The organism is Peribacillus simplex, assembly GCF_001542915.1.
In the GTDB taxonomy this organism is placed as follows: Bacteria; Bacillota; Bacilli; order Bacillales; family DSM-1321; genus Peribacillus; species Peribacillus simplex_B.
On sequence record NZ_LNNH01000059.1, the window covers coordinates 169,205 to 226,875 of the forward strand.

Below are 57,671 nucleotides of genomic sequence, written 5' to 3' on the forward strand. Positions count from 1 at the left end.
GCAGGGCTTTTATAGCTCTGCTTTTATTTAGTTTGATGAGTTTGTTTCCTGTAAAAAGGGGAAAAAGAAAACAGTTAATTCCATGATTTTCAATTACTGCGGATGAAGTGGAATGAAAATGAAGTTTTAGTTAAGGTAAAACGCTTTTTTTAGAAGAATATCCGAAAAGAAAAAAACGAATGAATGTTCGACTTTTTGCTTGGCAAAATAGAAAAAAGAGTATATAGTAAAGATAGGTTTTGAGACAAGATACAAACATTTGTCCCGCAGATATTTGCTAACGTAAGAGCATCATTAATCGGACAGCCGATTATTTGAATATAGAGGAGGAAATTGAGTGAGTGATCGTCAAGCGGCTTTAGATATGGCTTTAAAACAAATTGAAAAGCAATTTGGTAAAGGTTCCATTATGAAACTTGGAGAACAGTCTGATCGAAGGATTTCAACGATTTCAAGTGGTTCATTGGCATTGGATGTAGCATTGGGAGTGGGCGGATATCCAAGGGGACGGGTCATTGAGATATACGGACCTGAAAGCTCAGGTAAAACGACTGTTGCATTACATGCGATTGCAGAAGTGCAAAAAACTGGCGGTACTGCAGCATTCATTGATGCCGAGCATGCTTTGGATCCAGCCTATTCAGAAAAACTAGGTGTGAATATCGATGAGTTACTGCTGTCACAGCCCGATACAGGTGAACAAGCCTTGGAAATCGCTGAAGCGCTAGTTCGCAGTGGAGCGGTGGACATCATTGTCATTGACTCGGTTGCAGCCCTTGTTCCTAAAGCTGAAATCGAAGGTGAAATGGGAGATTCCCATATGGGTCTGCAAGCCCGGATGATGTCCCAGGCGTTAAGGAAACTATCTGGTGCCATTAATAAATCAAATACCATTGCCATTTTCATTAACCAAGTCCGTGAAAAAATCGGGGTAATGTTCGGGAATCCGGAAACCACTCCAGGAGGCCGGGCATTGAAGTTCTACTCGACTGTACGTCTGGAAGTGCGTCGTGCGGAACAGTTAAAACAAGGCAATGAAATCGTCGGTAATAAAACCAAAATCAAAGTGGTGAAAAACAAAGTTGCGCCGCCATTCCGCCAAGCGGAAGTTGATATCATGTATGGTCAAGGTATTTCGCAGGAAGGTGAAATCATTGATATGGGTGCAGAGCTTGATATCGTCCTTAAAAGCGGTTCGTGGTATTCATACAACGAAGAGCGTGTTGGACAAGGACGGGAAAACGCGAAGATGTTCTTGAAAGAAAATCAAGATATCGCTCTGGAGATTTCTCAGAAAATCAGGGATCATTATAATCTTGATGGAGAGCATGAGCTGCCGCCAGAGGAAGCGGAAGATGAACATTTTGAATTACTTGATTAATGGTAGGAAAAGGCCTAAGCTTATTTGCTTGGGCCTTTTCTATAAATATTATGAAATGAAAAGTGCGAAATTTTCAGCGAATTCAGTAGCTGGAAAACAGAATTGCCGCCTCCTTCCATGAAGAATGTAGCACTTTCCGGTGGTGAATATTTAAGAAAACTTGAATAATCATTGATACATAAGGGACAAACGCTTGACAATGAAAATTCTCAACTATACAATTAATATGTATATTTTACAATTTTTCAAACTAAAATTTTGAAAATTAAGTGCTGTATATTGAATTTATGTGCAATGTACTTGCCGACAGTTCAACATTTTATGTAAAAAGTTCATAGCAAGGGGAGGTGAAACGATGGAACCCATGACAATCATCTTCACTTTGCTTGGCCTAATCGTCGGTGCAGTTGTTGGTTATTTTATTCACAAATCAAAATTTGAGAGTAAAATAGCAGGGGCAAAGGGCTCTGCAGAACACATCCTTGAGGATGCAAAACGTGAAGCGGACGCACTTAAGAAAGAAGCCTTGTTGGAAGCAAAAGATGAAATTCATAAAATTCGTTCAGATTCTGATCGGGAATCCCGTGAAAGAAGGAATGAATTACAAAAACAAGAAAATCGGTTATTGCAAAGAGAAGAGAATCTGGACCGTAAGGATGATACGTTAGACAAACGTGAAAACCTTTTGGAGAAAAAAGAAGATTCTCTAAACCAAAGACAACAGCATATTGAAGAGATGGAAAGCAAAGTGGACGAGACGGTTCGTAAGCAGCAAACAGAGCTTGAACGTGTTTCAGGTTTAACTCGTGAAGAAGCTAAAGCAATCATTATAGACCGAATGGAAAACGAGCTGGCTCACGATGTAGCGCTTATGATTAAAGAAAGTGATACCCGTGCCAAAGAAGAAGCTGATAAAAAAGCAAAAGAAGTTCTTTCTCTTGCCATTCAGCGTTGTGCGGCTGATCATGTTGCAGAAACCACCGTTTCTGTAGTGAATCTTCCAAATGATGAAATGAAAGGACGGATAATCGGACGTGAAGGACGAAATATCCGGACGCTAGAAACGCTAACAGGTATTGACCTTATTATTGATGATACTCCTGAAGCTGTCATTTTATCTGGATTTGATCCAATTAGACGTGAAACGGCACGCTTGGCTCTTGAAAAACTTGTTCAGGACGGACGGATCCATCCGGCTCGAATTGAAGAAATGGTTGACAAAGCAAGACGTGAGGTAGATGAACATATTCGTGAAATTGGTGAACAAACAACTTTCGAGGTTGGCGTTCACGGTCTCCATCCAGACCTTATCAAAATACTGGGACGTTTGAAGTTCCGTACAAGTTACGGACAAAACGTGCTTAAGCATTCCATTGAAGTGGCCCAGCTTTCAGGGTTGCTGGCTGCTGAGCTTGGAGAGGATGAAGTCCTTGCCCGTCGTGCCGGTTTATTGCATGATATCGGGAAAGCGATCGATCATGAAGTGGAAGGCAGCCACGTTGAAATTGGCGTGGAATTGGCAACCAAGTATAAAGAGCATCCTACTGTCATTAACAGCATCGCTTCACATCATGGCGATACGGAGCCAACTTCCATTATTTCAGTGCTTGTTGCAGCCGCTGATGCTTTATCAGCTGCAAGGCCGGGCGCTAGAAGTGAAACACTTGAAAATTACATTAGAAGACTTGAAAAGCTTGAGGAGATTTCCGAATCCTACGATGGAGTGGAAAAATCATTTGCGATTCAAGCCGGGCGCGAAGTGCGGATTCTAGTGAAACCAGAGCAAATAGATGATCTTTCGGCCCATCGACTCGCACGTGATATCCGCAAACGGATTGAAGAAGAGCTCGATTACCCAGGTCATATAAAAGTCACGGTCATCCGTGAAACAAGAGCGGTCGAATACGCTAAATAAAAGCCGTTAAAGAAAAAGCGAAGAGGGGGAAACCTCTTCGCTTTTTCTTGTTTTTAACAGGTAACGGCTCCGATATTCATCCGATATTATGTTACAATACATACTTGATATTCTTATCACGAGAAATGTGAATCTAGAAAGGGTTTTACAATGAAACTGCTATTTATTGGAGATGTCGTAGGGTCTCTAGGCCGTGAAATGGTTCAAGAATACCTTCCGAAATTAAAGGAAAAGCATCGGCCGCATATTACGGTCATCAATGGGGAAAATGCGGCAAGTGGCCGTGGAATCACGGAAAAGATTTACCGAAACTTTTTAGAGTGGGGCGCACAGGCGGTGACAATGGGAAACCATACATGGGATAATCGCGATATATTCAATTTCATTGATGATGCGAAATATCTCGTCCGTCCAGCAAACTTTCCTGACGGTGCACCGGGAGAAGGAATGAAATTTTTAAAATGGAACCAGCAGGAAATTGCGGTCATCAATTTACAAGCCAGGACATTCATGCCGGATTTAGATTGTCCATTCAAAAAAGCGGAGGAGCTTGTGGCGATGGCGCAAAAAAGGACACCCATCATCTTTGTTGATTTTCATGGTGAAGCAACAAGCGAAAAGCAGGCTATGGGGTGGTTCCTTGATGGCAAAGTTACAGCCGTTGCCGGAACGCATACACACGTTCAGACTGCCGATAACCGCATATTGCCTGCGGGAACTGCTTACATATCGGATGTGGGCATGACAGGGCCGTATGATGGTGTCCTTGGCATGGAAAGAGGCGCGGTGCTCCAACGGTTCCTGACAAGCCTTCCTGTCCGTTTCGAGGTGCCTAAGGAGGGCAGGACCCTATTAAGTGCGATCCTTTTGGAAATCGATGACAAAACTGGTAAGGCAAAAAAAATAGATAGGATCCTCATTAATGAGGATCATCCCTTTTATCATTGATTGATTAAATGAGGTGGATGGACAGTCAAATGCTGTCCATCCATTTTTTCATTCCATATAAATCTTGTTGGACAATCCCGGTTTTCTTTGTCATACAAGTTTTACTTGATGAATATAGTAGCAGTGGAAAGTGTTATAACTATTGAGCCTATGATCATAATCGGCAGGGAAGACAAGGAGGACTAGGAATGGAAATATTAAAGGTTTCAGCAAAATCTAATCCTAATTCTGTAGCAGGCGCACTAGCGGGAGTGCTCAGGGAAAGAGGGGCAGCCGAAATTCAAGCTATCGGTGCAGGTGCGTTAAATCAAGCCGTCAAGGCAGTAGCAATCGCAAGAGGATTCGTCGCACCTAGTGGAGTTGACTTGATTTGTATTCCTGCCTTTACAGATATACTTATTGATGGTGAAGAGAGAACGGCTATAAAGTTAATCATTGAACCAAGATAACTTCATGAAGGGGTGTCCTGTTTGTCCATTGGCGAGCAGGCTCTTTTTTGTCTTAAAATGACGGTACGGATTATAATGGAACATGTATACATTAAATGAATGCGGACAGGAAGGGGGGATCACGTTGGCGATTTTTGATGCACATTGTGATGTGTTAATGAAGATGTTCATCGATCCGGAACTATCTTTTTTGGATAGTGACACTTTACATATAACCAAGCGGGGATTATTGGATGAAGGGGGAAAAGTCCAATGTTTTGCGATATACATCCCTGAAAAAGTCCATCCGGATATGAGATTCCAGGCAGCATTGGCCATGGTTGATATTTTTCATGAAAAGGTAGTATCTGAGCCAGAAATGAAATTCGTTAAGACGAAGTCTGACATTGAATCTCTTAAAGAAACTGAAATCGGTGCAGTGCTGACGCTGGAAGGATGCGATTGCATCGGGAATGATTTATTGAAATTGAAAACGCTCCTTCACCTTGGCGTTACCTCTGTGGGGCTAACATGGAATCACGCGAACCTGGTAGCTGATGGGGCATTGGAAACGAGGGGAGCGGGTTTAACGGATTTTGGGGCAGAGGTGGTGACCTTGTTAAATGAGAAGGCAATTTGGTGCGACGTATCTCATTTATCAGAAGCTGGATTTTGGGACACCATAAAGAGAGCGGAATTTCCCATTGCCTCCCATTCCAATGCACATTCTCTTTGTTCCCATCCGCGAAATTTAAAAGACAGCCAAATAAGAGCCCTTTTACAAAAAAACGGAGTGATTGGGGTAACCTTTGTCCCGCAATTTTTATCCGATGGTGACTCTGCTTCGATAAAGGATATTGTGGGGCATATAGATCATATATGCAGTTTAGGGGGAGAGCATCAAATTGGATTGGGATCGGACTTTGATGGCATCGATCATATGGTGGAAAATCTAACCTCATATAAGGATTATCATAATTTGATCAATGAATTGAACAGGCTTTATTCCAGTGAGTTTGTCAATGGGCTTCTTTTTGGGAATTTCGCGCGTCACTTTCCTGGAAAAACGGAAAGATTTTAGAAGATGTTTAATTCATACTATATAGATATGAATAAATATTCTGAAAATATAAAAAATAGAATCAAAAAGGTTGCAATTTAATGATTTAACCGATAGAATTGAAAGCGTTTAGTACACCTTTCCTAAATTAGAACGATTTAATATACATAAACGAATGTTCTGAAGAGAGGTGCATTTAAATGCATTTATATACGAACGTTCTAAAGGAGTGTAAGACATGATCAATCAACTTTCATGGAAAGTTGGCGGACAACAAGGTGAAGGTATTGAAAGTACAGGAGAGATTTTCTGTATTGCCCTCAATCGCTTAGGATATTACTTGTATGGCTACCGTCATTTCTCATCCCGAATCAAGGGTGGACACACGAATAATAAAATTCGTGTAAGTACTACCGAAACTCGTGCTATCTCTGATGATTTAGACATCTTAGTCGCTTTTGACCAAGAAACGATTGACGTCAATTATAAAGAATTACATGAGGGTGGCATCATAATCGCGGATGCAAAATTCAAACCTGTCTGCCCAGAAGATACGAAGGCAGAATTATATATTGTTCCATTTACTGAAATTGCAGCAGAGCTAGGAACATCATTAATGAAAAACATGGTTGCCATCGGTGCGACTTGTGCAGTCCTTGGAATGGAAATTTCCGTTTTCAACGATGTTGTTGATGAAATCTTCGGCCGTAAAGGCGAAGAAATCGTCAAGAAGAACATGGATGCCATTACCGCTGGCTACAAGGCAATGGAAGTCTTGCTTGGAGAAAAACTGGGTGCAATGGAGCTGGAAAAGGCAGATGGGCAAAAACGATTGTTCATGATCGGTAACGATGCCATCGCATTGGGCGCAGTTGCAGGCGGTTGCCGCTTCATGGCGGCCTATCCAATTACCCCCGCTTCGGAAATCATGGAATACCTGATAAAAAAACTTCCGCAATTGGGCGGGACGGTCATCCAGACTGAAGATGAAATTGCGGCAGCTACAATGGCGATAGGGGCAAACTATGGCGGTGTTCGTGCCATCACGGCTTCAGCTGGTCCTGGACTATCCTTGAAGATGGAAGCGATTGGTTTGGCGGGCATTACCGAAACGCCGATCGTCATTGTCGATACGCAACGTGGCGGTCCATCCACTGGGCTTCCTACGAAGCAGGAGCAATCGGATTTGATGGCCATGATTTACGGCACACACGGTGAAATCCCTAAAATCGTCATGGCTCCAAGTACTGTTGAGGAAGCTTTTTATGATACGGCAGAAGCATTCAACCTCGCAGAAGAATATCAATGCCCAGTCATCGTATTATCGGACTTGCAGCTTTCTTTAGGTAAACAGACGGTACAGCCGCTTGATTACAGTAAAGTGGAAATAAGGCGCGGGAAATTGGTGGACCATGAAATTGAAGAGTCTGAAAACAAGTCATACTTCAAGCGCTATGAAGTCACGCAAGACGGTGTTTCACCTCGAGTCGTACCTGGTATGAAAAACGGTATCCACCATGTTACGGGAGTTGAGCATGATGAAACCGGAAGACCTTCGGAGACGGCTTTGAATCGTAAGGCGCAAATGGATAAACGGATGCGTAAGCTGGATAACTTAACGAATACATTCAATACACCGGTATACAAAAAAACTCCGCATGAAGAGGCGGATTTATTAATACTTGGTTTTAATTCCACACGCGGGACGATCGACGAAGCGATCGGCCGATTAGAAACGGATGGCATGAAAGTGAACCATGCGCAAATCCGTTTGATACACCCATTCCCTGCTGATGAAGTCCTTTCTTTAGTGCAAGCGGCGAAGAAGGTAGTGGTTATCGAAAATAATGCGACCGGACAATTGGCTAATATCATCAAGATGAATGTCGGGCATGTTAATAAAATCAAAAGCATCCTAAAATATGATGGCAATCCATTCCTCCCGCATGAAATTCACACACAATGCAAGGAGATGTTCGAATATGGCAACGTTTAAAGAGTTCCGTAATGATGTAAAACCTAACTGGTGTCCTGGTTGCGGGGATTTCTCCGTTCAGGCTGCCATGCAGCGCGCGGCGGCTAATGTAGGGTTGGAACCAGAGAATTTGGCTGTCGTTTCCGGTATTGGCTGTTCAGGCCGGATATCTGGTTACATCAAGTCATATGGTTTCCACGGCATCCATGGCCGCTCACTTCCAATCGCACAAGGAGTGAAAATGGCCAACCGTGAATTGACCGTTATAGCCTCTGGCGGTGACGGAGATGGCTTTGCAATCGGGATGGGTCATACCATCCATGCGATCCGCCGTAATATCGACATTACGTATATCGTCATGGATAACCAAATCTATGGATTGACAAAAGGGCAGACTTCCCCTCGATCAGCGGCAGGGTTCAAAACGAAGTCCACGCCGGAAGGATCGATTGAGCAGGCTGTTTCACCAATGGAATTGGCATTATCCGCCGGCGCAACCTTTGTTGCCCAAAGCTTTTCCACTGACCTGAAGGACTTGACGGCAATCATTGAAGCGGGAATCAATCATAAAGGTTTCTCCTTCATCAATGTGTTCTCGCCTTGTGTAACATATAACAAAATCAATACGTATGATTGGTTTAAACAAAACTTAACGAAATTGAATACGATTGAAGGTTACGATTCTACAAATAAAGAACAGGCCATGCAGACGCTGATGAAGCATGACAGCCTTGTGACGGGGATTATCTATCAAGATTCTTCCCGACCTTCTTACCAGGAATTGGTCCCTGGATATGCTGAAGAAGCTCTGAATAAATCAGACCTGACTCTGGATCAAGCTCATTTTGATAAGCTTGTTGCAGAATTCATGTGAAAAATGAAAAGGGTTCACCCCTCAAGATGGGGTGAACCCTTTTTGTGTTCTATTGAAAAGCTGTTACAAGAGGGGATTCCTCACCCTCTCAGGTTTAGCTTACCAAAAGTTACGATTACATCCGCAGCCGAATGAGAAGAAATTGCAACGATTTCTTCTACAACAACAGTTATTATTGTTGTTGTTATTGTTGTTATTGTTATTGTGATGGTGATGATGGTGCTGCACGCGATTACAATCACGGTCATTATCGCGGTCCCGATCACGATCGTTGTCGCGTTTTTGACAACCTTTCACCGCACGACAAAAATCGTCTGCAATCCGATCGTTATCGTTATTGTTGTTGTTGTTATTATGGTGGTGATTATTGTTACATGACATATAAGTCACTCCTTGGTTTGTTTTTTTGTTGTACAAGATATCTTATTCAAGAGCGGACAAGATGCTATAGAAACATGACCCATTTAATAAAAATGTACGTATGCCCCCAAAATCCAATGAGGTTGGTACACAAGCGATTATGGTATTTTTTAGAGTAGTATTTCATACATTTACATATTAAGGATGATGAAAGAAACAGCCCTATTTCAGGGGGAATGTACATGTTGAGAGGTAAAATGAATGCAGTTGTCAAACATCACCGAGGTTATGGAGCACAACTGCAGGTTGTCGATATTCCGGTATTTCGTGAGGACGAGGTTTTGATTCGGGTAAACATGGCTTCAATCTGCGGAACGGACATCCATATATACACTTGGGATAAATGGTCACAGGGAAGAGTGAAACCGCCATATGTATTCGGACATGAATTTTCTGGGGAAGTAGTGGCAGTAGGAGCAAATGTGGCCAATGTCTCAGTTGGTGATTCTGTTTCTGCAGAAACACATATTGTTTGCGGTAGATGCCGGCAATGTTTAACGGGGCAGTTTCATATATGTAAACATACAAGCATAATCGGTGTCGATACACACGGATGCTTTTCGGAGTATGTGGCGCTGCCGGCCAAGAACCTATGGAAAAATCCAATCGATATGCCCACCGATATTGCTACCATCCAAGAACCGATGGGGAATGCGGTCCATTCCGTGCTTGCTGGCGATGTACTTGGCAAAACGGTAGCCATCATTGGTTGTGGACCGATTGGGCTGATGGCAGTGGCCGTGGCAAAGGCCGCGGGAGCTGACAAAGTGATCGCTCTTGATATAAATGAATATCGCCTTCAGCTTGCAAAAAAGATGGGAGCTACACACCTCATTCAATCGAACAAGGATGACCCTTTGGAGATCATCCAACAGCTTACAAATACGGACGGGGTGGATGTGGTTTGTGAAATGAGCGGCAATCCAGCAGCAATCGATCAAGGGTTTAAGATGGTGACAAATGGTGGAAGGGTATCCATCCTAAGTTTGCCAGCGCAGCCTGTCATGCTCAATATAACCGAGGATATTGTCTTCAAGGGCCTTACTGTCCAAGGAATCACCGGCAGGAAAATGTTCTCAACCTGGCAGCAGGTGTCAAGTTTGCTAGGAAGCGGGAAAGTGGATGTAAAACCGATGATTACGCACCGCTTCTCATTAAGCGACTTTGAAAAGGGCTTTGATTTGATGATAAAAGGTCAATGTGGCAAGGTACTCCTGATTCCCTAAAGAGATAAAAGAATTCATATATAAACGGCACAAGCTCGCGAGTAAAAGGCCTAAATTGGCGAGTAAAGCGGCCATACTCGCGAGTAAAAGGCCCAAATTGGTGAGTTAAAGCCCAAACTCACGAGAAAAGCTTCAGAAGCGAGAGTAAAAGGGATAAATTCGAGGAATGGCGTTTTCCGCTATTTTCAAAATGTTAAGGCTTCCTCCTTTGTGTTCTTAAATTACCTTAAATGTTACATATTACTTACAATTGCGGATGACATGACAGAATGATTGTTTCTTGTTCTTAAAAGCTTTATACTAAGTTAATGTGGGTATATCACACTTAAAAAACGTACCATGACTGGTAATTTCAAAAATGAAAGCTGCATAAAAGCGTTTGTAGCAAGATAGGTGTTGTAATAGTTGGTGATAGAAATAAACTAACTATTTTGAAAGGAGAATAACCATGAACGAGAAACAACGATTAGAATCACAGCAAGTGAATGCTGAAAATCCAGCGGACAAAAAATCCGATAAGGATTATAGCAAATACTTTCAAGCGGTTTATATTCCGCCTTCTTTAAAAGATGCGAAAAAGCGCGGGAAAGAAGAAGTAGAATATCATGATGATTTTGCCATTCCAGAAGCATTCCGCGGAATGGGAGAAGGCAAAAAATTCTATATTCGTACATATGGCTGCCAAATGAACGAACATGATACGGAAGTTATGGCGGGCATTTTTGCGGCACTTGGCTATCAGTCGACAAACACGGTCGATGATGCTAATGTCATTTTACTTAACACATGTGCGATCAGGGAAGGCGCAGAGAATAAAGTATTTGGTGAATTGGGACATCTGAAATCATTGAAGTTGGAAAAGCCGGACTTATTGCTTGGTGTATGCGGCTGTATGTCCCAGGAAGAATCAGTCGTCAAGCGGATTCTGGAGAAGCACCACTTTGTGGATATGATTTTCGGAACGCATAATATCCACCGTCTGCCGCAAATCCTTAATGAAGCTTATCTTTCCAAGGAAATGGTCATTGAGGTTTGGTCCAAAGAAGGCGATGTAATTGAAAACCTTCCAAAGATACGAAAAGGTAAAACGAAGGCATGGGTCAATATCATGTATGGCTGTGACAAGTTTTGTACATATTGCATCGTGCCTTATACAAGAGGGAAAGAAAGAAGCCGCAGACCGGAAGATATCATCCAGGAAGTACGTCATCTTGCCGCTCAGGGCTACAAAGAAATTACGTTACTCGGACAGAATGTCAATGCATATGGGAAAGATTTTACCGATATTGAATATCGTTTTGGTGATTTGATGGATGAGATCCGCAAAATCGACATTCCGCGAATTCGTTTCACGACGAGTCATCCCCGTGACTTTGATGATCACTTGATTGAAGTTCTCGCTAAAGGCGGCAATCTTGTCGATCATATTCACCTTCCTGTTCAATCGGGAAGTACCGACACACTAAAAATCATGGCGCGCAAATATACACGGGAACAGTATTTGGAGCTAGTAAAGAAGATTAAGGAAGCCATTCCGAGTGCATCATTAACGACTGATATCATTGTAGGCTATCCGAATGAAACGGAAGAGCACTTTGAAGAAACGATGTCTTTATACCGTGAAGTCGGGTTTGATGCAGCATATACGTACATTTATTCGCCACGTGAAGGGACACCGGCTGCTAAGATGCAGGATAACGTGCCTATGGAAGTGAAAAAGGAGCGTCTGCAGCGCTTGAATGCCCTCGTTAATGACACGTGCGCCTTGAAAATGAAAGAGTATGACGGGCAAGTTGTTGAAGTGCTAGTAGAGGGTGAAAGCAAGAAGAATGCGGAAGTATTAGCAGGTTATACAACGAAAAATAAGCTCGTGAACTTCAAAGGACCAAAATCTGCCATCGGTCAAATCGTGAAAGTGAAAATCACTGGAACGAAAACATGGTCACTAAACGGAGATATGGTTGAAGAAGCAGCGGCAATCGAGGTGGAGTAAGATGACGAAATATACTAAAGATGACATTCTGACAAAAGCGGCCGAGCTTGCAGAAATGATTGCCAGCACGGAAGAAGTCGATTTCTTTAAACGGGCAGAAGCTCACATCAATGAAAATCAAAAAATCCGCGAGATGATTGCCAGTATTAAAAGTTTGCAAAAACAGGCGGTCAATTTCCAGCATTATGGCAAGGATAAGGCGTATAACCAAGTTCAGGCCAAAATTGATGCACTGGAAAAACAATTGGATGAGCTTCCTATCGTCCAGCAATTCAAACAATCTCAAGTTGACGTGAATGATCTCCTGCAAATGGTTTCGTCACAAGTATCGAATAAGGTAACGGACCTGATCATTGAAGCTACTGAAGGCGACATCCTTCGCGGCGAAACAGGTTCACACGTACAAGCTGGCGGCGGAAGCTGTTCATGAATATAAAAAGCCCTTCTGATAAATAGAAGGGCTTTTTTAACACCCGGAAATCCTTATACAGCGCCCATTCGTGACACATATCCCAAAACATGCGCATAAAATAACCTAGGTTTAAAACATTACAGCAGTTTTCAAACAAAAAAAATTCTACGCACACTAGACTTTTACCACGCATAGGATGAATGGAAACTGTATGAGGAGGGTTCGCTAGCATGTCACAATATAGAGAGATAATTACTAAAGCGGTGGTGGCAAAGGGACGTAAATTCACAAAGTCCTCTCACACCATTTGCCCGGCTCATCATCCTTCTAGCATTCTAGGTTGTTGGATCATCAACCATAAATACGATGCCAAGAAAGTCGGCAAAAAGGTAGAAATTCACGGCAGCTACGAAATCAACGTTTGGTATTCCTATAACCATAATTCAAAAACGGAAGTTGTCACTGAAAAGGTGCAATATACCGACGTGATTTCGCTGAAATACCGTGATCCCGATTGTCTTGATGACCATGAAATCGTTGCAAAAGCTGTCCAACAGCCGAATTGCTTAGAAGCTTGCATCTCGCCATGCGGACAAAAAATCATTGTCCACGTGGAAAGGGAATTCTTTGTGGAGGTCGTCGGCGAAACGAAAATTTGTGTCGCCGTTAGTCCAGATGGCCGCTGTGAAGATGACTGGGGCTGTGATTTCGATGATGAGGAATTCGAAGATTTAGATCCGGATTTCCTAGATGAATTCGAAGACGAATAAAATATAGAAAGTAACTACCGGATGACACATTTTCATCCGGTTTTATTTATTGTGGATCGGGACGAGTCCATCCCAGAGTTGGCCGACATGCCCCGTTATTTTCACTGCTGATCGAGTTTCCATGCAATTTTGAATACAGGCAAGATTGCTTCCTCGTATGTTATAATGAAGGATATGACTGAGAAAATAGATTATAGTTTGGAAAGGTTTTGAAGGAATGGCTGGATATACTCCGATGATACAGCAATATTTAAAAATTAAGGCAGAGTATCAAGATGCCTTTTTATTTTTTCGTTTAGGCGATTTTTATGAGATGTTTTTTGATGATGCATTGAATGCCTCCCAGGAGCTTGAAATCACATTGACGAGCCGGGAAGGCGGAAGTGAAGACCGAATTCCGATGTGCGGCATTCCCTATCACTCGGCTGCTAACTATATTGATATCTTGATAGAAAAAGGATTCAAAGTAGCGATATGTGAACAGACGGAAGATCCAAAACAAGCAAAAGGTGTAGTCCGCAGGGAAGTGGTCCAGCTGATTACACCGGGAACGAAAATGGATAGTAAAGGCCTTCGTGAAAAGGAAAATAACTATATTGCCACCATCACATCTTTTCCTGATGGTCTCTTCGGATTTGGATACAATGATCTTTCGACAGGGGAAAATAAGGTCACTTTGATTGAGAGTTTCGACGAAGTTCTCAATGAATTCGCGATACTTGGTGCGAGCGAAGTGGTCATTGCAGATGATTTCAATGAAGAATGGAAAAAAAAGCTGCAAGAACGGGGAGCCGCGGCCCTATCGATCGAGAATAACCTGATCGAAAGCGAGTCATTCCTTTCCTTGTTGCAGCAATTGAAAGACCCAAAACAAGCTGCAACCACCTCCCGTTTGTTGAATTACTTGTACCGTACACAAAAGCGCAGCCTGGATCATTTACAGCCAGTGCTGGCTTATGAGACGTCACAATATATGAAAATCGATTATTATAGTAAACGGAATTTGGAATTGACTGAAACCATCCGTTCCAAAGGAAAGAAAGGTTCATTATTATGGCTGCTTGATGAGACGAAAACGGCGATGGGCGGAAGGCTGCTGAAACAATGGATTGACAGGCCGCTCATTAATAAAAAACAGATCGAGCGGAGGCAGAGCCTTGTTGAAACCTTGAAAAATCAATACTTCGAACGGCAGGATTTACGTGAACGACTGAAGGAAGTCTACGACCTGGAGCGGCTTGCCGGAAGGGTCGCCTTTGGTAATGTAAATGCAAGGGACCTGATTCAGTTGAAACGCTCTTTGCAGCAGGTTCCAATCATCCGTGAAATTGTCAAGTCGATGGCCACCAATCAGGACATATCGATTCTTGCCGGGAAATTGGATCCGTGTGAAGAAGTGACGGATCTGCTGGAAACTGCGTTGGTTGAAAATCCCCCGTTGTCCGTCAAGGAAGGGAATATCATCCAGGACGGTTTCCATGAGGAGCTGGATACATACAGGGATGCCAGCCGAAACGGAAAAACGTGGATTGCCCAGCTGGAACGCCAAGAGCGCGAACGCACTGGAATCAAATCATTGAAGATCGGTTATAATCGTGTGTTTGGCTATTATATTGAAGTCACACGGGCCAATTTGCATTTGCTTGAAGAAGGGCGCTATGAACGGAAGCAAACGTTAACGAATGCTGAACGCTATATTACCCCTGAATTAAAAGAAAAGGAAGCTTTGATTTTACAAGCAGAAGAAAAGAGCATTGGTTTGGAATATGACTTATTCCTCAATCTGCGTGAAGAGGTCAAAAGCTATATCCCCCGTTTACAGGAGTTAGCCAAAGGCGTCAGTGAACTGGATGTCCTTCAATGCTTTGCGACGATCAGTGAAGAACGTCATTACGTGAAGCCTGTCTTTTCGGATAGCCGGAGAATCGTTTTGAAGGAAGGACGTCATCCGGTAGTGGAGAAAGTGCTCCAATCACAGGAGTATGTCCCCAATGATTGCATGATGGATGGTGAGCGGGAGCTGCTTCTGATAACAGGGCCGAATATGTCGGGGAAAAGCACATATATGCGTCAGGTTGCGCTGACATCGATTTTGGCGCAGATCGGCTGCTTCGTGTCGGCAAGCATAGCCGAATTGCCTATTTTTGATAAAGTGTTTACCCGGATCGGCGCGGCAGATGATTTGATTTCAGGTCAGAGTACATTCATGGTCGAGATGCTTGAAGCGAGAAATGCGATCATGAATGCAACCGAAAATAGCTTGATATTATTTGATGAAATCGGGCGGGGTACATCCACTTATGATGGAATGGCACTTGCTCAGGCCATCATTGAATATATACATGAAGAAATCGGGGCAAAGACCCTTTTTTCAACGCATTATCACGAATTGACGATCCTGGCATCGGAATTGCCTAAGTTAAGTAATATCCATGTCAGTGCTATTGAGCAGAACGGAAACGTCGTTTTCCTTCATAAAATCAAAGAAGGGCCAGCGGATAAAAGCTACGGAATCCATGTTGCCAAGCTTGCTGATTTACCGAAGCCGTTAATTGAGCGGGCGGCAGCCATATTAGCACATTTGGAGAAGGAAAATGGACAAGTAAAGGCCATGCCTGAACAGCCGGTTGAACGGGTAAAAGCTCCTATTGCCGAAGTGGTTCCGGAATCTGCCGATGAGGCACAGCTTTCCTTCTTCGGTGAAGAGGCTCCTAGAGGAAAAGCGACCTCCTCACCTAAGGAAAAAAAGGTGCTGGATGATATCAAATCTCTTGATATTCTTGAAATGACGCCGCTGGAGGCGATGAATATCCTTTATAAATTGCAGAAGAAACTTAAATGAAATAAAGCGAGGCGATAGAAATGGGAAAAATCATACAGCTGGACGAGTCTTTATCGAATAAAATCGCAGCCGGCGAAGTTGTAGAACGCCCTGCCTCAGTCGTAAAGGAACTGGTTGAAAACGCCATAGATGCAAACAGTACCATCATTGAAATTGAATTGGTCGAGGCGGGACTTGGCTCGATTCGGATTGTGGATAACGGCGATGGGATCTTGGCTGATGATGTAGAGGCAGCATTCAAACGTCACGCCACAAGTAAAATAAAGGATGAAAATGACTTGTTCCGAATTCGAACGCTAGGTTTCCGCGGTGAAGCGATGCCAAGTATCGCTTCCGTTTCCCGCTTCGAAATGAAAACGAGCACAGGCGATGGGGCAGGTACGCGCATCCTTCTCGAAGGCGGCTTGGTCAGTGAACTGGAAGCTTCGTCGAGCCGTAAAGGAACGGATATCCTCGTTTCCGATCTATTTTACAATACACCTGCAAGATTGAAATATATGAAAACCATTCATACAGAGCTTGGAAATATCACCGATGTCGCCAATAGGCTCGCCCTTTCGCACCCGGATGTTTCGATACGGCTATCACACAATGAAAAGCGTATCCTGCATACGAATGGTAACGGTGATGTCAGGCAGGTGCTGGCGGCCATCTATGGTACGAATATTGCCAAAAAGATGATCCCTGTTCAAGCAAGCTCCCTGGATTTCACGATATCTGGCTATATCGTGATGCCTGAGATCACCCGGGCTTCAAGGAATTATATTTCAACCATGATCAACGGCCGTTTCATCAAAAACTATGCACTTGTGAAGGCCATCCTCGATGGATATCATACGCTTCTGCCGATTGGCCGCTTTCCGATTGCCTTGCTGAATATTGAAATGGATCCGATCCTTGTCGACGTCAACGTCCATCCATCAAAAATGGAGGTAAGGCTGAGCAAGGAACAGGAACTGTACAGTTTAGTATCGGAAACGATCAAATCTGCGTTTAAGAAGCTATCCCTCATTCCAAGCGGGTATGCACCGCCTGCCCCTAAGCCGGAACAGGCAAAGAGTGAGCAAACAACGCTGGATTTGGACCATGTCGTGGAGAGCGGCAAGCGTGTCCTTGAAGAAGCGAAGAAAGAAGCGTCACTTTTGAAGGATACATTGATCCGTGAAAAGCAGGAACAAAAGAATCATGAGGCTTTCATATCGGATTTCAATCTAGAACCAATCAAGGAATTGATCTACAGCAATGAGGAACAGCAGCAAATGGCCGACGTCTATATCCCGGTATTGCCAGAGGGAGAAAGCAAACCATATTACGAATCGGCTGAAAAGTATACCACCTACACAGTCGAGCAAGAGGAAGAAGTCGAAGAGGATGAATCGGCAAGCCGGGTCCCGCCGATGTATCCAATCGGGCAGATGCATGGAACATATATTTTCGCCCAAAATGAAAATGGCTTATATATCATCGATCAACATGCCGCCCAGGAACGGATCAAATACGAATATTTTAAAGAAAAAGTCGGACAGGTCGAAAATGAGCTACAAGATATGCTTGTCCCGATCACGCTTGAATTTTCGACAGACCAATGCATCAGGATAAATGAATATCAGCATGAGCTGGAAAAAGTCGGCGTCTACTTAGAGGAGTTTGGCTACAACGCCTATATTGTCCGGTCACATCCGCAATGGTTCCCAAAAGGGATTGAACAGGAAATCCTGGAAGAAATGATCGAACAATTACTGTCGATGAAAAAGGTGGACATCAAGAAACTGCGCGAAGAAGCAGCCATCATGATGAGCTGCAAAGCCTCCATCAAGGCAAACCGCCATCTGCGCAATGACGAAATACAAGCACTGCTCGATGAACTAAGAAGGACGACCGACCCCTTCACATGCCCGCACGGAAGGCCCATCATCATCTCCTATTCCATTTACGAAATGGAGAAAATGTTCAAACGGGTCATGTAAGTAAAAGCAATGGAAAACCGTTATGTAATGGGGTTTTCCATTGCTTTTTTTCGTTAAATGACCACATTCATAGGTCCATGCCAAGGCCACTAACAGTTTTGGGGGGCCGATATATTCCTAATGCGGGCGGAGGTACTGGATACGAAGATTATAGGTAATGGAAAAAACCTAATTTATATTTTTAAAAAGATACTGTTTATGACTCACAATTATCTCTTGTAAGATTATGTTTTGAATCATCCCTATTAAACACTCTTTTAATTACTTCAGCCCAAAAAAAGTCGACCCCTAAAGATTTAGGAATCGACTTTATAGATTTTAAAATTCATTCTGGATTTTTATGGTGATGGGCGATTAATCTAAGTAGCCTAAATTTGAAAGGGCTTCTAAATAATCATGAAAATCTCTATTTTCTAGGTTGCAATCTTCTTTTTCGATTCCCATTAATACGACTAATCTATGGAATAATCTCTCACTATTCCCAACTGTTTTGAAATCTTTAATGTAACCATCACTGTCTATTCCTAAAAATATCACTAAATATTCTCCTTCTTGAATAAGAGTATATTCGATTTCTTCTTTTGTAGTTTCAGAAGAATCAAGAGTATATTGTTTGTTTAACTCTTTTAAACTTATAAATTCATTTTTTTCTTGAACTGTAAATAAGTTGTGTAGAATTTCAACACTATCAATGATATAACACTTATTATATAAATCAAATTCCTTTGGATCAACTAGAAAACGCATCTGTTTTTTATCTAGTGATTTAGAAAGATATTCATTTATTAGAACATCTTCTACATCAGATAATAAAAATTTATTAGGTATCGAACGTTTAAGATATTTTTTGTATAGTTCTTCAATTCTTACATCCATGAATTATATCATCCTTTTAATCTTTTAATAATAAAATGAATGCCCACCATTACGATTATATAGGTGGAAGTGGTGATAATAACCTTCTGCAGAAGATTTACCTTTGTCTCAGTATACGAAACAGACCAAACATTGTTATTTTTTTATCTGAAGATTTTAGTCGAGAAACTGCTTGTGTTTTTGATAATGAATTTCCAATATATAAATCGCCCTTAGTCAGCATAGCCATATAGTGTTTATGTTTATTCTTTTTAAGTTTACTTGATACCTCTTTTACAGCGGTATAAGTTACACCAGCAATAACAACAGCCAATCCAGCAGAAATCAGGTGAGCAATTAAGGCTTCCCCTAATACTACACATAGAGGAATAAACCACACAAGTGAGGCTTTAAATTCATTTGAGTTAACATTATAAGCCTCTCCAGTCTCTGCATCAATAAATGTTGCTATGAATTCTTTATCTGTAGCTTTTTCAACTATGACATTATACGTTTTTTTTAGAATCTCTCCAGTTTCATTTGGTTCATTTGAAACAATAGTAAATGGTGCTTTTATCTTTTGCGATTTATCTTTTTTACACCAGAATGGCTTATTAGGATTTTATCTCGGAGTGTGATATGAAAAGTGTTTCTCATTACTGTTCTCCGCTCATAATAAGATTGAATAGTTTCATCAAGCGACCTTTGAGAAATCAGCATGAGGATGATTTCAATAAGTGAAGTATTTGGATCAAACTGGATATCCTTTCACTTATACCACTACTTTTTCATGGGTATATTTATGTAAGGCAAGCAAAAATATAATAGTAAAGGAGAAATCATTTTTAAAAAAAGTCGTGTTGTTTGGATATGGACATGGTAAATTTATATTACAAGAAATCAGGAAAAACCAATGAGGTAAATTTAGATATGAATATATTACAATCCCATACAGCATTAAATAGAGAAGAATGGGCTAAATTACGTAACAAAACACCGTTGTTGTTATCAAAAAATGAATTGGAGAATGTTAAAGGAACAAATGATATAATTTCTCTTCAAGAAGTGGAGGAGATTTACCTACCCTTATCACGTTTAATTAATCTAAAAGTGGAAGCATCTAGACAATGGAAGGGGGTAACCTGCTCATTTTTAGATAAAAAACCTAAAAAAGTCCCTTTTGTTATTGGTGTTGCAGGAAGTGTTGCAGTTGGGAAAAGCACCACTGCTAGAGTGTTGAGAACCCTTTTATCAAGGTGGGAAAGCCATAAAAAAGTGGATCTGGTTACAACAGACGGTTTCTTATACTCTACGGATACTTTAGAAAAAAAGGGACTGATGAGTAGAAAAGGTTTTCCAGAAAGCTATGACACCCAAAAATTAATTGATTTCATGGTTAGAGTGAAATCCGGAGTAGATAAAGTGGAAGCACCAGTATACTCTCATCTAACATATGACATAGTGCCCGACAAAGCTGAAATTATAAGAAATCCAGATATCCTTATTGTAGAGGGAATTAATGTTCTTCAAGTTAAAAATTCCAATCCTTTATTTGTAAGTGACTTTTTTGACTTTTCAATCTATCTTGACGCCGAAGAAAGTGATATAAAGCAATGGTATATCGAAAGGTTCTTTCTCCTTCAAAAGACAGCATTCGAGGATAAACAATCCTATTTTCATCGGTATAAAGATTTTTCTCAGAAAGAAGCAATGGAAAAAGCTACTGAAATTTGGGCAGACATTAATGCTAAAAATTTAAAAGAAAATATACTGCCTACGATGAGAAGGGCTGATTTAATACTTAGAAAAAATCACGATCATGAAATTGAAAAAGTATATTTAAAGAAGTTCTAGCTGCCATTTGGCAGCTTTTTATGGTTTTTTTCAAATCCCGATTGGAGGTTGGTTTATCCTAAGCATATTCAATCCTATATTATTCAACCCTGTGACAGATAAGGCTTATGCTGTCCAAAAAAAGCAAAAACCAACTTGTATTTTACCAGCTTCGTCAGCTACATTTGGGTTGCTTTCATGACGAATGTTACGTCAAAAAGTAATTAAAAAGCATTATCTACGTACACTGCCGGGGGAGGGTATAATAGTAGGAGATAACAAAAATATCAAACAGTGGAAGGGAAAGAAATTAATGAAATACGAGTGGAGAAAAAAAGAGAAGGAATTATATATACCAAAGAGAAAGCCTGAACTTGTCACAATTCCGGAGCAATATTTTTTCTCGATAGGGGGAAAAGGAAATCCAAATGAGCAGGAATTTGCTGAAAAGATAGGTGTTCTTTATTCATTAGCTTATGCGGTGAGAATGATGCCGAAGCAGGGGGAAACTCCCGATGGGTATTTCGAATATATTGTATATCCATTAGAAGGTGTATGGGATCTAACAGAAGCGGGCAGGAAATTAAATACATTGGATAAGGAAGAATTATTATATACGATCATGATTAGACAGCCGGACTTTGTAACAAAAGAAGTAGCAGAGAGAGCGTTTGAACATGTAGAAAAAAAGAAACCTCATCCCTTTCTAAATGAAGCGAAGATCGGTACATATGAAGATGGTTTAACTGTCCAGATGCTTCATGTCGGTCCATATGATGACGAACCCCAAAGTTTCCAACTCATGAAAGAATTCACCGAAAATAATAATCTGGAACGAATTTCATTACAACATAGAGAAATATATCTTTCTGATTTCAGGAAAGTTGAACCTGCAAAATTAAAAACTGTGTTGCGTTATAAGGTTAAGGCGATTGAATGTTTTGTTAACTACCCACATGTCATTGCTATCGAATTTATCGATGGAGGCGTGAGCTCTGAGTACCGGATATGTTATGTTTATAGACCGCAATCAAGGAGGCCAGATAAAATGGGTCTTTTTTTATTTGTTTAGATACACATTTTAAATCAGTCCCAAAATTATAAAAGAATAAAACTATTTTAATATTCCGTTTGTTTCAATTTATGTTAATGTATTGGATTGCATCTCTGTGATAAAACACTTACATTTCCTTTTATCTATGTATAATTACCTGAATATATTGAATTCACTTTAAATTAATATAATTCAGTGATATTATTTTATTAGAATATTCAAACTATTAATTCGGAGGTGAGGCAATCAAATGTCACAGATGTTGGCTTTAGTTATTGTTATTTTGATTTTATTTGCAGGAGACATAGTGGCTGTTCGAACCAAAGCCTGGGTACCTTCCGTTTTTATTTCCGCGATCCTATTTCTGGCTGGCTATTGGACATTCTTCCCGAAAGACATCGTTTCAATCGCAGGTATTCCGCCTGTAGTGGCAACCATGATGATGTACCTTTTGATCACGAATATGGGAACATTGCTTTCGATACGGGAATTGATGAATCAATGGAAAACGATTGTCATCTCCCTATCTGGCATTCTTGGTATTGTAGCGCTACTATTCGGAATCGGCGTATTAATCTTTGATTTGCAAACGGTGCTTGTCGCGATACCTCCTTTAGTCGGCGGCATGGTATCTTCAATAATCATGTCGGAAGGAGCTGCAGATGCAGGTCTGACGAGTTTGTCCGTCTTTGCCATCGTTATTTATGTGATGCAAGGTTTCGCTGGCTATCCTTTGACATCCATTTTTTTAAAGAAAGAAGGCAAGAAGCTTCTTGGGCAATATCGAACTGGACAATTAACGGTAAAAAAGAGTGATTCGGCATCTGAAGCTGGAGGCATGGCGGAACTTAAGCTGTTTAAAAAACTTCCCGATAAATATAATACGGAATATTTTAAATTTTTCAGGCTCGCGGTTGTTGCTTTTCTAGCTTACCTTGTTTCAACTGGTTTGGCACCGATCATATCCATCAATGCCTTTGTTCTTTGCTTGCTTTTTGGAGTCATTGCAAAAAGTATCGGTTTCCTGGAAAGACAGGCTTTGCAAAAAGCGAATGGGTTTGGTTTTGCCATCATGGCCCTTATGCTTTTCGTTTTTGACGGATTGAAAAGTGCAACGCCAAGCATGATGATGGAGATCCTTTATCCACTGGTTGTTTGCATTATCTTAGCGGTGATTGGAATGTATATATTCTCATTCATTGCAGGTACGTTACTAAAAGTCAGTAAAGAAATGGCCTTTGCTGTATCTTTAACGGCCTTATATGGATTTCCAGCTGATTACATTATCACCAATGAAGTGGTCAATTCATTGACAAAAGATGAAAAAGAAAAAGAAGCATTGCTAAGCCATATGCTGCCGCCGATGCTAGTCGGTGGATTCATATCGGTTACTATTGTATCGGTCATTCTAGCAGGAATATTCGTGCAATTTTTGTAAGCAGAGGAGGAATTCAAGGTGAGTCTTGATGAACGTATAGAAAAGCAAATAAATGAGTTGAGCAAATTCACAGCAACACCAGGAAAAGGGACTACCCGGCTTACTTATAGCAAGGAAGACTTACTTACCCGAAATTATATGAAAGATAAAATGCAGGAGTATGGACTAACGGTTCGGGAAGATGGCTTGGGGAATATTTTTGGAAAGCTTGAGGGTACCGTAAAAGATGCTCCGAGCGTTCTGATCGGTTCACATTTTGATTCCGTCCCAAATGGCGGTGCATATGATGGGCCAGCGGGCGTAATTGTCGCTCTTGAAGTGGCAGCCCTTTTTGCCAAGAATCAATTGATACCTAAATATCCGTTGGAAATCGTTGCGCTCATTGAAGAAGAAGGGTCTCGTTTTGGCGGGGGGCTAATGGGGTCGAGAGGCATGGTTGGCTCCCTTAGTGAGGACGATTTTAAAAGATTGAAGGACAAAGATGGCATCACAACCGTAGAAGCGATGGCGGAGATCGGACTGGATGGTTTCCTTCCAAAGAAGAGAGAGCCGATGACCATTAAGTCATTTCTTGAATTGCATATAGAACAAGGGCCCATTCTTGAAGAAAAGGATATCCCCATTGGGGTTGTAGAAGCTATCGTTGGTTTAACGCAACTGGAAGTAACGATAGAAGGAAAGGCAGGACATGCAGGCACAACTCCGATGGATCGCAGAACGGATGCATTGGTTACGGCCGCCCAAATCATTTCCCGATTACCGGGCTTAGCGATCGAGGAGGGAGAAGGAACGGTCATCACGACGGGCCGCCTTCATGTTTTTCCAAATGGAGCAAACGTCATTCCCGATAAAGTGGTATTTTCAGTGGATATACGATCTGGCAAGGAAGAAAATATGAACCATGTCATCAGCAAGGTACGGGAATTAATCGATTCCTATCAAAATCAAGGTTTTCAGACAACGGCTGAACAGTTATTATATATGCCCCCTAAAATCTTGAATGAGGAGATCAGCGCTTTGATGAAAGAAATCAGTGCCGATTTAGGTATCCCATACTGCTCGATTAACAGCGGTGCAGGTCACGATGCGATGGTTTTTTCCGATGTCACTGATGTCGGCATGCTCTTCGTTCCTAGTAAAGCAGGACTAAGTCATTGTCCAGAGGAATGGTCTGATGCACGTCATTTGGCGAATGGTGTGCAAATATTTTACGAATTGGCTAAACGTTTAACGGAGGTAGATATGGGATGATCAATCAAATGATAAAAGCAGTCATTCAAAATCATGGTGCTGAATTAACGGAAATACGCAGAAAACTACATAGCGAACCTGAGGTATCCTGGGAGGAAGTAAGAACGACTGCCTTTGTTTGTGAATATCTTGAAAAATTAGGCATCACTTATAGAAAAGCGGAACCAACTGGCGTTATTGCGGAAATTAAAGGAGGCACACCAGGAAAAACGGTAGCATTAAGGGCGGATATGGATGCACTTTCTGTTGAACAGTTAAATAAGGATTTGCCGTATGCTTCAAAAGAAGCAGGTAAAATGCATGCTTGCGGTCATGATGCACACACAGCCATGCTATTGATTGCAGCGAAGGCCCTGAATGCTGGTAAAGAAGAATTATCAGGAAATGTTCGATTAATCTTCCAACCAGCTGAAGAAGTGGCAACAGGTGCAAAGGAAATGGTTAAACAAGGGGCAGTCGAAGGTGTCGATAATGTGTTTGGCATTCATATTTGGTCGCAAATGCCAACAAGCAAGGTCGCTTGCACTCCAGGCCCTTCATTCGCTTCAGCAGATATCTTTACTGTAAAGTTTAAAGGCAGAGGGGGGCATGGCGCAATGCCGCAGGATTGCATCGATGCAACCATCGTTGCCTCTTCCTTCGTCATGAATGTTCAATCGGTCGTATCAAGAACGGTCGATCCCCAACATCCCGCTGTTTTGACAGTTGGAAAAATGGAAGTAGGCACCCGATTTAATGTCATTGCTGAAAATGCCGTGATTGAAGGGACTGTCCGTTGCTTTGATCCGAAGACCCGTGATCATATTGAAAAACAGCTTCAGATTTATGCTGAAAATGTCGCTAATATATATGGGGCGATGGCGGAGGTTGAGTACTATCGCGGCACGCAAGCTGTCATCAATGATGAATCCAGTGCCAAGTTAGTGCAAAACGTGGCTGCCCATGCATTTGGCGAAGAGGCCATATATAATGAAAAGCCCACAATGGGCGGGGAAGACTTTAGCTTTTATTTAGATGAAGTACCTGGAAGCTTCGCTTTGGTTGGAGCTGGAAACCGAGAAAAAGATACGCAATGGGCCCATCATCACGGAAAATTCAATATCGACGAGGATGCGCTGGCTACAGGAGCAGAGCTTTATGCTCAATATGCATGGGCATATCTGAACGAAGGGACTGAAAAATAGGGGGAACCTGCAAATATGGGTAAAGAAGGCAGCTGATTGGCTGCCTTCTTTCTTTTGTAATCGCCCCATTAGGACGCTTGCTTGTTTCAAACAATAGAGAATCCACAGATGGAAAGTGGTGTTATTTTCCAATCAAAGACTTGGTCTGATCAAAACACCCTTTCCGTGGACAATTATTAGTTGGTCTTCGGTATTGCTACAGCTGAAAGCAAGCGTGATGCGCTCACACCGTTTTTCCGCTGCTTCACGTGACTGCTCGATAGATTTGTAAGAACGGACAAAAAAACATTGGCAAGTTCGTTCCAAATGTTAATCTCGCTTTGTTCTGCTGCAAGGTTTGAATCCAAAAAATATGTAAAAGAAAATTGCGTGGAATCAAGATAGTTGGTCACGATAAAGCATTTTCATTTTGGCTAGGTAGTCTTATTGTCTTTTCGGCCAATCATAATAATGGTAAAATATTCATATTGATTAGCTTGTAACGGATAATCAATCAAGACAATGTTCTAGCAGGAAGGAGGACTGAAAATGGCATCCATTGTTTACACAGCCATATTGATTAGTAGCATAATATTTTTAGCGAGGAAAAATGTCGATAAAGAAACTTATTTTCCGTTAAAAATATTGGGATATTTTATATTAGGTTCTTTTACCTTTAATCTCAATCAAATTTCCCTTCCACTTGGGTTTATCGTCTACTTGATATTTTTTCGGCCAAAATTGAATGTGCAGGGTAAACGAATAGCTGCAGTCTTTGGTTTTTTGGCCTTTATAATCGTCCAATGGATGACACCGTATGTCATTGATGGATGGAAAAATCGGCCAATATCGATGGAGCATGAGCTTGGTTCAGTATATACAGTCGATTTTCAAGAAGAAAATGAACGGGTTATGCAGGAATTGAATGTAAAGAGCAGCAGTTTGAGGCTTGATAACTTCGAGGTCGACTATACGGAAGATGGCAGTATTACGGATTTAAGCTGGAAACTGGGTGGGCAAAATGATGATGGCTATACCCTCTATCAAATCGAATATGATATGGATAAGAATAGATACCAAGTCATGAAAAGTCAACTCGAACCGGGTCCCCATTCCAACCAATTTCTTGACGCTGAGCGTTTTTTTAAAAATCTTAGTGTGCTTGATATAAAAGATCTTACACATGCTAAGGGTGACTTTCCTTCCTATGTTATCAAAAGTACTGGGGAACGAATTCATTATTCTGAAGGAAATCCAACCCATATCCTATCAGATGGAGAAATAAAATTAGTGGAAAATGACCAGGTACCAGTTGAGGGGTATATCATTTCCACATTTGCCATGAAGAAAACGGAAGAAAAAAGGAATGATCGAGGGAATATCTCACAAGAAAGCTTCGAGAGCACTGAATACTCTGAGTATCTATTAGATGTGATTGTTGGTGAGAAATGATAGAAATGATGGTTGAATAGCTGCTAAGCAGAGGGGGGTGGCAGGTAGAGAAGCAGGAGACATTATTCCTTCAAATCCGTTTCTAGTAATTTTAGGGGTATGCATACTCAACTCGATTATTTATTTAAAAAGAAATACCGCAATATGAATGATTATTAAAGGGTAAATTCACTTTTATCATGGAGGGATATCAATGGATCAGTTAAAAGGAAAAATTGCGATCATAACGGGAGTAAGCCGGCTGAAAGGGATTGGGGCTGCCATTTGTCAGGAGTTAGCTGAATCCGGGTATCATATATTTTTCACTTATTGGACCGAATATGATAAAGAAATGCCCTGGGGCATTGAATCCGATGAGCCCATGAAATTACAAGAAGAGTTATGGAAAAAAGGTATAAAGGTATCGTGTATGGAGTTGGATTTAACTCAAAATGATGCCCCGGAACAGCTTATGAACCAAGTTTCCGAACAGCTAGGTCATCCGGATATCTTGATTAATAACGCAGCATACTCGACCAACAACGATTTTTCCAATATAACGGCCGAAGAATTGGATCAACATTATCTGGTGAATGTCCGTGCAACAACCCTGTTAAGCAGTAAATTTGCCCAAAGGTTCGAAAAGAAATCAGGCGGAAGGATAGTCAACCTCACTTCAGGCCAATTTCAAGGGCCGATGCCAGGCGAATTGGCCTATGCCACAACAAAAGGGGCTGTAGATGCGCTAACCCTAACATTGTCGGCTGAATTGGCCCCCTTAGGAATTACGGTTAATGCAGTAAACCCTGGTCCAACTGATACGGGGTGGATGACGGAGGAGATAAAAAATGAACTTAAACCGATGTTTCCCTTCGGTAGAATCGGAAAACCGAAAGATATTGCAAAAACGATCAAATTTCTCGTAAGCGAGGAAGCAGATTGGGTAACAGGCCAGGTTATTCATTCAGAGGGCGGTTTCAGAAGGTGAGTAAAACTGTTTTTTTTTGCGTTAGGCAGACAAAACCAGCCGCTAGGTTGCAGCTGATTTTGTCGTCCGTCAAGCCTTTCATTAAGACCGTTCAGATTTTACTAGGATTTTTACCTGGTTTTTTTCCTTGATCAAGCTTTCAAATCCTTCTTCAATAACATTGTCTAATGCGATTTTTTTCGTTACTAATTTATCGGCAGAAAAGTATCCTTTTTGCATTAAGGATAATACGGCCGGGAATACATTGCGGTAGCCAATGATGCCTTTGACCGTGCGTTCTTTCGTTACGATATCATTTGGCAGGATTTCTGCTCCTTTTTCCCATATACTGACGATAATCGTTTCGCCGCCAATCCCAGTGGATTGAATGGCTTGACGCAATACAGCAGGTACTCCTGTCACTTCAAATGAGACATCGACACCGCCATCTGTTAATCTAGCAATTTCAGCTACTGTATCCTCAACATCAGCTGGATTAATGATGATGGCTTCTAATTCTTTTGCTTTTGCCTGTCTTTCAGGGGAGATTTCGACTGCATAAATATCAGTGGCACCTGCTGCCTTCAATGCTTCGATTACGAGCAGTCCAATTGGTCCGCAGCCAAACACGGCCACCTTGTCCCCAGCTTTCACTTTACTTGAACGTACGGCATAAAGAGCAACTGCTGCTGGTTCAACCAATGCGCCTTGCTCATAAGACAAATCTTCTGGAAGTTTAAACAATAATTCTTCGTCGACAGCAACATATTCACTAAGACCTCCGCCCCCGCCGGCTAAGCCCAGGAATCCCATTTGTTCATCAAGGTTATAGGCACCTTGGTGGCCATGTGTAGCAAAGATCGGCTCAACCACTACACGATCGCCCACTTTATAGTTAATAACTCCTTCGCCAACCTCCACTACTTCACCTGAAAATTCGTGTCCCAATGTTATTGGAGCAACCTCGTTAGTTAAAGGATGCGGTTTATCCACTGGAATGAAGATCGGACCCCCTAAGTATTCGTGCAAATCGCTTCCGCAAATGCCGCACCATTTTACTTTCATTTTTACTTGACCTGCTTGTACAACCGGTTCATCTATCTCTTCTAGACGAATGTCTTTTCGATTATGCCATCTTAGCGCTTTCATTCATTCCATCCCCTTATGTTAATTTCTTTTTCAATATAATTGTACTATGAACTTTGCTTATGATAAATTTAGTTATTATTAACTATAGTTAAGTGCTGCTTAATTATAGAAAAACGAATAAGAGGTAAATATGAATATCGAACAATTAAAATATATGGTGGAAATAGCGAAATCGGGTTCACTTAAAGAAGCTGCCGATAATCTGCATCTTACCTTACCAGCTCTGAGCCAATCGATAAAGAATTTAGAAAAGGAATTAAATATTATCCTTTTTCACCGTTCTCGAAGAGGATCTGTTCCAACAGAAGAAGGATATAGGCTGATTGAGAAAGCAAATAACGTATTATTGAAGCTTCAAGAATTCGTTGATGAAGCAGAAGCTTATACACAGACAATGAATGGAGAAATAAAAATTGCCACATACCCAGGGCCAATGGAAATGCTGGTGGGGGTTATTTCAGATATAAAACGTGAGTATCCGAAAATTAAAGCATCCATCTATGAAAACAGTACCGAGTCGATTATCACGAAAGTACTCGAAGGTGAAGTAGATGTTGGATTCATAACATACACGGAAAAAGAGGAAAAAAAGTATCGGAATCTTGTGTTTAAAAAATTGTTGGAAGGTCATATGGTTGCTGCGGTAAACAAGAACTCACCATTGGCCCAAAATGATCTGATTACAGAAGAAATGTTAATGAATGAACCAATCGTTTTATACAATGATATTTACATACACGATTTTATGAAGGGCTTTACTTCATTCCCGTTTGATATTCTGTTTACCACCAACAATGTAGATACGATTCGTAACACGCTGGAAAACAACACGGCAATCAATATTGGATTTGATTATGCCTTCAAAACGGACGCCGGTTTATCCAAAAGTGACGAGTATGTGGTCATTAACTTTGCTGCTCCACATTATAAAACGTATTCCTTCGGATACATTTATAACACGAACAATGGACTTTCAAGAATTATAAGAGAGTTCTTAAAACGGATCCATGGCACGATAGTAGGGTAGTGCACTTGTATAAATTTTCCCGTATGGTTTGGCCCCATTATGGATGCAAGGAAGCTAAGTGATAAATATGGAGGAATGGTGCGGTAACTTTTCTCCAGGGAGGAGGTTAGCCTTTTGTGATTGGTTAGGAATTACATTTAATTATTGGAAAGATCATTATGGTCCTTTTGTGGATTATTTCCTCCGCATGTACGATATGACACTGATGATAAATATGTTGATAATTCAGGAAACCAACGGTGCATTTTTGATGGGCACCCCTGTGTCGATTGCTCAAGTTTTCTAGCTGTCTTACTAACGAATTTCCTCATTGCTTCTACATGTTTGGAAACCTCCGTAACTTGAAGGTCTCTGTAAATAAGCCCCTATTTTCACCCCTAAGTAACTGTAACAAGATATTATTCTCCCTCCTTTTCTAATCCATAAAGGAATATTTGCTGTGTAATCTTTTATGAATCTTCATAGTACTCTATTTATAAATTTTATGAATATATTCTATAAAAAATATATATTTTTATTATATTTGTTCTGTCCATATAATAAAGCACGTAACAAATTATAAAAATAATCAACGCTTTAAATGAGAGAAAAATAATGGAAACGGTTTCCGTGATTCTGCAATGTCTTAGGAAAGTGAAGATGGAAAGGTAAAAAACGACAAGTGGGGAAGACTATGAAGGTACGATCCAAAAGGCTGAATGACGTATCAGGACTAAGGCGGAAATGACACCATCAGGAGAAAAGTTAATCTTTTTTTAGATGGTAAAAAAAGCAGAATGATTTGAAAACGGTTTACAGCTAATCATTTAAGGTGGCAGAGATCCAATCGTTTAACTTATAAATCAAAAAAGAATAAGGGGAATGATAGGGGTATGATTCCGCTTATTTTAACATTACATTTATCCAGGTATCGCTTTTTGAATCAATGCAGGTGGTTAGTGTGCGTTGATATATAAAGGCCAGCCTGTTTGAAGGTTTACTGTTGAGGGGAGAAAATTATTATGGAAATTATTCAAGTGGTAGGTATATTACTAGCGATTGCATTTATTATATATGCTGCAATGAAAGGGTTTAGTATATTGATTGTTGCTCCGATTGCAGCCGTTATCGTCATTTTAACGAATCAAATGGATTTTTTTCCTGCCTTGATAGGGAAAGAGAATTCTTATATGACGGGTCTTACAGGTTTCGTCGTTAATTTTTTTGCTATATTCATCTTAGGGTCCATTTTAGCGAAATATATCGATGTGAGCGGGGCAGCGCAATCAATCGCCGAAAAGGTTTTAGAAAAAACAGGCACGGAAAAACCGTTTCCAGTACTGGTAGCCATTTTCTTTATAAGCGCCCTGCTGACCTATGGCGGCATTAGTTTATTTGTAGTAATCTTTGTACTCATTCCACTTGCAAAACCATTATTTAAACAATTAAATATTGCATGGAACCTAGTTTTGATTCCTGTTACACTCGGTTTTGGCTCGTTTACGATGACGATGCTGCCTGGTACTCCCTCTATACAAAATGTTGTTCCTACAGCCTATCTGGGTACATCACTTACAGCAGCACCACTTTTGGGAATGATAGGAACGGTAGTGGCCATTGCTTTTACACTATGGTATATGAATTCCATGTTAAAGAAAAGTATGGCCAAGGGAGAGACGTTTACTGATTTTGATGTTTCCGGTTCGGAAGGAGATGTGAAAAAAGAGCTTCCCACCGTCTTCATCAGTATACTTCCAATATTATTATTGATTGTCATTATTTTGGTTGGCAGTACGTTCAAAGTGGGCAATATTCTTATTATTGGATTGGTCGTTGCGATCATCGTTTCAGCATTCGTCTTTAACAAATACATTCCAAATCAAAAAGCGTTGATAAATGAAGGAGCGAGCGGTTCCATCATGCCCGTTTTCTTAACTTCATCAGCTGTAGCTTTTGGTGTTATCATAACACTGGCACCTGGATTTAAATTTATTTCCGATACAATCTTGGGGATTCCCGGTAATCCGCTAATCAGTTTATCGGTCGCTTCTGCCGTTTTTGGTGCCATAACAGGTTCATCGTCAGGCGCATTAGGGATAGTCATGCAGGCATTTGGCCAAAGTTATTTGGATATGGGAATCAACGCCGATGTTATCCATAGGGTCTCAGTGATTGCATCCTCAGTATTAACAATCATGCCTCACACCGGGGTCGTGTTAACATTATTCGCATTAACGGGGCTTAATCACAAAAACGGCTTTAAGTATCAATTCATAGGAATGACCTGTGCGAATTTACTTGCATTACTCGCAGTAATTTTAGCAGCTATCATTATTTATTAATAATGGATAGGAAGGTAAATAAAAATGCTTGAAAAGGGGCTTTAAATGGCAAAAACAAAAAAACTCCCTTGATAAGTGATTGGCATTTTATGAATGACAAGATGATGAAACATCGTAAAACCTTTGGGGAGAGATGCCAAAGGTTTTATCATGCATAACCATTTTATAAATATATGGTAATCCATCAAAAAGTTGGTGTAATTAACTGCCTAAACCTGAACTGATTAAAGAAGGCATAGATTTCCTTCAATACAGATATTCACTCTTGGATTAACCATCCATTCTAAAGGGGAATTTCGGCTGGAGTTTTTGCGATATTACCGTAGGTTGGCATCTGTTTGCATCATGCATAGGGCTCTTATTTTTTTAACAATAAGCCATTGAGAGCCACATCTGCTAAGAAACTTGGGGTTTCTTCTAACGGCATAATTTCAGCTATTTGTTTAACCATTTGAGGGTTTATCATATTTTGGAGAATAATTTCATATAACCTTGGATCGCCTTCCCTAAAAATGTTTTCTTTTTGCCCATTTGTTATAACCTCAGCATAAAGTTTCTTTAATCCTAATAAAAAGGATTCTTTAAGATCTTCTTCCCCTTTTTCAGAGACTAATAAATCAACAATCATCTGATGGATTTCTCCATATTTTATAGTGATTTTTGCATAGCAAGCAAACACATGCTTAACTTTCTCGATCGTTGTTAAATTGGATTTTAAAATCCGTACTTGTTCTTCATATATTTCTGCAATAACCTCGTAGGCAACTGCATTTGCTAATTGGTGCTTATTATTAAACCGTCTATATATTGTTCCTACCCCCACCTTTGCTTCTACAGCTACTTCTTCGATCGTTGTTTCGTGACCCTTTTGGGCAAATACAATTTTAGCTGCTTCAAGGATTTTAACTGCATTTTTATTGGCATCTTTTCTCTTGGAAGTAATGACGAATTCCATATCCATATTATTGATTTAATTCCTTTCTTCAATGAATAGTATGTAGACCTTACGATTTATTATAAAGTATTTTAGGGGGAAATGTATCGACGATGAAAAATAGTGATTGACTATTTTCCAGAAAATTAATAAACTGTAATTAATTAAAACGGAATAAATATTCCGTTTTAGGTTTTTTCAGAATCTATTAGAATTTCGTGCAAGAGCAGTAACTTTACAAAGGATAAGGAGGCAGTTACCGAAACGCATAATACTTTTTTATCAAAAAAAGAGAACGCTTACATCACAATGATCCAACAAAGGCTATTCATTAAAAAATCACTATGCCTATTAAGTTGTGTGAAAAAGGTTAGATATCTTCGAATGAAAACAAATAATCTAAATCAAGGAGGCATTTGACAGGGTTATCCGCATTTAATATTCAGATTATTTTTAATTGTTAGACCATTAATCTCCACTTATATGACCCGGAAAGTAAGGCATCGTGAAACAAGTTCTTGAAAGTGTTTGGATGAAAACGCTTGAATTAGGGAAGCAAGGGGGAAAATCAATGGCTAAGGAATTGCATTTTGTAGATACAACTCTAAGGGATGGAACCCAAAGTCTTTGGGCAGCTGAATCACGAACTGGCATGGTGGAAGCCGTTGCGGAAGATCTTGATCGATCGGGGTTTCAAGTGGTAGAGGTTCCATTAATGCCTTATAATTTCAAAAAAATTATCCGTGAATTAAAAGAAGATCCATGGTTGTTGGCAGAAATAGTTGGGGAAAAGATGCAGCATGCGAAAAAAGCATTTATGGGTGAACCGGGACTTGTTCTTTTTGAGCTATTGGAAACACCTCCATCTGTTTCTAAGTTGTTCTACGATTTATTAATTGAACGGGGAGCAATCAATCGAGTACAAACAATGGCAAATATTTTTGGGGATTTAAAAACGGATTTTCCATGGTTCATGCCTTATTTACGTAGTAAAGGAATGGAAATTGCCCATGCCATTGCTTATAGTATTTCTCCTAGACATACAGATGAATACTTTGTGAAGAAAACGAAAGAAGTGGTAAAAAATGAGCCGGATATCATTTATTTTAAGGACGCAGCTGGTTTGTTAACGGTTGAACGTCTTCGAACCCTATTACCCATTATTATGGAAAATGCAAATGGAATCCCTGTAGAATTCCATACTCATTGTACGACAGGACTTGCAGATGAGCTTTATGTTGAAGCCATGAAGATGGGGGTTCGAACACTGCATACCGGGATTCCGCCATTGGCAAATGGTTCAGGTCAACCATCGGTGTTTACGACTGTTGCCAATGCACACTATTTTAATTTGGAGCATGACTTGGATTTAGAGCGGATTAAAAGAATTTCAGACCGTCTAATGAATATTGCTAAGCAAGAAAATTTACCAATTGGTGAACCTCTAGAATATGATTACTCTCAATATATCCATCAAGTACCTGGCGGGGTTATTTCCAATTTACGCCATCAGCTGCAATCTTTGAATCTTCAAAATAGGGTCGATGAGGTAATTGAAGAATCGATACGGGTTCGTAAAGAACTAGGTTATCCAGTAATGATTACACCATACTCACAATTCATGGTGACACAAGCAGCCATCAATATTGCAACGGGTGAACGTTACAAAGTCGTAATTGATGAATTGATTCAATTAGCAGCAGGTGTATATAGCGAAGATTCGGGTTATCTAATGATGGATCAAAATTTAAGAGATAAATTCCTAAGCCTTCCACGTGCAAAAGAATTGCGCTATGAGCCAGTTGAAGATGTTCCGATTAAGAAATTAAAAGAGCAATTTGGCGGGCCAAGCCTTTCAGATGAAGAGTTCATGCTTCGATATATCATGAAAGGTACGAATGATATTGAAGAGATGCGGAAAGCAGGAGCGCATAAAAAATATTTCTCGGCTTCAACCCCTTTAGTCGAACTATTAGATCGTTTCAGCAAGCAATCTGATATTACACATGTCCAAGTACAAGGGTTACAAGGATCGCTTCTTTTAACAAATAATTAGAATATTTGCATTCGGTGATAACTTGAGGAGGAAGAAGGATGAGCAAAAATGCATTAAATGTAATGAATCATGAAGATGTGGAAAATTTAATAATTCTTATTGAAAAATTAGAGGAATCTCCCTTCAATTATTTAAAGCTGGAGAAACAAGATTTTAAAATTGTGATCGGAAAAAATGGTATAACAGAAACGGCTGAAGCTAGTAACGATAATGAAAAAGATGCAGTAATAAATCCCGAAAAGCCTGAATCATTACAATCGACTAAGAATGAAGCAGCGGCAGCATTTGAACAATTGACTCAAAAACCGGTGCCTGTACAACTGAATTCAGTAAAAGAAGAACAAGAAGCGGGAGTTGTTGCCATTAAGGCAACGACTGCAGGTATATTCTATGCCCAACCTGAACCCGCTGCAGCACCATATGTAAAGGTAGGCGATCGTGTAGAAGAAGACTATACGGTTGGCTTAATCGAGATCATGAAAGTGTACAGTGCTATATCTGCAGGTGTAGCGGGGGAGATCGTCAAAATACATGTTAAAGATGCTCAACTTGTTGAATATGGTCAGCCTTTATACTCGGTTAAAGTGAAATAAGAAAAAATTGATTACTTGTTGGAAAAACATTATCTCCCGCCAATGATCTTCAACCGTTAAGAGCAGAGTGTAACTGAGGAGGAAGAAATCAAAATGAGCATTTCAAGAATATTAATTATTAATCGCGGCGAAATCGCAGTCCGGATAATACGGACATGCAAGGTCATGGGAATTGAAACGGTCCTTGCTGTTTCAGAGGCAGATCAGGAAAGCTTAGGGGCTAAATTGGCGGATAAAACAGTCGTGATTGGACCAGCTCATGCTGCAAAAAGTTATTTGAACATTCCGGTTATTATAACATCAGCATTAGCAGTTGAAGCGGATGCGATTCATCCAGGATACGGATTTCTGTCTGAAGTACCGGAATTAGCTGAAGCTTGTGCTGAAAATGATCTTGTATACGTGGGGCCAAAGCCAGACCATATCTTTAAGATGGGGAATAAATTAGTGGCTCGATCTATTGCTCAAGAATGTGATGTCCCAGTACTCCCGGGGTCAGAGAAAGTGTCTGATTATGAAGAAGTGATTCGGATGATAGAAAAAATAGGATTGCCGGTCATGTTAAAAGCGGCTGCGGGAGGCGGTGGCCGCGGAATGAAGATTGTTACCGATAAAGAAGAAGTGAAAACGACTTTTGAATCAGCATCCGCAGAAGCAAAGGCTGCTTTTGGAGATAGCACGATGTATATCGAAAAATATATTGCCAATGCACGGCACATTGAGGTACAAGTACTTGGAGATAAGTATGGAAATGTCATCCATCTAGGTGAGCGGGATTGTTCGACGCAGCGCCGTCATCAAAAATTGGTAGAAGAGGCAATGGCACCAATCATACCGGAAAAGCTCCGTCAGGATATTCGCACTGCCGCAGTCCAACTTGCTGAAAGTATTTCCTATCAAAATGCTGGTACGGTTGAGTTTATCGTCGATCAAGACGAAGCTAAGTTTTATTTTCTTGAAATGAACACTCGTATTCAAGTGGAACACCCAGTTACCGAAGTTATCACCGGAGTGGATTTAATCCAAGAGCAAATAAATGTGGCAAACGGTGAAACATTACGATATGTCCAATCAGACATTGACTTCTCCGGACATGCGATTGAATGTCGGATAAATGCTGAAGCTCCAATGGAAGGGTTCCGTCCAACTCCGGGACTCATTACAAAATGGCAAATGCCTCAAGGACCGGGTGTACGAGTGGATACCCATTGTTATCAGGGGTATGTCGTACCAGTTTTTTATGATTCGATGATTGCAAAGGTCATTGTTCATGGTCGTGATAGGACGCATGCCATTCGAAGGATGTTAGTTGCCTTGGATGAGTTTTCAGTTGAGGGAATCAGTACGACCATTCCTTTTTTAAATCAAGTTCTGCAGGATGAAGATTTTATAAATGGGGATGTAAATACGCGTTTGTTGGAAAAAATCATGGCGAATAACCTAGAACTTATTTAAAGGATATTTATGTGCACCAATTTAAGCGTTGTAAGCTTTACTTCTTAATTAAAATATCCGGAAATAAAAGCGATCGAAAGACATCGACCTTCCTTCCATGTTAAATAGCAGCACTGGAGGATATTCAAAGCGATCATACTCACCTATATCTTTAAGAGTGTGATGTTAACTAGTTGAATTCATTGCCCATATTGATATCAGGAAGTTATTAACCAATGAAAAGGTGGAGACAAGATGGAAAAATTGATTATTACGGTAGCTACAACAGGGGATTTCGCAACTAAGGATCATACGCCATACTTACCGACTACACCACAGGAAATAGCTGATTCAATTTATGAATCGTGGCAAGCGGGCGCAGCCATTGCTCATGTTCATGTTAGGGATGATGAAGGAAAGCCGACCCTAGACTCAGCAAAATATCTTCAAGTAGTGAAACTTCTTGAGGAGAGAAATTGTGATATCATCATCAATTTCACCACCGCTGGGGGAGAATTGAAAGATGTTACAAAACGTTTTCCGATTGTTGAATTGAAGCCTGAAGTTGCCTCTTTTGACGCAGGCTCTTTTAATATAGGACCTAATGTATTCATTCATACGCCAGCAATGTTGGAGCAATTGGCGCAAAAGATGCTGGAAAACAACGTCAAACCGGAACTTGAAGTATTCGATGTAGGAATGATTCATAATGCCTTACGGGTTGCCCAAAAAGGGCTAATTAAACCGCCATTCTTTTTTCAATTTGTATTGGGTGCCCAGGGAGGGATACCAGCTTCGCCAGAGAATTTGATGTTCATGAGAAACAGCATTCCCGAAGGTGCAATATGGTCAGCCATTGGGGCAAGTAAAGATCAATTAATGATCAATACAATGACCATCCTGCTTGGCGGGCATGTTCGCGTCGGCATGGAAGACGCAGTTTATTTTCGCAAGGGAGAACTTGCCAAAACCAATGCTCAATTCGTGGCAAGAATAGTGGAATTAGCAAAAACATTAGGCAGGGAAGTGGCAACACCAGATGAAGCGAGAGCGATGATAGGATTAAAAGTAAATAATGCTGCACACGCTTAAAAGAGAAGTTACACAAGAAAACATGGGAGGTTAGTGGAAAATGATCGCAGAGTTCCGGTTTGGAGTAAGGTGGGGAGATACGGATGCTGCCGGAATCGTATTTTATCCCAATTTTTATAAATGGATGGATGATGCAACACATGAGTTTCTATCCGCCATAGGATATCCAACGTCTACTTTGTACGCTGAACAACAAGTCAATGTTCCCCTGCTAGAAGCGAACTGTCAGTTTAAGAGTCCGCTATTTTTTGAAGATCGTGTGACTGTTCGCAGTGCAGTCGTGGAATTACACCAAAAAGTATTTAAAATAAATCATGAATTTTTCAAGGATGAAAAATTAGTAGCGGAAGGATTTGAGATTCGTGCATGGACATCGTTTAAAGAAAAGCCAAAGTCTTATCCAATTCCAGATGAAGTAAGGGAAAAAATGATGCCAGCAAATGCAAAGGCGGTAAATGGTTAAAATATCTTTTGATTGTATGTTTATAAAACTGAAAAAAGGATGTCCGACATTACTAATGGACATCCTTTTATTTTCTTAATAACTAACGACAGGAAAAAAGAAAGAGTGTTTTTCCTTTTCCAGCTTTTTTTAAGCTTCGGTATATCCGAAGACTTTCGAGATTTCCAAACAGCTCTTTCTTAGATATTGACTTAAAGGATCTTCGTAATGATCCGGAATGCTTTCCGTGAATCCAACGGCAGTGATTGCGCCCAATAATTCCGCATTGTAATTGAAAACCGGAATGGATATGGAGGAAACGGAAGGGACAAGAGGCTCCTTGGCAAACGCGATTTTGTTTTTGTGAATTTCATGATACTCCTCAGATTCTCTAAGAAAATCCCCCGTAACATTACGATCCTTTTCAATCCAATCCGCTGTCAAGGAAGGATCCTGGAATACAGTGAATACTTTTCCGGAAGAAGAGGAAGGAGGTAAACGCGTACCTAGCTGGGCACCGATATTCAGGTTTTGATTGGAGTTCCATATTTTTGCCGTTGTAGGTCCATCGTAAGTCCAAACGGAAAAAAGGACTGTGCAGGAGGTATGGTGACTGATTTCCTGCAAGTATGGAGTGATTCGGCTTGTGATGTCCTCATTCCCTATGGCTGCCATGCCATATTGAATCAGCTTGCTGCCAAGGTGATACATACCAGTGGTCTTATCACGATATAGCAGTTCGAGCTGCGTTAACGTATTCAAATACTTATAGAGATTACTTTTCGTTATTTCCGTCAACTCTTGAATATCCGAGAATCTTAAAGGTTTTCTTTGGGAAGCAAGCAAATCTAAAATGCTCATTCCTATTTGCAATGATTGAATCGTCGATCCAGATTTTACGATTTCCATGTGTTAATCTCCCTACCCGTTTTAATTTTAAGTCTAGTATATCAGAATCTTTAAAAATTTAATGAATGAAGCCAGATAAATGAGCCGAACCGTTCATTCTCCAGATCAAAGTCACATGATGGGGGTGAACCTGCCATTTTTATTAAAATGATGGCGATTATTCTTGACATTTTTCTGAAAATTAAGTTATTATTTATATAAATAGTGAACTAAGTTATCTATTTATATAATTATTAAAAACAAAGGCGAAAAGGAGAAGGGAAAATGAAATTAGTAACTTTCAGCAATGAAGGATTTACACGTATTGGAGCACTTTATCCGAATAATGAAATAGTTGACTTGAACTATGCATATCAAGCGTTGCTCGAGAGCGAGGGGAAACTGCGCAGTGAACAAATTGCCGAGGCGTATGTTCCAGCCGCAATGGAAGCGTTTTTACAGGGAGGGAGAGAAAGCCTTTCCATCGCCGAAAAGGCTGCAGATCATGCATTCCATAATCGAAACTCTTTCAGACATAAGCTGATCCATCATGTTGAAAACATCAAACTTGAGGCACCTGTCCAAAAGCCGGGGAAAATCATTTGTGTCGGGCACAACTACCGTGAACACATCGCTGAAATGGGCCGCGAATTACCGCCATTCCCAGTGGTTTTTGCAAAGTTCGCCAATACGGTGATCGGTCCCCAGGATGACATTCCGTTCTTCCCCATTTCTGAACAGCTTGATTATGAAGCGGAATTCGCTTTTGTCGTCGGTCAAAGGGCACGAAATGTTTCTCAAGAGGAAGCACTTGATTATGTAGCAGGTTATACGATTGCCAATGATGTTACGTATCGTGATATCCAACGCCGCACCCTTGAATGGCTTCAAGGAAAAACCGTTGAAGGAAGTGCTCCGATGGGACCTTGGTTAGTCACTTCCGATGAGCTGCCCGATCCATCTGGTTTAAATGTTCGGTTGACTGTTAATGGAGAAGAACGCCAAAAAACGAATACAGCCAACTTCGTATTCGACGTGAAATATTTAGTCGAATTCCTATCGAACTTAATGACTCTGGAACCTGGTGACATTGTCCTCACTGGAACACCGGGTGGGGTAGGAGTGGCCCGCGATCCACAAGCATTCTTAAAAGATGGTGATGTAGTCAAGATCGAAATCGACAAAATAGGTTATCTTGAAAATCGTGTGAGTCGTGCCGGGGAGGGGAAATGATGATGGCTTCTCAGAACATCGCAAAATCGATTGCATCAATTCAGCAATCGATAGACCATATTCTGGAAACGACCAAAAACCTTCCTGAAGAAACGATCCGCTGTAACCCTACAGAAGATGAATGGTCAATCTTGCAAATACTTTCCCATATAGCGGAAGCCATTCCTTATTGGTTAGGTGAAGTGCAAACGGTAGTGGCTATGCCTGGCTCCAAATGGGGCCGCGGATTGCAGGATCCGGCCCGATTGGCAGCAGTTACCGATACGGAACGGCTTTCTGTCGATGATGTCAAAAAACATGTGGAGGAGCTCAAAGATGAAGTGGAGAGCGTGCTCGGGAATTTAGATGAAGAAACGCTATCTATAGAGTCACCACATCGGAACTTTATTAAATTCGGAAATAAACCCATTTCTTATATTGTTGATCACTTCATCGATGAACACATATCAGGACACTATGGACAGATCAAGCGAAATCTTTCAAAAATGTAATGACGATAGTTAAAAAAGAAGGTAGGGATAATTGTGTCTGAAAAACTAGAATACATGAATAGTGCAATCGTAAAAGATTTTACAAAGGATATCCAGCAGTACAATTTAGGCCCTCTGTGGGAAGCCATTCCAGCTCTGATGGACCATGAGCCCAAACCTCATGCGGAGGCTTATTTATGGAAAGAGGAGCTATTGACAAAAAAGTTGTTGGAAGCCGCTGAAATTTTTACGCCCGACCGTGGAGGGGAGCGAAGGGCCATCTATTTTCAAAACCCAGGCTTAACTTATCGCAAGCCATGGGGATGGGCTTCTACCACACAAACGCTTTATGCAGCGGTTCAATTATTGCTGCCAGGTGAAGTGGCTCCTTCCCACCGTCATTCCCAAAGTGCCCTGCGATTCATAACGAACGGGGAGGGGGCCTACACCATCGTCCAGGGGGAAAGGATCTTCATGGAAGAGGGAGATTTCTTGATTACACCTAAAAATTTATGGCATGGTCATGGCCATATTGGAGATAAACCGATGATTTGGATGGATGCCCTAGATATCCCGACCATTTATTCCATAGGCGGCACTTTTTTTGAACCGTATCCTGATCGAATCGAAACGCCTAAACGTCCGGATAATTTTTCAGAACTGCGTTATCATGGCGGAATGGTGCGTCCTGTATCCGATCGTTATTCACAAGTGGCTCCACTTGCCAATTACAAATGGGAAGGCACCCAATCTGCGATTGAAGGATTGATGAATTTCGATCCAGATCCATATGAAGGTTTTGCCGTAGAATATATCAACCCTTCAAACGGGCAAACCGCCAACCCTACAATGGGAGCTTGGATGCAAAAGCTGCCGCAAGGTTTTCATACCAAAGCTCATCGCCATACCCATTCTACCATCTATCAAGTACATCAAGGTACAGGGTATACGGTCATTAATGGCGTTCGTTTTGATTGGTCTAAGGGAGATTATTTCGTCGTTCCGAATTGGGCTTGGCATGAGCACGTTGCAGAAGTGGATTCCTACCTATTCTCGGTCAATGATCTTCCAATCATGGAGAGATTCGACTTGGAACAGCAACAGGCATTTGACGCAAATAATGGGTACCAAAAGGTTGAACGTGAATTTAAACCTGTGCTGGTATAAAACCGTTCCAGAGGAATGAGGGTATTCAGCCCATGGCCAAGAGGTCGATTGAAAGCGTTTACCATTAAGCGGTGCAGCATCTTAACTGATTTAGGGGGGAATGAATGATGAACAGAGAAAATAAGCCATTCATTGTTATCGGCGGTGGAATAGGCGGATTGGCAACGGCTCTTGGCATTGCAGAAACGAAACAATATGTCAAAGTGTTGGAACAAGCGCCTGAATTTGGGGAAATTGGTGCAGGAATTCAACTGGCTGCGAACGCAACCAATGTGTTACAGCGCTTGGGTGTGATGGATAAAATTAACGAAATTGCAGTCTTTCCGAAAAGGTTGGTACTGATGGATGCTTTCTCGGGCAAGGAGCTTTCCGCCTTGGATTTAGGTAATGTTTATAAAGAAAGATATGGGGCGCCGTACGTTGTTTTGCACCGTTCCGATCTGCATAAAGTACTGGCAGAAGCCTGTGAAAGCAACCCGTTCATCGAGCTGGTGACCAACCAGACCATCATTGAAGCGGAGGAACATGGCGGTGAAGTTTCCGTTACTGCTGCGGACGGAGCCCAACATATCGGAACGGCCGTAATCGGTGCAGATGGATTATGGTCAAATGCGCGTAAACTGCTAGTGGAAGATCAACCGGTCTGCTCGCAATATGTGGCTTATCGGGGAGCGATTCCGATGGATGAGGTAACAAGCCATGGAGATTTGGATGATGTGTATATGTGGATCGGGCCAAATCTTCATCTTGTTCAATATCCGGTTAGAAGGGGAGAACTGTACAATCAAGTAGTGGTCTTCAAGAGCTCTCAATACACAAAAGAAAATGAACAAACCAATCACTGGGGAACACCGGATGAAATGGATCGTGTTTTTGCAGGGACTTGCGAGCTTGTCCAAAATGCAATTTCATTCATTCAACGTCAACGTCGCTGGCCGATGTATGACCGCCTGCCAATTGATAATTGGACTAAAGGCAGGATTACGCTTATGGGGGATGCTGCTCATCCGATGCTTCAATACTTGGCGCAAGGAGCCTGCCAGGCTTTAGAGGATGCAGCTTATTTGACGGATATGCTGCACAAGCATGATCAGGACATTGAACAAGCTTTCATGGAGTATCAAGAAGAACGCATTCCTCGAACGGCAAATGTTCAGAGCAGTGCAAGAATGTGGGGGGAAATCATCCACAATACGACTGACGCCGGCATTCTCCTCCGGGATACCATCCTATCAAGTCGCACGGGTAAGGATTTCAAATTCATTGATGAATTCCATGGATATAATAAAAAGGCCCGTGAAAGCATCAGTTGATTTGTTTCTTTGGAAATCGGGAAGTTAGATATTTTACAAAGAATTTTGCCTTTTTTCCTTTTGGAAAAAAGGCTTTTTTGCTGGTTATCGAACCATACTTTCTAAATGGTACGACTGAAAAAGGGATATAAGCCGACCTTTTCTTGAAAGTAGAAAGAATTAAAATACTGCGCTGACTAATATACACATGAAATAAAATGGACAAAGGCATTCGCCCCGTTTGATGTAGAGCTCATTCTCCGTAAAAGAATTTAATAGTATTTATTTTAATCACCTATAACCGCCATTTTATAGTTTTATTCTTTTTATTCAGAAAAATAAGAATGTTGTTTGACTTTGGTATAACAATATTATAATATGATATTAAGAAGTTGAGAGATGTTTTATTTTATGGGAAAGAGAGCGGTTCCATTTGGGTTTCCAGAGAAAAGGAAGCATTGATTTCCTTTATTGTTGTAAATGAAAGTCTTTGTTTCTATGAATCTACAGAACGGAAAGAATCTGGATTTTTTACAAAATGGTCTTCTCCAGTTACACAGCACCTTTTATGAAATAAAGGAGGTTTAACAATGGTAGAACATGTAGAACATCGTTCGGGCTCTGTTCGGACGGTACTGGGATTGGTGCCAGCTCAAGAACTAGGCGTTGTGCTTATTCATGAATCACTTCTTTCTGTTATGCCTGGAGCGGAATATGCTCCGGAAATTGATATGGACAAGAGTAAGATTTTTGATATCTTACATCGTAAATTAACGGAATTCCGTCGCAGTGGCGGAAAAACGATTGTAGATCATCGCGGGATGTTCCATGGCCGTGACGTCAAGCTTTATGAAACGCTTTCCAAGACGACAGGGGTACATATCGTAGCTTCAACAGGCTTAGGACCAGAACGGATGCTAAGTGGGTATTTCACTACCCCGCAAACTCATCCACCAACACCTTGGCCAGCTGAACAATTTGCTGGTTTGTTTATAAAAGAGGTGATGGAAGGAATTGTCGTTCCGCGTGTGGAACGATCAGGTCCTGCAGGGATTGTGACATCCATTGCAACTCAAAGTGGGATTGTCCAAATTGAAGAGAATCTTTTCCGCGGCTGTGCACAAACTGGAATGGCAACAGGAGTGCCGGTATCCTTGCAATATGGTGCAAATGCCCTGAAAGATTTGGAAATGGTATTAAGCGAAGGCATTGAACCGCACCGCGTCATCATCGGGGGACTTGACCGTTTGGATGCAGTTAAACGTAAAGAAGCGTTTGCTGTGGCGGAACGTGGTGCGTATGTTGCTTTAGACCATGTTGGCTGGTCTACACGAGAAGGCTATATAGATGATAGGGAGCGTGCTCGGTTAATTGCAGAACTATTCGAAAAAGGCCTAGGTGAACGTGTCTTGATTTCAACGAATGCCGTTGGCTGTGCAAAAGGTCATGAAACAAAGGATATGGACTTCAATTACCTACTAGTACAATTCGTTCCGATCCTGCGTCAAGCAGGAGTATTGAATGAAGAAATCCGTATATTGTTAGAAGAAAATCCGCAGCGTGTACTGGCTGTTGATGCCCCTGCAACTGTCAAAAGGGAAACTGCCGCGGGATCAAAGCAAAAATAAATGCGAGGAGGGAATCTGTTATGGGGAAGGTAAATACGGTTTTAGGTCCGATCGCGTCAGAAGATCTAGGAATCACTGCAATGCATGAACATATTGGTTTTGGTCTTCCTGGATGTGACTTGGATACTCAGTGGTGGAAAAAGCCTGAAGAAGCATTTGACGTTACCATTCAAAAGTTGCGGCGCTTTCGTGAACATGGCGGTAAAACATTCGTTGATTGTACAGGCATCGGAAATGGGCGTGACATCGAATATTTCCAGGTGCTTTCTCGCAGAACTGGCGTCAATATCGTGGCCGTTACAGGTTTTGTAGCAGGGGATTCAGCGTTGCCCTATTTCCGTAACAAAACAGTTGAGTATTTGACAAACTTATTCATACATGAAATCACGGTGGGGATCGATGGTACAAGCGCAAAAGCTGGCGCTGTTAAAGTAGGCGTCAGCCGAGAAGGCTTAAGTGAACTGGATCAACGCATCTATCGGGCAGCTGCACGTGCTGCAGTGAAAACAGGTGTCCCAATCATTACACACTTATCAACAGAACCGGAACTGGCGATTGACATTTTTGAATCCGAAGGGTTGCCTCTAAATCGTGTACTAATGGGCCATGCAGATGTTGGTCAAGATGCCGATGAAGAGCGTGATAAAATGATCGCAAGCCGAGGCGGATATGTAGGTTTCGACACGATTGGTTACGACAAGGAGATGGAAAATGCGCCATATTGGTCACGTCCCCGTCAAGACCGTGTTAAGCATTTTCTTTCTTTCCTCGAAAAAGGCTTTCTTGAACGGGCTGTGATTTCAGCCGATGCTAACTGCTGTGCACTAGGCTGGCCAGGGTTAAAGGGACACTCTGTAAACTACTTGTTTGAAGAATTCATCCCCGACCTTCGGAAAGCTGGTGTCGCTGAAGATGTATTTGACCAATTATTAGTACGTACTCCTGCAAATTTCCTTACCATGCAAGAACCTAGTTTGAAAGCAAATCCGTTATCAAATAACGATATTGGATGTGTTCCTATTATCAAAAGCTGACGCAATTATTATTGAGAGCTGAACATCTGATTTAACTAGACTAACAGGGGGGAGCAAAGATGACTATAAAAGGAAGGGCCTATATCGCGGGAGCATTCGAACATCCAATGCGTAAAGCCCCTGATAAGTCGGTTTCAGCCATACATGCTGAATGTGCCAAAGGTGCATTGGCTGATGCTGGACTCTCATTTGCAGATGTCGATGGCTATTTCTGTGCGGGTGACGCACCTGGAGGCGTCCACTCCATGGTCGATTACCTAGGCCTTGATGTCCGGCATGCAGATGGGACAGATACAGGGGGGTCTTCATATATTGCGCACGTTTCACATGCCGCCCAGGCGATAATATCTGGAAAATGCAATGTTGCCTTGATCACGATGGGGGGCCGTCCCCGCTCAGAAGGAAGAAGCGGTGTAAAACAAAAGATTGTCGGAGTAAATGTCCCTGAAGCACCTTTTGAACTAACTTATGGTCCGACAGCTGTAAATGAGTATGCAATGGCTACCATGCGTCATATGCACGAATATGGTACAACAAGTGAACAGCTTGCATGGGTAAAAGTTGCAGCTTCCCATCATGCCAAGCATAACCCAAATGCGATGCTGCGTGATGTAGTAACCGTAGAAGATGTGCTTTCTTCCCCCATGATTGCCGATCCATTGCATCGATTGGATTGCTGTGTGGTCAGTGATGGCGGCGGTGCTATTATTGTCGTAAGCCCTGAAATTGCCAAAAGCCTCAATCGTCCCCTTATCAGGGTGTTGGGTGCAGGAGAATCATCCAAGGGGCTTTTGGGAGGCAAGGCTGATCTTACTTATAGTGGTGCAGTACGGTCGGGGGCATCAGCTTTTGCCGAAGCCGGGGTAAATTCACAAGATATTAAGTATGCATCAATCTATGATAGCTTTACGATCACGGTGTTGATGCAGCTTGAGGATTTAGGTTTCTGCAAAAAGGGCGAAGGCGGTAAATTCGTTGCCGATGGAAACCTGATTTCTGGTGTTGGCAAACTTCCCATCAATACAGATGGCGGCGGGTTGAATAACAACCATCCTTCGGGTCGAGGCGGCATGATTAAACTGATAGAGGCTGTGCGGCAACTCCGTGGAGAGTCACATCCAAAGGTCCAGGTGAACAATTGTGATCTTGCACTGGTTCATGGTACTGGTGGCGGCCTCGCAAGTCGACATGGCAGTGCAACATTGATCTTGGAAAGGGTGTAGCTTATGGCAGCCAATGAATCCAGAATAATGGCAATACCGGAAACCCATCCAGAACATGAAGAATATTGGAGGGCAGCTGCAGAAGGTAAATTAATCATTAAACACTGTGAATCTTGTGGTGAATATCATCATTATCCACGTGTGCTATGCCCGTTTTGCAAAAGTGAAAAAACGACATGGAAAGAAGCGAAAGGAACGGGGACAATATACACATATAGTGTTATGCGAAAAGGGAGCCCATATGTGATCGCCTTCGTCACGCTAGATGAAGGTCCCAGGATGATGACGAATATTATCGACTGTGATTTGGACGAACTTCACATTGATCAACGAGTGAAAGTGGCATTCATGCAAAGTGGCAATCAAAATAACCCTGGTCCGTGTGTACCGTGCTTCACTCCCTCTATGACTGAAAATAGCTAGTAGACTTTCATACTTAGGTTATTCAGCAATGATTTTCATATCAAGATTCATAACATATTCGAAAGGATTCAGGAGAGGAGTGAATTAAGATGATCATCACTAAGGATGCTCGCATTCTTATGCGTGACGGCTTGCATATCGCCGCAGATATATACCGTCCCGAAGGAACTGGTAAAGTACCAGCATTGCTTGCGCTTAGTCCATACGGCAAGGAATTGCAAGCACAAGCTTTAACTTTACCTCCACAAGCTCGCCCAAGTCATCTTTGGAACGGAGCGATTGAAGCTGGTGATATTCGTGAAGTGGTATCACGAGGGTATGCCCATATCATTGCCGACGTGCGTGGTACAGGTGCCTCGGAAGGTCAGATGTGCGGGAATTATAACTCTGGCGGTCATGGCGATGGCAAAGACATTTACGACCTCGTTGAATGGTTGGCAGAGCAAGACTGGTGCGACGGCAACATCGGTATAATCGGCATTTCGTACTTTGCATCAGTGCAAATATTAGGAGCAGCCGAACACCCTCCACACTTAAAGGCAATCTTTGCAAATGGGGGGCACTTCGACCTTTATGAACTTTGCTATCACGGAGGGATTATGTGGTTAATGCCGCGTGCCTCTCGTGAAGGGCGCGGTGGTGATAGCGGTAATGCATTCACCAATGTAGCGAGCAAGAGCTCAAAAATATTCACTAAGGAAGAGCTTAAACAAAAAACGCAAGATCGTTTACGTGATCCTGATATCGCACATTGGTCGGATTTCGTCCACCTGCTTCATTATCAAGATCGTCATGAACTATGGATGGATTATTTATTAAATCCACTTGATGGCGAGTTCTGGAAAGCGGATTCTGCTATAGAAGTCGCCCATAAAATAACGATTCCCACTTACTTTCAAGCGAAATGGGGCCGGGGCTGGAACGTCGAAGGTACAATCGAATGCTTCGAACAAGTATCTGGCATAAAAAAGCTCGATATCCAGGCACTGCCCCCAATGCTGGAGCGTCCCTTCCACGAATGCCACGACGAAATGTTCCGGTGGTATGATTACTGGTTAAAAGGAATCGATACAGGTATTATGGAGGAGCCGGCAGTTCAGTTTTCAGTAGAAGGCTCTAATAAATGGCGCGGTGAAGACCACTGGCCATTGCCATTTGAAGAGAAGAAAGAGTTCTTCTTACGTCCACGGCACAAAATTAGTGATAATCCTGAGCCATTGGCTTCTGAATATGCCCATCCGGATGGGTTCTATCAAGCGCCATTAACGGTAACGACAACATCTGAGAAAATTAAATGGACAAGTGATAGATTCCTCGAACCTGTTGAAATGACAGGAACAGGTGCCTTATATGTACATGTTGAAATCGATACGGACGATACGAACCTTATCGCAAAGCTTTATGATGTAAACCCAAGCGGAACACGTACCTTGATGACTTCTGGCTATTTAAAAGCATCCCATCGGGAATTGGATGTGGAAAAATCGAAATTTGGCGAGCCATGGCACCCGCATGACCGGGGAGTACCAGTAACGCCCGGTGAAATCATCGAGTACGCGATTCGTTTATATCCATTCTCCTTCTTAATTAAACCTGGTCATCGAATTGAATTGGAGCTTGCATGTAACGAACCGCTGGATGGGGAGGATGCCAAGATGTTGCCCCCTGATAGCTATCATTTACCTAGTGGCCGTGCAACAATGCATAAAATCTATCGAGATAAAGATCATCAATCCCGTTTAGTGTTGCCAGTCATTCCAAAGGAGTTCAATGTTTTGAACAAACCTACTGATGTTGTATATGGGAAAGCAAAAAAGTGAATCCTTCGGCTGCGACCCGTTCTTAGCATAAAAGGGACGTGATTATAAATTCAATAGAGGAGTGATCAACATGGATTCGGTACGCATCATTCCGATCGAATGTAAATTTGGACCGACCTCTGCTTATGTCTATTTTCTCGACGCACCCGAGCCAGCACTTATCGATACCGGCATTGCCTCTTCGGCTTCCTGTGAAATCGAAACAGTCCTTGCTGAGCATGGCTTTAGAATCGACGATATCCGCTGGATTCTCCTAACCCACGGCCATGTTGACCATTTAGGAGGTGCCAGCAAGGTATGGGAGAAAACCGGTGGCCGTGCAAAAGTTGTTATTCCAAAAAAGGAAGCCTATTTACTGCGAGATCGGACAAAACATATCACTGATTATAATCGTCTTCAAGGAAAATACCTGGACCCTGAAATCCAGGAGAAGCATGCGGCGATTCTAATGAATGATATCGGCGGGAATTTGGAACCAACGGTAGAGGTAGTAGATGCCGATATGATTTCACTTGGCGGAGACGTATCGATCACGGTAGTGGAAACACCAGGACACTCAATCGGATCTGTGACTTACGTGCTTGATGGCTTGGGATGGGCATTTGCAGCTGATGCTGTGCAAATATACGGAGGGGCACAGAGTGGGATTCCTACGATTGAACACCCCGCTTTATATCGACAAAGCATACGGCATCTTCTTGAGGAGGTCCGCCCGAAGCGCCTTTACTTAGGTCATCACTTCCTTGACGGTAAGGGAAAGGTGCTCAGTCAGCAATTTGTCGGAGACGAGGTTACCGCGGTTCTTAAAGAGAGTCTTGAGATGGACGCGAAGTTAGCTCATGCTGTCCGTCGGCATGTGAACGGAAATGCCCCAACCAATGACAATATTGGGATGTATGGGCCCTTTCGATCAATTGCAGCTGAATTGAATTATACAGGCAATCCAAGTCACCTGCCTTGTGCTTTCTTTGTTACACTGAATGGATATGAAGAAGAATTGATTGGTACCCATAATACATGAAAGGAGGAAAACCGGGATGATCCAAAAGAAATATGAAAGCGCAGCAAAAGCTATTGCTGATTTGCAAGATGGTGCAACCCTGCTTGTGGGCGGATTTGGCGGAAGCGGGCTGCCATCACACCTTGTTGGAGCCCTTACAAAGCAAGGGGCAAAGGATTTGACTGTCGTATCCAATAATATTGGCGCAGTTCGTGATGGCGTTGCGGCCCTTATCAGCAATGACCAAGTCCGCAAGATCATTTGCTCTTTCCCTGTCGGCCCCCACGCCAACGAATTGATTCAGCGAATCAAGGATGGGAGCATCGAACTGGAAATAGTTCCTCAAGGAACATTGGCGGAGCGTATCCGTGCTGGCGGAGCAGGCGTCCCGGCTTTTTATACCCCGACGGCAGCGCACACCGAACTAGGGGAAGGCAAGGAAACGCGTATTTTCAATGAGGGGCTACATCTCTTGGAACATGCAATAAAAGGTGACTACGCTTTTATAAAGGCACACCGGGCAGATCGCTGGGGCAATCTTGTTTACCATAAAACACAGCGCAACTTCAATCCGGTAATGGCGACGGCTGCAAAAACTACAATCGCTGAGGTAGATGAAATCGTGGAAGTTGGGGAAATCGATCCAGAGACAATCGTAACTCCAAGCGTATACGTGCATCGATTAGTTAAACTGGAAGCAAAAAGCGATGGGAGGGTTTTATTGCATGAGTGAAGACAAGCGGGAGATAGGTTGGACCAAGCTGGAACTGGCATCCCGAGTAGCATTGGACTTGGAAGATGGATGGTTCGTAAACCTTGGCATCGGGCTGCCGACCCTTGTGGCTGATGTGATCCCGGAAGGTCGTGAAATCATCCTCCATAGCGAGAATGGACTTCTGGGGCTGGGTCCAAAGCCAGAACCAGGTGAAGAGGACATGGATTTAGTGAATGCCGGCAAGGAACCAATTACATTAAAACCTGGCGGCAGCTTTTTCTCACAATCAGAATCTTTTGCCATGATACGCGGAGGACACCTTGATGCAGCCGTGCTTGGGGCATTCCAAGTGTCGATGCATGGTGATCTTGCCAGTTGGAAATTACCTGACGCACCCTTGGGGCGTGTTGGTGGTGCGATGGATTTGACTGTTGGCAGTAAGCGTGTCTTCCTTTGTATGCAGCATATGAGTAAGGGCGTGCCGAAAATCGTTGAGGAATGTTCGTATCCACTGACGGCTCCGCGCTGTGTAAACCGCATTTATACAAACCTGGCGGTGATCGACGTGACGGAGGATGGTCTTTTCGTTCATGAACTCGCCCCAGGCGTTACGTTCGAACATGTCCAGGACTGTACGGCCGCTCCCCTCAAGATCCGTGCATCAAGTCATGTAAAAGCAGAGTTTTTGGAGGTAAAGAAATGATAAAAAAATATACGATTGATCGTAGTTCATCTGTGCCCATTTATAAACAAATCAAGGAAATCCTCATTAAAGAGCTTCAGGCTGCAGAAGGGGTGACAGGGCGTCCGTTCAGCACCGAGCAAGAGCTTGTCCAACGTTTTCATGTGAGCCGGGCTCCTGTACGCCAAGCACTGAAGGAATTGGCCAATGAGGGTTACGTGTACCGGGAGCGGGCGAAAGGCACCTTCCCTGTTCAGGCACTTCCTGTTCGTCCTCAAGGACTGGAGTTAGGGGGATTGGTTGGTTTCCTTCGCGATCAAGGATTGGAATGCACTTCAAAAATATTAAGTGTGGATCGTGTGTTGCCTACTGAGAAACTGTGCGCAATCCTTGGACTCGAGCCGAGTGATACTGTTTTGAGAACATCTCGATTAATCTTGCTTAAAGGGAAGCCGCTAGTATGGACTCAAACCTACCTTGCCGTCTCGGAGGACTTCCTGCCAAATGCACAGGAACTTGAGGAAGCTGAAAGTGTTTTCGTGCTTCTTGAGAGAGAACAGGGGATTTTCATTTCCCGTGGTGACCACCTGATCTGCGCGTCAGGTGCGAATGCTATGGAGGCGGAGATTCTCGGCATCAACAGCGGCGACCCAGCTCTCATTATAGAGACGAAGCTGTATTCCAGAAATGATCGCCTCATCGGGTGGAGAAGGGCAGTTCATATAGCGGACGATTATAAGTTTTCTTTCACCGTAAACCGTTAAGCGACACAATATTTTGCTGGAAATTCAGGAAGGTATCCATATTCATACGGCCCGTGATGTTGGAAAACATCTTTAAAGGCAATTTGCCATCAAAGTTGCGGACAAGCTCCATGATTCAATGGGGAGTTTTGGAGTTTGTCACTGTTTCATAATAGGATAAACGTGATGTCAAATCATTAGCCTGTACTTTATACGACAGGGGGATCTGGGGTGTCTCGAATGAACATTACCGACATTGTGAATGAAGCGGAATTTAACCGCTTTCATTTTAGGATATTGATAGGCTGCTGCTTGATCATTACTTTTGATATGTTCGATCTAGTTATATATAGCTCCGTCTTGCCTGTCCTGATGGAGGAATGGAAGCTATCGCCTGTACAAGCAGGAGCCATTGGCAGTTACGGATTCCTTGGGATGATGCTGGGAGCTATCATCTTCGGCATTTTGGCTGATAATTTTGGAAGGAAAAATATCCTTATCTTATGTGTGTTCCTATTTAGCATCTTTACGGTTTTCTGTGCATTTGCAAACGGCCCAACTGTGTTTTCTGTTTTCAGGTTTGTTGCCGGAGTGGGCATAGGCGGTGTCTTGCCGAATGTGATCGCCTTATTGACGGAGTATGCACCGAAAAACAAGCATAACATGTTGGTCTCGATCGTGATGTGCTGCTTTTCCGTAGGCGGTATTTTTGCCGCCCTGATTGGAATATACGTTATGCCTCTAATAGGATGGAAGAGTGTATTTTTGGTAGCGGCAATTCCCCTTATACTTATTCCGTTCATGGTCAAGCATTTTCATGATTCACCAGCAATACTCCTGATGAAAGGGAGAGTGGACGAGCTTCGTTCAGTTCTTTCAAAGGTGAATAACAAGTCCTTACTTACCTCGGACTTCGAATTTGAAGCCATAAGCAATCGAAAAGGTTCCGGCTCCCCGGTCATTGGGTTATTCAAAGATGGTCGGGCATTAGGGACGGTGATGATCTGGATTGCCTTCTTCATGTGTTTGTTAATGATTAATGGATTAACTATTTGGCTACCTAATTTGATGTTCAGTGCCGGTTATGCTCTAGCTTCCTCTTTAAGCTTTGTGATTGTATTGAATATCGGGGCCATCATCGGAACGCTAATCCTTGGTAGTCTTGCAGATAAATATGGTGTTAGAAAAATAATCGTTCCGATGTTTATAATTGCTTCCATTTGCTTGATGCTTCTCGGTTTTAAAAATAACATGTTTATATTATATGTGCTGGTGGCGATTACTGGCGCCTGTACAATGGGGGCTCAAAACATATCTTACTCCTTTGTTTCTCATTATTATCCTCCATTAATGCGATCAACAGCTGTGGGCCTTGCTTCTGGAATTGGCAGGATCGGAGGAATCATTGGCCCAACATTTGGCGGTATACTTTTATCTCTTGATTTATCGGTTCAAATGAATTTCATTTCGTTTGCGATTCCAGGCATTGTTGCGGCTATTGCATTTTCATTTGTTCCTTTAAAATTTGCATCTTACAATAAAAAGAAGAATAAAAGAAATGGCTTGGGAGGGGAATATTTATGAAATCTAAATCGGAATTAAGGATTGCCATTATCGGAGGCGGCATTGGTGGTTCATCAGCTGCGGTAGCATTAAAAGCAAAGGGAATCCGGGCCGATGTATATGAGCAGGCACCAGCTTTGGGAGAGGTTGGTGCGGGGATCGGTATTCGTCCGCCGAGCGTGAATTGCTTCAAAAAATGGGGTTTATATGAGGATATAGAGCGATTAACCTCACGAAGTGACTTCATGGAAATCATAGCCGGAGATGACCAAGTATTCATTAAAGAAGCATGGCCGGTTTTAACGGATGATAAATCAGAGGCATATGCCCGGTTGATTCATCGTGCAGATTTATTGGATACCTTAATAGCTCATATTCCAGCAGATCAACTTCATTTAAACCACCGGTTAACGGAAGTGATTGATAACGGCGACCATGCGGAAGTAAAATTTGCCAATGGCAAAATAATTGAAGCGGATATCGTCGTCGCGGCTGATGGGATCCGTTCCCCCATTCGTGCACAAGTATTGGGTCAACATGATCCAATATTTTCTGGATATCTAGCACACCGTGCCTTGATTTCTAATGATGCAGTACTTGGCATGTCTTCGGAAGAAAACATCTTGCGTATTTATGTTGATGGTAAGAATTCAGTTTATTTATTGCCACTAGAGTGCCGAAAGCAAGTATCTGTTGATATTACAGTTCCGGGTAAGTTCGCATGGCGTCCGGAAATGACGAAGGAACTAATCATGGAGAGTGTTAAAGGCTTTGGCCCTACCATTCAAAAAATCATTGAAAATATTAATTTGGAAGATATCGTAACTCGTCCGTTATGTGACATTGAACCAATGGATAAGTGGAGCACCAAATGTGTAACATTGATAGGTGATGCTGCTCACGCAATGCTTCACAATCAGGGGCAAGGGGCGAACATGGCCATCCAAGACGCAGATGCATTAGCAGAAGCGATTGCTAAAGCTGAAACAGCTGAAGAAGCATTACAAAATTACGAAAAGCAACGTAAACCAATTACGAAGCTATACCAGAATTTATCCAGACTGTTTCCAACTGATGAAGCGGAGACAGCATTCCCGGAAAAAGCGCATTTCTAAAAGTCAAGGGTATTGTTCATCCGAATTCGAAGCGAATGTCCTTGATGAACAGCCAGAATAAATACTGATGATAAAATAAATTAACTGAATATTCAAACATTAATTAAGGGGGTCTCAGATTTGCCTGTACATCCCGAAATAAAAAAAATATTGGATATGATTCCGGAATCCGATGCCAACTACAAGATCAATCCGGAAGAACATAGAAAAGCGTTCAATACACCCATTTTACCTGTTGAAAAACGTGAGCAAGTCTATTCTGTTGAAGAGGTGTCGATTCCTACTTCGGTAACCACTATTCCGATAAGAATTTACACGCCGTATAAAAGCGAATCGTATTCATTGTTAATCTACTTTCATGGAGGCGCATTTTTCTCAGGGAATTTAGAAAGCCATGATGAAATCGTTCGATCGATATGTATGGAGTCCGGCTATAAAGTCATATCCGTGGATTACCGACTGGCCCCGGAATATCCATTTCCTGCTGCTTTAGAGGATTGTTATCATGTCACAAAATGGGCAATGGAACATATGGATGAACTGAAGTGGGACTGTCAGAACCTTGCTCTTGCAGGGGATAGTTCTGGCGGAAATTTGGTTGCTGCCGTTTCTCTGATGGCCCGTGACAATAAGGATTTCACCGTTACGAAGCAAGTGTTGTATTATCCATCTTTAGATCTTGACTTCAGTGAATTCCGGTATCCATCCCTAGTTGAAAATGGTAAGGGATATTTCGTGGAAAGTGAGCGATTAGCAGAACTTAATTCCTTTTATCTGATGGGGAATGCAGATGTTAATCATCCGTATGTATCACCCATACGAGCAAAAAATTTAGATGATCTTCCGAAAGCATTGGTCATCACTGCAGAATATGATCCATTCCGCGATGAAGGGGAATTATTTGCCGAGAAATTAAAAAAATGTGGTGTACATGTAGAAACGAAAAGGTATGAAGGTGCCACTCATGGTTTCTTAGGCAAATTCACGCACTTAGATGAATATAAAGATGTGTATAAACGGACAGCTCAATTTTTAAATTCCAAGTAAGAATTTTGAAAATATCGCAACTTGAAATGGCAGGTACCTAAGATCGTTTAAAAGGCTTTTACAAAAGAAGTGCTTTCGCAACATAAACTTGCACTGTTGTGAAAGCCTTTCCTTTTTTATTGACTCTACAGAAATATTCTCTGGAGCTTTATAGGGGAAAATACAAAAGACGGTTGTGCACCTTAACAGCCTTATAATTCGGCTCAATTCGCTAATAACCTATAGCTTTAATATTAGATGTTTGTCAGGAAGGGTGTGTTTATTAATGGAAAAAAGAAAGTTTTGGAGCTATGAGAATAAATTAACCGCAATCTTTTTCTTCTCTATCGGGTTTGTATTCTTTGATCGGCTGGCTATCAATTATCTTATTCCATTCA

General features: G+C 41.8%; 51 protein-coding genes (1 of these 51 cut by a window edge). 46 read left to right on the forward strand and 5 right to left on the reverse strand.

The window, feature by feature from the left end:
* Positions 1–337: 337 nt before the first annotated feature.
* The 14 genes from recA to mutL all read left to right on the forward strand — a co-directional run bounded on the left by recA (position 338) and on the right by mutL (position 18,211).
* Positions 338–1,381, forward strand: coding sequence for a recombinase RecA (recA, locus tag AS888_RS24480; protein ID WP_061144684.1), 1,044 nt, complete (start codon positions 338–340; stop codon positions 1,379–1,381).
* Between the two features lie 355 nt (positions 1,382–1,736).
* Positions 1,737–3,296, forward strand: a complete 1,560-nt coding sequence (rny, locus tag AS888_RS24485) for a ribonuclease Y (protein WP_061144685.1) — start codon at positions 1,737–1,739, stop codon at positions 3,294–3,296.
* Between the two features lie 150 nt (positions 3,297–3,446).
* Entirely contained in the window at positions 3,447–4,244 is a 798-nt protein-coding gene (locus tag AS888_RS24490; RefSeq protein WP_061144686.1) for a TIGR00282 family metallophosphoesterase, read from the forward strand.
* A gap of 188 nt (positions 4,245–4,432) precedes the next feature.
* Positions 4,433–4,693, forward strand: a complete 261-nt coding sequence (spoVS, locus tag AS888_RS24495; protein ID WP_029281188.1) for a stage V sporulation protein SpoVS — start codon at positions 4,433–4,435, stop codon at positions 4,691–4,693.
* An 82-nt stretch (positions 4,694–4,775) separates the two neighbouring features.
* Entirely contained in the window at positions 4,776–5,753 is a 978-nt protein-coding gene (locus AS888_RS24500) for a dipeptidase (protein WP_061144687.1), read from the forward strand.
* Between the two features lie 217 nt (positions 5,754–5,970).
* Positions 5,971–7,728 carry a 2-oxoacid:acceptor oxidoreductase subunit alpha gene (locus AS888_RS24505; RefSeq protein WP_061144688.1) on the forward strand — a complete coding sequence of 586 codons (1,758 nt, stop codon included), beginning with the start codon at positions 5,971–5,973 and terminating at the stop codon, positions 7,726–7,728.
* Positions 7,715–8,581, forward strand: a complete 867-nt coding sequence (locus AS888_RS24510) for a 2-oxoacid:ferredoxin oxidoreductase subunit beta (protein WP_061144689.1) — start codon at positions 7,715–7,717, stop codon at positions 8,579–8,581. The genes AS888_RS24505 and AS888_RS24510 overlap by 14 nt, the downstream gene beginning before the upstream one ends.
* Before the next feature lie 216 nt (positions 8,582–8,797).
* Complete coding sequence (locus AS888_RS26050) at positions 8,798–8,959, forward strand: hypothetical protein (RefSeq protein WP_155645602.1); 162 nt, start codon at positions 8,798–8,800, stop codon at positions 8,957–8,959.
* A gap of 227 nt (positions 8,960–9,186) precedes the next feature.
* Positions 9,187–10,227, forward strand: a complete 1,041-nt coding sequence (tdh, locus tag AS888_RS24515) for an L-threonine 3-dehydrogenase (protein WP_061144744.1) — start codon at positions 9,187–9,189, stop codon at positions 10,225–10,227.
* A 448-nt stretch (positions 10,228–10,675) separates the two neighbouring features.
* The gene (gene miaB, locus AS888_RS24520; protein ID WP_061144690.1) at positions 10,676–12,220 is read left to right on the forward strand and encodes a tRNA (N6-isopentenyl adenosine(37)-C2)-methylthiotransferase MiaB; all 1,545 of its coding nucleotides are present in this window, start codon (positions 10,676–10,678) and stop codon (positions 12,218–12,220) included.
* Between the two features lies 1 nt (position 12,221).
* On the forward strand, positions 12,222–12,650 hold the full coding sequence (locus AS888_RS24525; protein ID WP_061144691.1) for a YlbF/YmcA family competence regulator: 429 nt from the start codon (positions 12,222–12,224) through the stop codon (positions 12,648–12,650).
* A 212-nt stretch (positions 12,651–12,862) separates the two neighbouring features.
* The gene (locus AS888_RS24530) at positions 12,863–13,402 is read left to right on the forward strand and encodes an outer spore coat protein CotE (protein ID WP_061144692.1); all 540 of its coding nucleotides are present in this window, start codon (positions 12,863–12,865) and stop codon (positions 13,400–13,402) included.
* Between the two features lie 217 nt (positions 13,403–13,619).
* On the forward strand, positions 13,620–16,244 hold the full coding sequence (gene mutS, locus AS888_RS24535) for a DNA mismatch repair protein MutS (RefSeq protein WP_061144693.1): 2,625 nt from the start codon (positions 13,620–13,622) through the stop codon (positions 16,242–16,244).
* A 20-nt stretch (positions 16,245–16,264) separates the two neighbouring features.
* Positions 16,265–18,211 carry a DNA mismatch repair endonuclease MutL gene (gene mutL / locus AS888_RS24540; protein ID WP_061144694.1) on the forward strand — a complete coding sequence of 649 codons (1,947 nt, stop codon included), beginning with the start codon at positions 16,265–16,267 and terminating at the stop codon, positions 18,209–18,211.
* Between the two features lie 354 nt (positions 18,212–18,565).
* Here mutL and AS888_RS24545 read toward each other — a convergent pair whose 3' ends face one another.
* Together AS888_RS24545 and AS888_RS26560 are read right to left on the reverse strand one after the other, a co-directional pair.
* On the reverse strand, positions 18,566–19,087 hold the full coding sequence (locus AS888_RS24545; protein ID WP_061144695.1) for a hypothetical protein: 522 nt from the start codon (positions 19,085–19,087) through the stop codon (positions 18,566–18,568).
* A 97-nt stretch (positions 19,088–19,184) separates the two neighbouring features.
* On the reverse strand, positions 19,185–19,643 hold the full coding sequence (locus AS888_RS26560) for an SAR2788 family putative toxin (RefSeq protein WP_221408629.1): 459 nt from the start codon (positions 19,641–19,643) through the stop codon (positions 19,185–19,187).
* Positions 19,644–19,996: 353 nt separating this feature from the next.
* Here AS888_RS26560 and coaA point away from each other — a divergent pair, with 353 nt between their 5' ends.
* From coaA to AS888_RS24585, 7 genes are all read left to right on the forward strand, one after another.
* Complete coding sequence (gene coaA, locus AS888_RS24555) at positions 19,997–20,920, forward strand: type I pantothenate kinase (protein ID WP_061144745.1); 924 nt, start codon at positions 19,997–19,999, stop codon at positions 20,918–20,920.
* A gap of 292 nt (positions 20,921–21,212) precedes the next feature.
* Positions 21,213–21,971, forward strand: a complete 759-nt coding sequence (locus AS888_RS24560) for a GyrI-like domain-containing protein (RefSeq protein ID WP_081092584.1) — start codon at positions 21,213–21,215, stop codon at positions 21,969–21,971.
* A gap of 232 nt (positions 21,972–22,203) precedes the next feature.
* Entirely contained in the window at positions 22,204–23,391 is a 1,188-nt protein-coding gene (locus AS888_RS24565) for a hypothetical protein (RefSeq protein WP_061144697.1), read from the forward strand.
* 18 nt (positions 23,392–23,409) lie between these two features.
* The gene (locus AS888_RS24570; protein WP_061144698.1) at positions 23,410–24,642 is read left to right on the forward strand and encodes a Zn-dependent hydrolase; all 1,233 of its coding nucleotides are present in this window, start codon (positions 23,410–23,412) and stop codon (positions 24,640–24,642) included.
* A complete protein-coding gene (locus AS888_RS24575) occupies positions 24,639–25,826 on the forward strand; it encodes an amidohydrolase (protein ID WP_061144699.1) in 1,188 nt (395 codons plus the stop codon). Before AS888_RS24570 ends, AS888_RS24575 begins: the two co-directional genes overlap by 4 nt.
* Positions 25,827–26,354: 528 nt before the next feature.
* Positions 26,355–27,257, forward strand: a complete 903-nt coding sequence (locus AS888_RS24580) for a hypothetical protein (RefSeq protein ID WP_061144700.1) — start codon at positions 26,355–26,357, stop codon at positions 27,255–27,257.
* A gap of 193 nt (positions 27,258–27,450) precedes the next feature.
* Positions 27,451–28,224 (forward strand): SDR family oxidoreductase, encoded by a 774-nt coding sequence (locus AS888_RS24585; protein ID WP_061144701.1) that lies wholly within the window; start codon positions 27,451–27,453, stop codon positions 28,222–28,224.
* Between the two features lie 81 nt (positions 28,225–28,305).
* On the opposite strand, the gene AS888_RS24590 is transcribed toward AS888_RS24585, so the two are convergent.
* Positions 28,306–29,352, reverse strand: a complete 1,047-nt coding sequence (locus AS888_RS24590; RefSeq protein ID WP_061144702.1) for a 2,3-butanediol dehydrogenase — start codon at positions 29,350–29,352, stop codon at positions 28,306–28,308.
* A 130-nt stretch (positions 29,353–29,482) separates the two neighbouring features.
* Between AS888_RS24590 and AS888_RS24595 the strand changes: the two genes are divergently transcribed.
* From AS888_RS24595 to AS888_RS24605, 3 genes are all read left to right on the forward strand, one after another.
* Complete coding sequence (locus tag AS888_RS24595; RefSeq protein WP_061144703.1) at positions 29,483–30,379, forward strand: LysR family transcriptional regulator; 897 nt, start codon at positions 29,483–29,485, stop codon at positions 30,377–30,379.
* A 67-nt stretch (positions 30,380–30,446) separates the two neighbouring features.
* Complete coding sequence (locus AS888_RS26565; RefSeq protein WP_061144704.1) at positions 30,447–30,665, forward strand: hypothetical protein; 219 nt, start codon at positions 30,447–30,449, stop codon at positions 30,663–30,665.
* 715 nt (positions 30,666–31,380) lie between these two features.
* Positions 31,381–32,700 carry a GntP family permease gene (locus AS888_RS24605; protein ID WP_061144705.1) on the forward strand — a complete coding sequence of 440 codons (1,320 nt, stop codon included), beginning with the start codon at positions 31,381–31,383 and terminating at the stop codon, positions 32,698–32,700.
* Positions 32,701–33,058: 358 nt separating this feature from the next.
* Here AS888_RS24605 and AS888_RS24610 read toward each other — a convergent pair whose 3' ends face one another.
* A complete protein-coding gene (locus AS888_RS24610) occupies positions 33,059–33,655 on the reverse strand; it encodes a TetR/AcrR family transcriptional regulator (protein ID WP_221408627.1) in 597 nt (198 codons plus the stop codon).
* 484 nt (positions 33,656–34,139) lie between these two features.
* Here AS888_RS24610 and AS888_RS24615 point away from each other — a divergent pair, with 484 nt between their 5' ends.
* From AS888_RS24615 to AS888_RS24635, 5 genes are all read left to right on the forward strand, one after another.
* Positions 34,140–35,690: a hypothetical protein gene (locus AS888_RS24615; protein ID WP_081092585.1), complete on the forward strand. Its 1,551-nt coding sequence runs from the start codon at positions 34,140–34,142 to the stop codon at positions 35,688–35,690.
* Positions 35,691–35,728: 38 nt separating this feature from the next.
* On the forward strand, positions 35,729–36,283 hold the full coding sequence (locus AS888_RS24620; RefSeq protein WP_061144708.1) for an acetyl-CoA carboxylase biotin carboxyl carrier protein: 555 nt from the start codon (positions 35,729–35,731) through the stop codon (positions 36,281–36,283).
* A gap of 93 nt (positions 36,284–36,376) precedes the next feature.
* A complete protein-coding gene (gene accC / locus AS888_RS24625) occupies positions 36,377–37,738 on the forward strand; it encodes an acetyl-CoA carboxylase biotin carboxylase subunit (protein WP_061144709.1) in 1,362 nt (453 codons plus the stop codon).
* A 234-nt stretch (positions 37,739–37,972) separates the two neighbouring features.
* Positions 37,973–38,809: a beta-keto acid cleavage family enzyme gene (locus tag AS888_RS24630; protein ID WP_061144710.1), complete on the forward strand. Its 837-nt coding sequence runs from the start codon at positions 37,973–37,975 to the stop codon at positions 38,807–38,809.
* Positions 38,810–38,849: 40 nt separating this feature from the next.
* Positions 38,850–39,272: an acyl-CoA thioesterase gene (locus tag AS888_RS24635; protein WP_061144711.1), complete on the forward strand. Its 423-nt coding sequence runs from the start codon at positions 38,850–38,852 to the stop codon at positions 39,270–39,272.
* Positions 39,273–39,401: 129 nt separating this feature from the next.
* Here the strand turns inward: AS888_RS24635 and AS888_RS24640 are convergent, their stop codons facing one another.
* The gene (locus AS888_RS24640) at positions 39,402–40,160 is read right to left on the reverse strand and encodes an IclR family transcriptional regulator (protein WP_061144712.1); all 759 of its coding nucleotides are present in this window, start codon (positions 40,158–40,160) and stop codon (positions 39,402–39,404) included.
* 264 nt (positions 40,161–40,424) lie between these two features.
* On the opposite strand from AS888_RS24640, the gene AS888_RS24645 reads away from it, so the two are divergent.
* The 17 genes from AS888_RS24645 to AS888_RS24725 form a co-directional block, all read left to right on the forward strand.
* A complete protein-coding gene (locus AS888_RS24645; protein ID WP_061144713.1) occupies positions 40,425–41,372 on the forward strand; it encodes a fumarylacetoacetate hydrolase family protein in 948 nt (315 codons plus the stop codon).
* Positions 41,372–41,863 (forward strand): DinB family protein, encoded by a 492-nt coding sequence (locus AS888_RS24650; protein WP_260320348.1) that lies wholly within the window; start codon positions 41,372–41,374, stop codon positions 41,861–41,863. Before AS888_RS24645 ends, AS888_RS24650 begins: the two co-directional genes overlap by 1 nt.
* Before the next feature lie 33 nt (positions 41,864–41,896).
* Positions 41,897–43,009 (forward strand): cupin domain-containing protein, encoded by a 1,113-nt coding sequence (locus AS888_RS24655; RefSeq protein ID WP_185113164.1) that lies wholly within the window; start codon positions 41,897–41,899, stop codon positions 43,007–43,009.
* 107 nt (positions 43,010–43,116) lie between these two features.
* Entirely contained in the window at positions 43,117–44,322 is a 1,206-nt protein-coding gene (locus AS888_RS24660) for an FAD-dependent monooxygenase (protein ID WP_155645604.1), read from the forward strand.
* Positions 44,323–44,891: 569 nt separating this feature from the next.
* On the forward strand, positions 44,892–45,929 hold the full coding sequence (locus AS888_RS24665) for a phosphotriesterase family protein (protein ID WP_061144715.1): 1,038 nt from the start codon (positions 44,892–44,894) through the stop codon (positions 45,927–45,929).
* Positions 45,930–45,949: 20 nt separating this feature from the next.
* Positions 45,950–46,963 carry a phosphotriesterase family protein gene (locus AS888_RS24670; protein ID WP_081092586.1) on the forward strand — a complete coding sequence of 338 codons (1,014 nt, stop codon included), beginning with the start codon at positions 45,950–45,952 and terminating at the stop codon, positions 46,961–46,963.
* A gap of 59 nt (positions 46,964–47,022) precedes the next feature.
* The gene (locus AS888_RS24675) at positions 47,023–48,186 is read left to right on the forward strand and encodes a thiolase domain-containing protein (RefSeq protein ID WP_061144716.1); all 1,164 of its coding nucleotides are present in this window, start codon (positions 47,023–47,025) and stop codon (positions 48,184–48,186) included.
* 27 nt (positions 48,187–48,213) lie between these two features.
* Positions 48,214–48,609 carry a Zn-ribbon domain-containing OB-fold protein gene (locus AS888_RS24680; protein ID WP_260320349.1) on the forward strand — a complete coding sequence of 132 codons (396 nt, stop codon included), beginning with the start codon at positions 48,214–48,216 and terminating at the stop codon, positions 48,607–48,609.
* An 89-nt stretch (positions 48,610–48,698) separates the two neighbouring features.
* The gene (locus AS888_RS24685; protein WP_061144718.1) at positions 48,699–50,429 is read left to right on the forward strand and encodes a CocE/NonD family hydrolase; all 1,731 of its coding nucleotides are present in this window, start codon (positions 48,699–48,701) and stop codon (positions 50,427–50,429) included.
* 70 nt (positions 50,430–50,499) lie between these two features.
* Entirely contained in the window at positions 50,500–51,450 is a 951-nt protein-coding gene (locus AS888_RS24690; protein ID WP_061144719.1) for an MBL fold metallo-hydrolase, read from the forward strand.
* Positions 51,451–51,466: 16 nt separating this feature from the next.
* Positions 51,467–52,162, forward strand: a complete 696-nt coding sequence (locus AS888_RS24695; RefSeq protein WP_061144720.1) for a 3-oxoacid CoA-transferase subunit A — start codon at positions 51,467–51,469, stop codon at positions 52,160–52,162.
* Entirely contained in the window at positions 52,155–52,847 is a 693-nt protein-coding gene (locus AS888_RS24700) for a 3-oxoacid CoA-transferase subunit B (protein WP_061144721.1), read from the forward strand. Before AS888_RS24695 ends, AS888_RS24700 begins: the two co-directional genes overlap by 8 nt.
* Positions 52,844–53,590, forward strand: coding sequence for a GntR family transcriptional regulator (locus AS888_RS24705; protein WP_081092587.1), 747 nt, complete (start codon positions 52,844–52,846; stop codon positions 53,588–53,590). The genes AS888_RS24700 and AS888_RS24705 overlap by 4 nt, the downstream gene beginning before the upstream one ends.
* A gap of 219 nt (positions 53,591–53,809) precedes the next feature.
* On the forward strand, positions 53,810–55,153 hold the full coding sequence (locus AS888_RS24710) for an MFS transporter (protein ID WP_260320353.1): 1,344 nt from the start codon (positions 53,810–53,812) through the stop codon (positions 55,151–55,153).
* On the forward strand, positions 55,150–56,247 hold the full coding sequence (locus tag AS888_RS24715; RefSeq protein ID WP_061144723.1) for an FAD-dependent oxidoreductase: 1,098 nt from the start codon (positions 55,150–55,152) through the stop codon (positions 56,245–56,247). Before AS888_RS24710 ends, AS888_RS24715 begins: the two co-directional genes overlap by 4 nt.
* Before the next feature lie 120 nt (positions 56,248–56,367).
* Entirely contained in the window at positions 56,368–57,294 is a 927-nt protein-coding gene (locus AS888_RS24720) for an alpha/beta hydrolase (protein WP_061144724.1), read from the forward strand.
* A gap of 265 nt (positions 57,295–57,559) precedes the next feature.
* Positions 57,560–57,671: the 5' portion of an MFS transporter gene (locus AS888_RS24725; protein ID WP_061144725.1), read on the forward strand. The gene runs 1,130 nt beyond the window's last position; only the first 112 of its 1,242 coding nucleotides appear in the window; it begins with the start codon at positions 57,560–57,562; the stop codon falls past the right edge of the window.

What these genes read in the sequence shown, in the direction of transcription:
- AS888_RS24610 (WP_221408627.1), bottom strand. Translation starts at nt 33,655, where the DNA reads ATGGAATTCGTCATTACTTCCAAGAGAAAAGATGCCAATAAAAATGCA.
- AS888_RS24545 (WP_061144695.1), bottom strand. Translation starts at nt 19,087, where the DNA reads ATGGATGTAAGAATTGAAGAACTATACAAAAAATATCTTAAACGTTCG.
- AS888_RS24560 (WP_081092584.1), top strand. Translation starts at nt 21,213, where the DNA reads ATGAAATACGAGTGGAGAAAAAAAGAGAAGGAATTATATATACCAAAG.
- AS888_RS24620 (WP_061144708.1), top strand. Translation starts at nt 35,729, where the DNA reads ATGAGCAAAAATGCATTAAATGTAATGAATCATGAAGATGTGGAAAAT.
- AS888_RS24680 (WP_260320349.1), top strand. Translation starts at nt 48,214, where the DNA reads ATGGCAATACCGGAAACCCATCCAGAACATGAAGAATATTGGAGGGCA.
- AS888_RS24585 (WP_061144701.1), top strand. Translation starts at nt 27,451, where the DNA reads ATGGATCAGTTAAAAGGAAAAATTGCGATCATAACGGGAGTAAGCCGG.
- miaB (WP_061144690.1), top strand. Translation starts at nt 10,676, where the DNA reads ATGAACGAGAAACAACGATTAGAATCACAGCAAGTGAATGCTGAAAAT.
- AS888_RS24660 (WP_155645604.1), top strand. Translation starts at nt 43,117, where the DNA reads ATGAACAGAGAAAATAAGCCATTCATTGTTATCGGCGGTGGAATAGGC.
- AS888_RS24690 (WP_061144719.1), top strand. Translation starts at nt 50,500, where the DNA reads ATGGATTCGGTACGCATCATTCCGATCGAATGTAAATTTGGACCGACC.
- AS888_RS24575 (WP_061144699.1), top strand. Translation starts at nt 24,639, where the DNA reads ATGATCAATCAAATGATAAAAGCAGTCATTCAAAATCATGGTGCTGAA.
- AS888_RS24595 (WP_061144703.1), top strand. Translation starts at nt 29,483, where the DNA reads ATGAATATCGAACAATTAAAATATATGGTGGAAATAGCGAAATCGGGT.
- AS888_RS24525 (WP_061144691.1), top strand. Translation starts at nt 12,222, where the DNA reads ATGACGAAATATACTAAAGATGACATTCTGACAAAAGCGGCCGAGCTT.
- AS888_RS24630 (WP_061144710.1), top strand. Translation starts at nt 37,973, where the DNA reads ATGGAAAAATTGATTATTACGGTAGCTACAACAGGGGATTTCGCAACT.
- spoVS (WP_029281188.1), top strand. Translation starts at nt 4,433, where the DNA reads ATGGAAATATTAAAGGTTTCAGCAAAATCTAATCCTAATTCTGTAGCA.
- AS888_RS24710 (WP_260320353.1), top strand. Translation starts at nt 53,810, where the DNA reads ATGAACATTACCGACATTGTGAATGAAGCGGAATTTAACCGCTTTCAT.
- mutS (WP_061144693.1), top strand. Translation starts at nt 13,620, where the DNA reads ATGGCTGGATATACTCCGATGATACAGCAATATTTAAAAATTAAGGCA.
- AS888_RS24715 (WP_061144723.1), top strand. Translation starts at nt 55,150, where the DNA reads ATGAAATCTAAATCGGAATTAAGGATTGCCATTATCGGAGGCGGCATT.
- AS888_RS26050 (WP_155645602.1), top strand. Translation starts at nt 8,798, where the DNA reads ATGGTGCTGCACGCGATTACAATCACGGTCATTATCGCGGTCCCGATC.
- AS888_RS24685 (WP_061144718.1), top strand. Translation starts at nt 48,699, where the DNA reads ATGATCATCACTAAGGATGCTCGCATTCTTATGCGTGACGGCTTGCAT.
- AS888_RS24490 (WP_061144686.1), top strand. Translation starts at nt 3,447, where the DNA reads ATGAAACTGCTATTTATTGGAGATGTCGTAGGGTCTCTAGGCCGTGAA.
- coaA (WP_061144745.1), top strand. Translation starts at nt 19,997, where the DNA reads ATGAATATATTACAATCCCATACAGCATTAAATAGAGAAGAATGGGCT.
- AS888_RS24605 (WP_061144705.1), top strand. Translation starts at nt 31,381, where the DNA reads ATGGAAATTATTCAAGTGGTAGGTATATTACTAGCGATTGCATTTATT.
- AS888_RS24500 (WP_061144687.1), top strand. Translation starts at nt 4,776, where the DNA reads ATGTATACATTAAATGAATGCGGACAGGAAGGGGGGATCACGTTGGCG.
- AS888_RS24530 (WP_061144692.1), top strand. Translation starts at nt 12,863, where the DNA reads ATGTCACAATATAGAGAGATAATTACTAAAGCGGTGGTGGCAAAGGGA.
- mutL (WP_061144694.1), top strand. Translation starts at nt 16,265, where the DNA reads ATGGGAAAAATCATACAGCTGGACGAGTCTTTATCGAATAAAATCGCA.
- AS888_RS24645 (WP_061144713.1), top strand. Translation starts at nt 40,425, where the DNA reads ATGAAATTAGTAACTTTCAGCAATGAAGGATTTACACGTATTGGAGCA.
- AS888_RS24675 (WP_061144716.1), top strand. Translation starts at nt 47,023, where the DNA reads ATGACTATAAAAGGAAGGGCCTATATCGCGGGAGCATTCGAACATCCA.
- AS888_RS24695 (WP_061144720.1), top strand. Translation starts at nt 51,467, where the DNA reads ATGATCCAAAAGAAATATGAAAGCGCAGCAAAAGCTATTGCTGATTTG.
- AS888_RS24580 (WP_061144700.1), top strand. Translation starts at nt 26,355, where the DNA reads ATGGCATCCATTGTTTACACAGCCATATTGATTAGTAGCATAATATTT.
- AS888_RS26565 (WP_061144704.1), top strand. Translation starts at nt 30,447, where the DNA reads ATGGAGGAATGGTGCGGTAACTTTTCTCCAGGGAGGAGGTTAGCCTTT.
- accC (WP_061144709.1), top strand. Translation starts at nt 36,377, where the DNA reads ATGAGCATTTCAAGAATATTAATTATTAATCGCGGCGAAATCGCAGTC.
- AS888_RS24590 (WP_061144702.1), bottom strand. Translation starts at nt 29,352, where the DNA reads ATGAAAGCGCTAAGATGGCATAATCGAAAAGACATTCGTCTAGAAGAG.
- AS888_RS24510 (WP_061144689.1), top strand. Translation starts at nt 7,715, where the DNA reads ATGGCAACGTTTAAAGAGTTCCGTAATGATGTAAAACCTAACTGGTGT.
- rny (WP_061144685.1), top strand. Translation starts at nt 1,737, where the DNA reads ATGGAACCCATGACAATCATCTTCACTTTGCTTGGCCTAATCGTCGGT.
- AS888_RS24565 (WP_061144697.1), top strand. Translation starts at nt 22,204, where the DNA reads ATGTCACAGATGTTGGCTTTAGTTATTGTTATTTTGATTTTATTTGCA.
- AS888_RS24670 (WP_081092586.1), top strand. Translation starts at nt 45,950, where the DNA reads ATGGGGAAGGTAAATACGGTTTTAGGTCCGATCGCGTCAGAAGATCTA.
- AS888_RS24640 (WP_061144712.1), bottom strand. Translation starts at nt 40,160, where the DNA reads ATGGAAATCGTAAAATCTGGATCGACGATTCAATCATTGCAAATAGGA.
- AS888_RS24700 (WP_061144721.1), top strand. Translation starts at nt 52,155, where the DNA reads ATGAGTGAAGACAAGCGGGAGATAGGTTGGACCAAGCTGGAACTGGCA.
- AS888_RS24635 (WP_061144711.1), top strand. Translation starts at nt 38,850, where the DNA reads ATGATCGCAGAGTTCCGGTTTGGAGTAAGGTGGGGAGATACGGATGCT.
- AS888_RS24505 (WP_061144688.1), top strand. Translation starts at nt 5,971, where the DNA reads ATGATCAATCAACTTTCATGGAAAGTTGGCGGACAACAAGGTGAAGGT.
- AS888_RS24705 (WP_081092587.1), top strand. Translation starts at nt 52,844, where the DNA reads ATGATAAAAAAATATACGATTGATCGTAGTTCATCTGTGCCCATTTAT.
- AS888_RS24665 (WP_061144715.1), top strand. Translation starts at nt 44,892, where the DNA reads ATGGTAGAACATGTAGAACATCGTTCGGGCTCTGTTCGGACGGTACTG.
- AS888_RS24650 (WP_260320348.1), top strand. Translation starts at nt 41,372, where the DNA reads ATGATGGCTTCTCAGAACATCGCAAAATCGATTGCATCAATTCAGCAA.